The organism is Phycisphaerales bacterium (genome assembly GCA_016716475.1).
In the GTDB taxonomy this organism is placed as follows: Bacteria; Planctomycetota; Phycisphaerae; order UBA1845; family Fen-1342; genus JADJWG01.
The window spans coordinates 57,672-115,342 of the sequence record JADJWG010000001.1 but is presented as its reverse complement, the minus strand read 5'-3'; the positions used below and the strand labels follow the sequence as shown (position 1 = coordinate 115,342).

At 65.0% G+C, this 57,671-nt stretch carries 43 protein-coding genes (2 of these 43 cut by a window edge); 14 read left to right on the top strand and 29 right to left on the bottom strand.

Annotation, left to right across the window (positions count from 1 at the left end):
* Both IPM18_00480 and IPM18_00475 read left to right on the top strand, forming a co-directional pair.
* Window positions 1-3,359, top strand: partial view of a PD40 domain-containing protein gene (locus IPM18_00480; protein MBK9118074.1) — the 3' portion only. Its footprint begins 82 nt before the window's first position; 3,359 of the gene's 3,441 nt are visible here — the last part of the coding sequence; the start codon falls outside the window, past its left edge; the stop codon is at window positions 3,357-3,359.
* Window positions 3,360-3,592: 233 nt separating this feature from the next.
* The gene (locus IPM18_00475) at window positions 3,593-4,483 is read left to right on the top strand and encodes a type II secretion system protein (protein MBK9118073.1); all 891 of its coding nucleotides are present in this window, start codon (window positions 3,593-3,595) and stop codon (window positions 4,481-4,483) included.
* Window positions 4,484-4,538: 55 nt separating this feature from the next.
* Here the strand turns inward: IPM18_00475 and IPM18_00470 are convergent, their stop codons facing one another.
* Window positions 4,539-5,867, bottom strand: a complete 1,329-nt coding sequence (locus IPM18_00470) for a hypothetical protein (protein MBK9118072.1) — start codon at window positions 5,865-5,867, stop codon at window positions 4,539-4,541.
* Between the two features lie 136 nt (window positions 5,868-6,003).
* Between IPM18_00470 and IPM18_00465 the strand changes: the two genes are divergently transcribed.
* The 3 genes from IPM18_00465 to IPM18_00455 all read left to right on the top strand — a co-directional run bounded on the left by IPM18_00465 (window position 6,004) and on the right by IPM18_00455 (window position 10,283).
* The gene (locus tag IPM18_00465; protein ID MBK9118071.1) at window positions 6,004-6,735 is read left to right on the top strand and encodes a PEP-CTERM sorting domain-containing protein; all 732 of its coding nucleotides are present in this window, start codon (window positions 6,004-6,006) and stop codon (window positions 6,733-6,735) included.
* 147 nt (window positions 6,736-6,882) lie between these two features.
* Window positions 6,883-8,700: a glycoside hydrolase family 9 protein gene (locus IPM18_00460; GenBank protein MBK9118070.1), complete on the top strand. Its 1,818-nt coding sequence runs from the start codon at window positions 6,883-6,885 to the stop codon at window positions 8,698-8,700.
* Window positions 8,701-8,810: 110 nt separating this feature from the next.
* Window positions 8,811-10,283 (top strand): aldehyde dehydrogenase family protein, encoded by a 1,473-nt coding sequence (locus IPM18_00455; protein ID MBK9118069.1) that lies wholly within the window; start codon window positions 8,811-8,813, stop codon window positions 10,281-10,283.
* Between the two features lie 547 nt (window positions 10,284-10,830).
* Here IPM18_00455 and IPM18_00450 read toward each other — a convergent pair.
* Window positions 10,831-14,652: an N-6 DNA methylase gene (locus IPM18_00450; protein ID MBK9118068.1), complete on the bottom strand. Its 3,822-nt coding sequence runs from the start codon at window positions 14,650-14,652 to the stop codon at window positions 10,831-10,833.
* A gap of 473 nt (window positions 14,653-15,125) precedes the next feature.
* Window positions 15,126-15,746: a hypothetical protein gene (locus IPM18_00445; protein ID MBK9118067.1), complete on the bottom strand. Its 621-nt coding sequence runs from the start codon at window positions 15,744-15,746 to the stop codon at window positions 15,126-15,128.
* A gap of 213 nt (window positions 15,747-15,959) precedes the next feature.
* On the opposite strand from IPM18_00445, the gene IPM18_00440 reads away from it, so the two are divergent.
* The gene (locus IPM18_00440) at window positions 15,960-16,289 is read left to right on the top strand and encodes a DUF962 domain-containing protein (protein MBK9118066.1); all 330 of its coding nucleotides are present in this window, start codon (window positions 15,960-15,962) and stop codon (window positions 16,287-16,289) included.
* A 71-nt stretch (window positions 16,290-16,360) separates the two neighbouring features.
* Here IPM18_00440 and pstA read toward each other — a convergent pair whose 3' ends face one another.
* The 7 genes from pstA to IPM18_00405 form a co-directional block, all read right to left on the bottom strand.
* Entirely contained in the window at window positions 16,361-17,272 is a 912-nt protein-coding gene (pstA, locus tag IPM18_00435) for a phosphate ABC transporter permease PstA (protein ID MBK9118065.1), read from the bottom strand.
* Window positions 17,269-18,222, bottom strand: a complete 954-nt coding sequence (gene pstC / locus IPM18_00430) for a phosphate ABC transporter permease subunit PstC (GenBank protein MBK9118064.1) — start codon at window positions 18,220-18,222, stop codon at window positions 17,269-17,271. Before pstC ends, pstA begins: the two co-directional genes overlap by 4 nt.
* Before the next feature lie 46 nt (window positions 18,223-18,268).
* Window positions 18,269-19,303, bottom strand: a complete 1,035-nt coding sequence (locus IPM18_00425) for a PstS family phosphate ABC transporter substrate-binding protein (GenBank protein ID MBK9118063.1) — start codon at window positions 19,301-19,303, stop codon at window positions 18,269-18,271.
* A gap of 165 nt (window positions 19,304-19,468) precedes the next feature.
* A complete protein-coding gene (locus tag IPM18_00420) occupies window positions 19,469-20,764 on the bottom strand; it encodes a hypothetical protein (GenBank protein MBK9118062.1) in 1,296 nt (431 codons plus the stop codon).
* Window positions 20,765-20,969: 205 nt separating this feature from the next.
* Window positions 20,970-23,423 (bottom strand): VWA domain-containing protein, encoded by a 2,454-nt coding sequence (locus IPM18_00415; protein MBK9118061.1) that lies wholly within the window; start codon window positions 23,421-23,423, stop codon window positions 20,970-20,972.
* A gap of 93 nt (window positions 23,424-23,516) precedes the next feature.
* The gene (locus IPM18_00410) at window positions 23,517-24,008 is read right to left on the bottom strand and encodes a universal stress protein (protein MBK9118060.1); all 492 of its coding nucleotides are present in this window, start codon (window positions 24,006-24,008) and stop codon (window positions 23,517-23,519) included.
* Between the two features lie 34 nt (window positions 24,009-24,042).
* The gene (locus tag IPM18_00405) at window positions 24,043-25,077 is read right to left on the bottom strand and encodes a carbamate kinase (protein MBK9118059.1); all 1,035 of its coding nucleotides are present in this window, start codon (window positions 25,075-25,077) and stop codon (window positions 24,043-24,045) included.
* Between the two features lie 57 nt (window positions 25,078-25,134).
* Between IPM18_00405 and IPM18_00400 the strand changes: the two genes are divergently transcribed.
* Entirely contained in the window at window positions 25,135-26,016 is an 882-nt protein-coding gene (locus tag IPM18_00400; protein MBK9118058.1) for a hypothetical protein, read from the top strand.
* A gap of 115 nt (window positions 26,017-26,131) precedes the next feature.
* Here the strand turns inward: IPM18_00400 and IPM18_00395 are convergent, their stop codons facing one another.
* On the bottom strand, window positions 26,132-27,400 hold the full coding sequence (locus IPM18_00395; protein ID MBK9118057.1) for an adenosylhomocysteinase: 1,269 nt from the start codon (window positions 27,398-27,400) through the stop codon (window positions 26,132-26,134).
* A gap of 1,256 nt (window positions 27,401-28,656) precedes the next feature.
* Between IPM18_00395 and IPM18_00390 the strand changes: the two genes are divergently transcribed.
* Together IPM18_00390 and IPM18_00385 are read left to right on the top strand one after the other, a co-directional pair.
* The gene (locus IPM18_00390) at window positions 28,657-31,080 is read left to right on the top strand and encodes a tetratricopeptide repeat protein (protein ID MBK9118056.1); all 2,424 of its coding nucleotides are present in this window, start codon (window positions 28,657-28,659) and stop codon (window positions 31,078-31,080) included.
* Between the two features lie 42 nt (window positions 31,081-31,122).
* Window positions 31,123-33,510 carry a PAS domain S-box protein gene (locus IPM18_00385; GenBank protein ID MBK9118055.1) on the top strand — a complete coding sequence of 796 codons (2,388 nt, stop codon included), beginning with the start codon at window positions 31,123-31,125 and terminating at the stop codon, window positions 33,508-33,510.
* Between the two features lie 34 nt (window positions 33,511-33,544).
* Here IPM18_00385 and IPM18_00380 read toward each other — a convergent pair whose 3' ends face one another.
* From IPM18_00380 to IPM18_00360, 5 genes are all read right to left on the bottom strand, one after another.
* Window positions 33,545-34,777: a rod shape-determining protein RodA gene (locus IPM18_00380; GenBank protein ID MBK9118054.1), complete on the bottom strand. Its 1,233-nt coding sequence runs from the start codon at window positions 34,775-34,777 to the stop codon at window positions 33,545-33,547.
* A complete protein-coding gene (locus tag IPM18_00375; protein ID MBK9118053.1) occupies window positions 34,774-36,990 on the bottom strand; it encodes a hypothetical protein in 2,217 nt (738 codons plus the stop codon). The genes IPM18_00380 and IPM18_00375 overlap by 4 nt, the downstream gene beginning before the upstream one ends.
* Window positions 36,991-37,111: 121 nt before the next feature.
* On the bottom strand, window positions 37,112-37,624 hold the full coding sequence (locus tag IPM18_00370; GenBank protein ID MBK9118052.1) for a hypothetical protein: 513 nt from the start codon (window positions 37,622-37,624) through the stop codon (window positions 37,112-37,114).
* 56 nt (window positions 37,625-37,680) lie between these two features.
* Window positions 37,681-38,838, bottom strand: a complete 1,158-nt coding sequence (locus tag IPM18_00365; GenBank protein ID MBK9118051.1) for an aminotransferase class V-fold PLP-dependent enzyme — start codon at window positions 38,836-38,838, stop codon at window positions 37,681-37,683.
* Between the two features lie 15 nt (window positions 38,839-38,853).
* Window positions 38,854-39,540: a prepilin-type N-terminal cleavage/methylation domain-containing protein gene (locus tag IPM18_00360; protein ID MBK9118050.1), complete on the bottom strand. Its 687-nt coding sequence runs from the start codon at window positions 39,538-39,540 to the stop codon at window positions 38,854-38,856.
* A gap of 178 nt (window positions 39,541-39,718) precedes the next feature.
* Between IPM18_00360 and IPM18_00355 the strand changes: the two genes are divergently transcribed.
* Both IPM18_00355 and IPM18_00350 read left to right on the top strand, forming a co-directional pair.
* A complete protein-coding gene (locus tag IPM18_00355; protein MBK9118049.1) occupies window positions 39,719-40,636 on the top strand; it encodes a hypothetical protein in 918 nt (305 codons plus the stop codon).
* A 224-nt stretch (window positions 40,637-40,860) separates the two neighbouring features.
* Window positions 40,861-42,585, top strand: coding sequence for an iron ABC transporter permease (locus tag IPM18_00350; GenBank protein MBK9118048.1), 1,725 nt, complete (start codon window positions 40,861-40,863; stop codon window positions 42,583-42,585).
* 173 nt (window positions 42,586-42,758) lie between these two features.
* Here IPM18_00350 and IPM18_00345 read toward each other — a convergent pair whose 3' ends face one another.
* The gene (locus tag IPM18_00345; protein MBK9118047.1) at window positions 42,759-43,175 is read right to left on the bottom strand and encodes a hypothetical protein; all 417 of its coding nucleotides are present in this window, start codon (window positions 43,173-43,175) and stop codon (window positions 42,759-42,761) included.
* Between the two features lie 84 nt (window positions 43,176-43,259).
* Between IPM18_00345 and bcp the strand changes: the two genes are divergently transcribed.
* Together bcp and pyrF are read left to right on the top strand one after the other, a co-directional pair.
* The gene (gene bcp, locus IPM18_00340) at window positions 43,260-43,679 is read left to right on the top strand and encodes a thioredoxin-dependent thiol peroxidase (GenBank protein MBK9118046.1); all 420 of its coding nucleotides are present in this window, start codon (window positions 43,260-43,262) and stop codon (window positions 43,677-43,679) included.
* A gap of 29 nt (window positions 43,680-43,708) precedes the next feature.
* The gene (gene pyrF, locus IPM18_00335) at window positions 43,709-44,641 is read left to right on the top strand and encodes an orotidine-5'-phosphate decarboxylase (GenBank protein ID MBK9118045.1); all 933 of its coding nucleotides are present in this window, start codon (window positions 43,709-43,711) and stop codon (window positions 44,639-44,641) included.
* Between the two features lie 220 nt (window positions 44,642-44,861).
* Here the strand turns inward: pyrF and IPM18_00330 are convergent, their stop codons facing one another.
* The 7 genes from IPM18_00330 to IPM18_00300 form a co-directional block, all read right to left on the bottom strand.
* Window positions 44,862-45,644 (bottom strand): enoyl-CoA hydratase/isomerase family protein, encoded by a 783-nt coding sequence (locus IPM18_00330; protein ID MBK9118044.1) that lies wholly within the window; start codon window positions 45,642-45,644, stop codon window positions 44,862-44,864.
* A gap of 12 nt (window positions 45,645-45,656) precedes the next feature.
* Complete coding sequence (locus IPM18_00325; protein ID MBK9118043.1) at window positions 45,657-46,472, bottom strand: 3-hydroxybutyryl-CoA dehydrogenase; 816 nt, start codon at window positions 46,470-46,472, stop codon at window positions 45,657-45,659.
* 101 nt (window positions 46,473-46,573) lie between these two features.
* Entirely contained in the window at window positions 46,574-47,737 is a 1,164-nt protein-coding gene (locus IPM18_00320; GenBank protein MBK9118042.1) for an acyl-CoA dehydrogenase family protein, read from the bottom strand.
* 26 nt (window positions 47,738-47,763) lie between these two features.
* On the bottom strand, window positions 47,764-48,927 hold the full coding sequence (locus IPM18_00315; GenBank protein ID MBK9118041.1) for an acyl-CoA dehydrogenase family protein: 1,164 nt from the start codon (window positions 48,925-48,927) through the stop codon (window positions 47,764-47,766).
* 202 nt (window positions 48,928-49,129) lie between these two features.
* Complete coding sequence (locus IPM18_00310; GenBank protein ID MBK9118040.1) at window positions 49,130-50,701, bottom strand: M48 family metallopeptidase; 1,572 nt, start codon at window positions 50,699-50,701, stop codon at window positions 49,130-49,132.
* 86 nt (window positions 50,702-50,787) lie between these two features.
* Window positions 50,788-51,348 (bottom strand): LemA family protein, encoded by a 561-nt coding sequence (locus IPM18_00305; GenBank protein MBK9118039.1) that lies wholly within the window; start codon window positions 51,346-51,348, stop codon window positions 50,788-50,790.
* Between the two features lie 27 nt (window positions 51,349-51,375).
* The gene (locus IPM18_00300) at window positions 51,376-51,786 is read right to left on the bottom strand and encodes a zf-TFIIB domain-containing protein (protein ID MBK9118038.1); all 411 of its coding nucleotides are present in this window, start codon (window positions 51,784-51,786) and stop codon (window positions 51,376-51,378) included.
* A gap of 148 nt (window positions 51,787-51,934) precedes the next feature.
* Between IPM18_00300 and IPM18_00295 the strand changes: the two genes are divergently transcribed.
* On the top strand, window positions 51,935-52,534 hold the full coding sequence (locus IPM18_00295; GenBank protein MBK9118037.1) for a hypothetical protein: 600 nt from the start codon (window positions 51,935-51,937) through the stop codon (window positions 52,532-52,534).
* Window positions 52,535-52,621: 87 nt separating this feature from the next.
* Here IPM18_00295 and IPM18_00290 read toward each other — a convergent pair whose 3' ends face one another.
* From IPM18_00290 to IPM18_00270, 5 genes are all read right to left on the bottom strand, one after another.
* On the bottom strand, window positions 52,622-53,533 hold the full coding sequence (locus tag IPM18_00290) for a pyruvate synthase subunit beta (protein ID MBK9118036.1): 912 nt from the start codon (window positions 53,531-53,533) through the stop codon (window positions 52,622-52,624).
* 32 nt (window positions 53,534-53,565) lie between these two features.
* The gene (gene porA, locus IPM18_00285; GenBank protein MBK9118035.1) at window positions 53,566-54,738 is read right to left on the bottom strand and encodes a pyruvate ferredoxin oxidoreductase; all 1,173 of its coding nucleotides are present in this window, start codon (window positions 54,736-54,738) and stop codon (window positions 53,566-53,568) included.
* Between the two features lie 40 nt (window positions 54,739-54,778).
* Entirely contained in the window at window positions 54,779-57,007 is a 2,229-nt protein-coding gene (locus IPM18_00280) for a 2-oxoacid:acceptor oxidoreductase family protein (protein ID MBK9118034.1), read from the bottom strand.
* Window positions 57,008-57,359: 352 nt separating this feature from the next.
* On the bottom strand, window positions 57,360-57,581 hold the full coding sequence (locus IPM18_00275; GenBank protein MBK9118033.1) for a hypothetical protein: 222 nt from the start codon (window positions 57,579-57,581) through the stop codon (window positions 57,360-57,362).
* Between the two features lie 83 nt (window positions 57,582-57,664).
* Window positions 57,665-57,671, bottom strand: partial view of a hypothetical protein gene (locus IPM18_00270; GenBank protein ID MBK9118032.1) — the 3' end only. It continues 1,070 nt past the right edge of the window; 7 of the gene's 1,077 nt are visible here — the last part of the coding sequence; its start codon lies beyond the right edge, outside the window; it ends in the stop codon at window positions 57,665-57,667.

The following is a 57,671-nucleotide window of genomic DNA, read 5'->3' as shown; positions in this document are numbered from 1 at the left end:
TTCAGCCGCACGCCCGCATGCTTCAGTCCCCCGACGTCAGCGCCACACACATCGTCTTTCGCTACGCCAACGACCTGTGGATCGTGCCACGTTCCGGCGGCGTCGCGTCACCCTTGGCCAATCCGGCAGGTGTCGAGTGGTTCCCGCGCTTCAGTCCCGACGGCCAGTCCATCGCGTACATGGCCAACTACGACGGGAACACCGACCTTTACGTCATTCCCATCACTGGTGGTGTGCCCCAGCGGGTCACCCATCACCCGGTGACCGAGATGCTGAGCGACTGGACACCGGATGGGCGTCTCATCTTCCACGCACAGCGCGTGCAGGACAGTCTTTACTTCGAGATGTTCACCGTAGCTGCAACCGGTGGCCTGCCGGAGAAGCTCCCGGTGCCCTACGGCGGCAACGGCACTATCAGCGCCGACGGCGTCTGGCTGGCGTATACGCCGAGCGTGGCGGACCAACGCACCTGGAAGCGTTACAAGGGTGGCATGCATGCCGACGTGTGGGTCTTCAACCTGCAGGACCACTCCGCGCGCCGGCTGACCGACTGGAGCGGCACGGATTCGTTGCCGATGTGGCATGACGGCAAACTGTACTTCGTATCCGATGCTGGATCTGATCACCGGCTCAACCTGTGGGAGTATGACCTGGCGACGGACCAGCAACGCCAACTCACGCATTACAAGGACTTCGACGTGCGCTGGCCGGCGATGGGACCCGGAGCAACCGGTGAGGGCGAAATCGTATTTCAGCTCGGGTCGGAGCTCTACCTTTTCGACTTGGCGACAGAGCAGCCCACCGCAGTCCAGGTGACCATACCGGGGGATCGTCCGACCTTGCGGCCCCAACGTGCCAATGCCCGTGAGAACATCGACAGTTGGGGGCTGTCGGCGACCGGGAAGCGGGTTGTGCTGGCCGCGCGCGGGGACATCTGGAGCGTGCCGGCAAAGGAGGGGGTGCCGCATAACTTCACCCGCACGAGCGGTGCGGCGGAGCGCGATCCGGCCTGGAGTCCGGACGGTCGGTGGATCGCGTATTTCTCCGACGAGACCGGTGAGTACCAGCTCTACGTGACTTCATCCGATGGTAAGGGCGCGGCCCGGAAGCTCACGGACCTCGGCGCGGGCTTCCGGCTCATGCGGGGCTGGTCGCCGGACTCGAAGCACATTGCCTTTGCGGACAATTTTGGCACGTTATACCTGTGCGCGGTGGAGAGCGGGGAACTGACGCAGCTCGAGCGCGAACCGTCCGGCAACGCCCCGGGCCTGAGCTGGTCGCATGATTCCCGCTGGATCGCGTATGCCCGCACGGGTGCGAATCGGCAGCGGGCGCTTTGGCTGTACGAGGTTGAGACCGGTGTGAAGCACCAGGTCACGCGCGGCATGACGGACGAGAACGCCCCGACGTTCGACCGCAAGGGTGACTGGCTCTTTTACACCAGCAGTCTCAACGTCGAGGCGCCGATCTACAGTGCCATGGATGAATCGTTCGTGTATGCGAGCACCGGGGCGCTGCTCGCGGTGCCACTGCGGGCCGACGTGAAACATCCGTGGTTGCCGAAGAACGACATGGAGGAGTGGAAAGACGACAAGAAGAAGGAAGACGAGGGGCAGCATGATGAGATGAACGAGTCCCCGGCGGACGACGATGAAGCTGCGGAGTCCGCACCGGGAAACGACGCCGACCCGGACGATGAGACTGGCGCTGACTCCGCTCCGGCCACTGCGCCGGCCACCCAGCCCGACGATGCCAAGAAGAAGGATGGCGAGAAACAGCCGCGCGAGAAAGTGGAAATCCTGCTGGAGGGCTTCGAGGCGCGGGCCATCGTGCTGCCCGTGGGACGCGGCACCTACTACGGCCTGGCGGTCAACGATGAGAATCACCTGCTTTACCTGCGCCGCGGCCCGCCCGGGGCGCGCGATGGCACCGAACTCAAGATCTTCAACCTCGGCGATGAGAAGAAGGAGGAGAAGACGGTGCTGGCAGACGTCGGCGGATACGACCTGTCAGCCGACGGCAAGAAGGTGCTCGTGCGCAAAGGCAACAAGTTTCACATCGTCGAAGCCCGCGCCGGGCAGAAGACGGACGAAGCCGTCCCGGCGGACGAGCTGCACGTGCTGATCGATCCGCGCGCGGAGTGGCGCCAGCTCGTGCGGGATACCTGGCGGATTTTCCGCGACTACTTCTACGTCGAAAACCTGCACGCTGTCGACTGGTACGGCCAGTACGAGCAGTACGCCGCCCTGCTGGACGACTGCATTTCGCGTGACGATGTGGCCTACATCATTCGGGAAATGATCAGTGAACTCAACGTGGGGCACGCGTACTACCACGTCGGTATGCACGAAGCGGCGCCCGTGTCGCTTTCGGTGGGTCTCCTGGGGGCGGACTTCGCCCTGGAGAATGGGGCCTATCGCATCGCGCGGATTCTCGGCGGGGCGCCCTGGGATGCCGATGCGCGCAGCCCGTTGGCGCTGCCTGGAGTCGATGTGAAGGTCGGTGAGTATCTGCTGGCGGTCAACGGCGTACCGCTGGATCCCACGCGCGATCCATGGGCCGCGTTCCAGGGCCTCGCCGGGAAGACCGTGCAACTCACCATGAGCGCCACGCCGACGATGGACGACGAGGCCCGCACGGTGCTCGTGCAGCCGCTCGACTCCGACGCGGGGCTGCGCTATCGCACGTGGGTCGAAACGAAGCGCCTTTACGTTGAGGAGCGAACCGGGGGACAGGTGGGCTACATTCATGTACCGAACACCGGCATCCAGGGACAGAATGAGCTCTTCCGGCAGTTCCAGGGTCAGATGCACACGGCCGCGCTCATCATCGACGAACGCTGGAACGGCGGCGGTCAGATTCCGACGCGTTTCATCGAACTGCTCAACCGTCCCCAGTTGAACGCCTGGGCGGTACGCGCGGACATGGATTGGCCGACGCCGGGTTTCGCCCATTTCGGTCCCAAATGCATGTTGATCAACGGTTGGGCCGGGTCCGGCGGCGACATGTTCCCGGCCCTCTTCCGGCAGGTGGGCCTCGGTAAGCTCATCGGGGCACGCACATGGGGGGGCCTCGTCGGCATCAGTGGTAACCCGCGACTGATCGATGGTACGGGGATCAGTGTGCCGACTTTCGGCTACTACAAGCTAGACGGAACCTGGGGTATTGAAGGTCACGGCGTCGATCCCGATCTGGAGGTCATCGACGACCCCAGCAAGATGGTGGCCGGCGGCGACCCGCAACTCGACGCCGCGATCGCCCACCTGCTCGACGAAGTCAAGCGTAATCCTTACGTACCACCGACCCGCCCGGCCGATCCGGATCGCCGTGGAATGGGCATTCGGCCGGAGGATCGCTAGGCCGAGGAGTCGGCTGTCTGCGAAGTGCACGCTGGCGGGCGCCCGCGGACGATGCGCGGGCCCCACCATTACCGGCCGTGGTGTACTGGCGTGCCGGGCCGGTTTTCCGTTGTTTTCATTGTTTCCCGACCCCGACGGCATGGTACTATGGCTTCAGTGAGGCCGAAGCGACCGTCCACTTCTTTCATTGGCGGTCTGCGTGGTAAGGGAGCTTCCGCATGCTCTGTCGAAAGATGGTGCGACGCCGGCCTGCCCATGCCTTCACGCTCATTGAGCTGCTGGTGGTCGTCGCGATCATTGCGTTGCTGATGTCGATCCTCCTACCCGCACTCGGCCAGGCGCGTGAGCAGGGAAGACAAGCGGTATGCAGCAGCAACCTGCGACAGGTGGCCATGGGGTTCAACTCGTATGCCGCGGACTGGCAGGGTTTCCTCCCCGGCGGTGCGTTCGACCGCCACCGGGAATGGCTCGGGACGGCCAACTACTCGCTGAACACCACCAACTACAATCTTGCCTACGCCAATGCAGAAGCGGCACCGCAATCCGGTACGATCTACTCCTACGTCGGCGAGCAGGACAAGGTCTATTTCTGTCCGAACCACAAGGCCCTGCCGGAGGACCGTTCGACCGGCCTGAAGCGCTACAGTTACACCGCACCGCTCGTGATGGCCGGCGCCCCCATACACCTCCCGCGGCGCTGCCTGCTGCTGACGCATCCCGGCCGGACCGGGCCGCCCCTGAACCGCTGGGAGTACGCGACCCGCTCGGTCTTGCCGCCACTCGTGGTGGAGGAGGATACCCGTTACTTCCTCGAATATGTGCGCGACAGCGGCTGGTCCAATTGGGACAGCATCTCGACGCGGCACCGCGGCCGGGGATTCATGGCGTTCCTCGATGGTCACGTTGAGCGGATGAACGTGTCGAATGGTCGACAGCCGAACGTAGAGGACGATTTTTACCGCTTCAAAGCGTTGAACGGGTGGTTGGCAGTGGGCCACAAGCATGTGAACCTGGGGAATTACCAGGATCCGACACTTTCGGCCAATGACCCGGTTCTGGGTTTCAAACCGGTTCGGATGGGGTACTTGCGCAAGTATTACGACGCGCGCATCGCACCGAACTGAGCCACCGCGCCGCTCTCCCGTCGTCCATCCTCCGACGCCGTTGCCGCCGGGGTGGCTAGGTGGGTTCACCGAAGTCAAAGGTCATGCGATAACCCGTCCGCCAGAGCGGATATTCGACCTGGCAGCGATAGCCGACATAGTCGGCTGGGTTCAGGTGGCGCGATTGGAATAGGAAGTGCAGTAGTTCGCGCTGTCGCGCATAGGCCGGTGAATCGGTTTGCTTTAATCCACCGCCGAGCACCTCCAGGCGGGGTCCGGTCGCGAACCGGGTCTGCCAACGTTCGCCTACGGTTGCAGCAAAATCCGGGCGCCACAGGTGAACATCGACTCCGGGGATGCACCGACGCGCCACGTCGCGGTGGAGGAAGACGTCAAGCAACAGCCAGCGCACCGGGAAATTGACCAGCGCCCAGACTTCCTCCATGAAAGGTGGCGCGGTCAGGGGATGTGCCATGCGCCCGCGCAGGCCGAAAACAAGATCGCAGGCGCCGTGTGAGCCCGTGGAGGGGTCCACGGTCTGGACGAGAAACTCATTCGGCTGTCGTGCTCGGACAATAGGCGGTGGGTCAGACGAGAACAGGCGCAGCAGTTCTGCCGGCACACTGTCGGTGGCAGGTCCGGGGGCAAGGGGGTGGAAGCGCCCGAGTTCCGCAACGTCGTCGGCCGCTTCCAGGCCGGCCGTTGGGGTTGCGAAAACATGGAAGGTAAGTGGGACTGCGTCTTCGCGCGCCACGTGCTGAATCAGTCCGTGGGCACGCGTCTGCTCCAGTCGATCCGGACGCGCGGACGGCTCGAAGATATGTACCGCGAGCCAGGTCTGGGACTGCCGCCCGGTGAGGGCCGCTGCGGCAGTAAACAACTGCCGGGCGTGGGTCTCGTGTTGCTCCGCGGGGGGGGGCTCGTGGGCATCGGCCGCGCTGATCCGCGCCAGAAGTTTCGCGCGGCTACCCGCCAGGCGCCGCAGCACGTCGGCGTAATCATCGACGGCAGCGTTTAACAGGCGGGCGGCCTCCTGGATTTCGTTCGCTTGTGCCCAGCGCAGGCGGGCGGCCTCCACCAGGCCACGCAGGCCGGCGACCCCCGGAAGCTGGCCCACGAGTTCAACCCCGGGGTAGGGCTGGTTGACCGCGGACACGGCGCGCTGGCAGGTCGTGCGCTCGACCTCGAGTGATCGTGCGAGTCCGCTGGCGGACTGGGCATCGACTGGTAGAGTCGCCAGCAGCCCGCGCAGGTCGCGGTGCAGGGCGCGCAAGGCCTGCTCCAGTGCGGCGAATTGGGTATCGTCAAGCGGGCGTTCGACGGGAAACGTGGCGGGGACGCCGGCCGGAGTGTACCCGGCGCCGCGGAGACTGGAAGCGGCACGTGGAAAAGAAGCGCTTGACATGATCTCAGCATATGCTCAGAATGTGCTCAGCACAAGTGGTCATCGCTTGAGTGCGGTAGAATTCGTTCGAGCGCCGGCATCGGGCCGCCGCGCGGAACACCGTCTGGAATGGAGTCTTTCAGCGAAGGAGAGGCAGATGCGTCGATTTCAAATTCTGGCAGCCGTGGTTCTGGGGTTGGTGGTTGGGGTGGCGCCGGCCAGTGTGACGACTTTTGAAGATGGGCACGAGGGTTGGGGTTTGTTCTTCGGGAATGACGGTGTGCTCGGTGACTTCATCGAGCCGAGTGGCGGTAATCCAGGCGCGCACCTGCGCTGGGCGATGGTCGACACCTTCGGGGCCACACTGCGAAACGACAGCAACCCTGCGACGATCGGTGACTACTCGCGGTTCGGCCAGCCGGTGCGTCTCGCGGCCGATGTGAAGGTCGATTCGATCACGTTTTTCGGGACGGAAGTGCCACGCAACCTGATTGTCGAACTCGTGCACTACAACCCGCCGGGCAGCAACTACCCGTGGGTGAGCGTGTGGTATAACCTCGGTGAGATTTCGGCGGCGAACACTTCCGAGTGGACGAATTTCGAGATTGTCATCACCGATCCGACTGCGACCACGCTGCCGGCGGGCTGGGGTGGCACCGGTGACGAGGATCCGAACACTTTCGAACCGATCTTGCCGCCGGGGCGCACGTTCGCCAGCGTGCTGGCGAATGTGGACGAAATCCGTTTCACGACTTTCGAGCCGGGCTGGTTCTACGGCTTCACGAACTTCGAGTTGCGGTTCGACAATGTGACCGTACAGGCCATTCCGGAGCCGACGACGCTCGCATTGCTGGGACTCGCGGGGCTGCTGGGCTTGCGGCGCCGCTAAGTGGAAGGGCGGTCTGGGGTGCGCCGGGGGGCGCGCTCCAGGCCCGCAATCAGGAGGGCGGGGGGGCCATGGGACTCGACACGGTTCAGACGGGGCGATACCGTGCCGTGAACAAGCCCCTACGTGTGCCCGTACCAGGAACACGCCATGTCCCCACGCGGTTCCAAGCCCACCAGCGAACGTAATCCTGCCCCACAGAAGCGCGCCGCGCACTGTAGCTTCTATACCCTGAGTGTCGTGGCGATTGTGTGCGCGGGTTTCCTCACTGCCCCGGTCATGGGGGCGTATTGGCTGCGGGCCAGCCAGATCGGGTACCTGCCCGACGATCCCAAGATCGCGCTGTTATCGAGCGACGAGCCCCTTACCGGCGTATTCCACGTCGGCGAGTATTCTGCGGACATCGGCCCGGATTGCGGCGCGTGGGGTCCCTTCGCCCACAATTATCGCCTCGATTTTACCGCCCTCCGCACACCAGGACGGTACACCGTGCGGTTCAACCAGGCGGAGTCGCTACCGTTTTCCATCGGTACCGATGCGTACCGAGACGTGCCCGACAAGCTGCTCGAATTTATGCGGCTGCAGCGCTGCGGCGACAATCCGGTCACCGGCGAGCAGTGCCACCAGCGGGATGCGATCGATGCGGAGAGCGAACGTACGCTCGATCTCACGGGCGGTTGGCACGATGCCGGTGACCGCATCAAGCACATGATCACGACTTCGTACTGCGTGGCGGCACTGCAACTCGCTGGGGCGGTCGACGAAGCTGGGCATGGTGCCGCCCTGCTGATCAAGATTCACCCCGACGCCGACACCGTGTACGTGCAAATTGCGGATGATCGGGACCACGCTCCGCCCGATCGCCTCTGGCACGATGATGAAAGCGACTACGGCTGGGGACCGGGCGGGCCGCGGACGGCATGGCCGGCGCTGGGCCGCCCGCAGGGACCGAAATACCAGAACGAATCCACCGGCGTCTCCAATCTTGCAGGCCGCAGTGCGGCGGCGCTGGCGTTGCTGGGTCAGATCGAGCCGGCGGAGTCGCTCTATCGGCTGGCGCGGGCGCGCCTGGGAACGGCGATGTCGGTGCCGGTCAAGGCACCGTACTACTACGGCGAACGCTCGTTCTACGACGATCTCCAGTGGGCCGCGACGGAACTTTACATCGCCACGCGTAAGCCGGAGTACCTGCGACAGGCGCTCGAGTATGCCGACCGCGCCGGCGACAGCGAGTGGATCGGCTGGCGAGAAGGTACGCGGCCGGTCGTTTCGACGACACCCGCTGCGCGACCGGCAGTACCAGCGACCACCCAGCCGGCAACTACGACGCAAGCGGGAACGACGACACGACCGGCGGGACCGGCCCGCCACGGTCACTACGAGTGCTTTCCCTATGTGAACCTCGCGCATTGGCGCCTGTATCCGCATGTCGATGCGGCGGACCAAGCGCGGCTGGCGGGCTACTATCGTGCGGCGCTGGAGCGTGTCCGCGTGCTTGCCGAGGAGAACCCCTATCGGCTCGGCACCCCGCTGGTGTGGTGTTCGACGAACAACGTCATCGCCGTGGCGACCCAGGCGGTTCTGTACGAACGCATGACCGGCGATCGGCAGTTCCGCCCGCTCGCGGCGGAGTGCCGGGACTGGATTTTCGGCCGCAATCCTTGGGGCGTGTCGATGGTGATCGGCGTACCGGCAGAAGGCGATGCCTCGAGCCGGCCGCACCACCTGTTCTGGAAGCTGAAGCGGCACCTGCCGGTGGGCGGGCTGGTGGATGGGCCGGTGTACAAGGATATCAATGACAGTCTGAAGTTTGCACCCTTCGGCGAAGACCGGCTGGCCCGGTTCCAGTCCGAGGCGGGGGTGTTCCACGACGTGTTCGAGGACTTCTCGACCAACGAGCCGATCATCGACGGCACGGTGGCGTTGCTGCTGCTGATAGCCAATTGGGAGCTGCCGGCGGCGGAGTAAGGGGGGGCCTGCGACGGGGGGCGCGGAGCACTGGCCGTGGGCGGGGGATGTGCTACCATGCGCCTGTTCGGATCGGGCCCCGCATTTCTGTCTCAGCCAGGAGAATCTCCATGTCCACCCGGCAGGCGCCCCGCGCCAACGTCAAGATCGGTCCCACCCGCCTGCTGATCAACGGTGAATGGGTCAACGCCGTTAGCGGCAAGACTTTTACTACCCTCAACCCCGCGACCGAGGAGGTGATCGCCCAGGTTGCCGAAGCCGACGCCCCTGATGTGGAGCTCGCCGTGCAGGCCGCCCGCCGCGCGTTCGAATCCGGCCCCTGGCCGCGGATGAACGCCAGTGAGCGCGGCCGGCTGATGTACAAGCTCGCCGACCTGCTCGAGCAACACAGCGAGGAACTGGCCCAGCTCGAATCGCTCGACAATGGCAAGCCGCTGGCCGACGCCCGCGCCGCCGACCTGCCGCTGACCGTGGCGTGCATCCGCTACTACGCCGGCTGGTGTGACAAGATCCAGGGCAAGACCATCCCCGTCGACGGCCCGTACTTCTGCTACACGCGGCACGAGCCCGTCGGCGTCTGTGGCCAGATCATCCCGTGGAACTTCCCGTTGCTGATGCAGGCCTGGAAACTCGGCCCGGCGCTCGCAGCCGGTTGCACCGTCGTGATGAAGCTGGCCGAGCAGACGCCGCTCAGTGGCCTGCGCGTGGGCGCGCTGATCCAGGAGGCCGGCTTCCCGCCGGGAGTCGTCAACCTGTTGGCGGGCTACGGGCCGACGGCCGGGCAGGCCCTGGCGCGGCACATGGATGTCGACAAGGTCGCCTTCACCGGCTCCACCGAGGTCGGTCACCTGGTCATGAAGTACGCCGCCGAAAGCAACCTGAAGCGCGTCACGCTCGAACTCGGCGGCAAGAGCCCCAACATCGTCTTTGCCGATGCCGATCTCGATGCCGCGATCGATGGCGCCCACTTCGGTCTGTTTTTCAACCAGGGGCAGTGTTGTACGGCCGGCTCGCGATTGTTCGTCCAGGAGCCGGTGTATGAAGCCTTCGTCGAAAAGATGGTCGCGAAAGTGCGCGGTCGCAAGGTCGGTGACCCGTTCGATGAGGGCACTCAGCAAGGTCCGCAGGTCGACCGTGATCAATTCGAGAAGGTGCTCGGCTACATCGCGTCCGGTCAGGCCGACGGTGCGAAGCTGCTCTGCGGCGGCGAGCGCGTCGGCCAACGCGGCTACTTCGTCGCGCCGACGGTCTTCGCCGAGGTGCAGGATGACATGCAGATCGCCCGCGAGGAGATTTTTGGCCCGGTGATGAGCATCATCCGCTTCCGCGATCTCGACGAGGTCGTGCAGCGCGCCAACCGCACCCCGTACGGGCTGGCGGCGGCGGTATGGACGCGCGACATCGGCAAGGCCCACGCGATCGCTGCCCGGGCCCGGGCCGGCACGGTGTGGGTGAACTGCTACGACGTCTTCGACGCGGCCGCCCCGTTTGGCGGCTTCAAGCAGTCCGGCATCGGCCGCGAGAAGGGCGAGTACGGACTGAGCAGCTACACGGAGGTCAAGACGGTGTACGTGAAGCTGTAAGGCGCGCGGCCCAGGCCGGGTGGCGCAGGCAACCGGCCTTGCTGCAAGAACATTGCACGCTGAGTACGTCACAACGGAACAGAGTGACAAGGGGCGGTGGGGTTGCGCGGGTGCGAACCGTCCCCCTCGCAGGGGGCTAGGCGGGGTCGGGCGGCCCCTGACCCGTCCCCCTGAAGGGGGGACAGAAGGGACCCGCGCGCCTTCAGAGCAGAGCTGATCTGAACCGTCCCCCCTAAAGGGGGGGACTACAGGGGGGTTGGGCGCAACGTGCATGCCTCGACGCGCGCGGGGCTTCTTCTGCTGCAAAGAATTCCGGCATGAGTTCACCCGTCTGCAACACGCGCCGCCGGTAGCGACGTGGTCAGTCCGGTTTACAGACAGGTTCGCTATGCCGAGGAGATTGTCCGTTGCGGGTTGTTCCGCGGAGTCGGAGCGTCATTGGTGTAATGGCGTATAACCCGCCCCCCGCCCCTCCCTGAAAGGGAGGGGGGTTATGCCGGCGCGGGTTCGACGCCAAGCCGGACGGATGCGCGCCCCCCCGTGCAAGCTACCCGGCCTCTATCACGGCCTCCGCCGGACTGCCGGCGTTGCGGCCATGCACATACCAGCGCGTGAGCTGGTCCACAATCTGCGCCTGTAGCCGCGGGTCGCTCGTGCGGCTTTCGGCGAGTTCGTCGAAGCGCTTCCGGGCCGTGTGTAGGCGAGTATCGACCGCTCGCATCGTCACCAGACACGGCGCATCGTCTGCCGGAACGTTGACACAGCCGGATATGCCGACGTTCGCCAAGCGGACGATGAGCTGTGCCTGTCCGCTCGACGTGCAGTCCATCTGCGCGCCCGCCGTTCCGTCGCGCCCTTTCCCGCCGATCCGCCGGCCAAAATAAACCGTGTTAGGGTCGAACATGGGCGAAGGCGACATTTCCGCCGGGCGCTCTTCGGGGATGTTCACCGCCATATCACAGCCGGGTTGCTTACTGACCCATTCGGCCAGCGGTGTCAGGTCGGGAAGCTCGGCCGCGTCCCACGCGTCGGCGGCCAGTTCCAGTACACTGAACCGCCGATTCGCCGTGCGGGCACGCTGTTCCTGTTTATCGATTTCGACCACGCGGATATGGCGGAAGTGCAGCGCCGTCGCTTCGTGCAAGCGTTGTACAAGCTGCGCCCGCTCGGCCGCGTCGCCGACGCCGAGCAGTTCGAAGACGGCATCGTCCAGGTCACGCCGGTCGTCCTGCCGCAATTCGTCGGACAGCACGAGCGGCCCCGCGGCGATGCGGCGGGCGCGCTCGGGTGAGTGTCGCTCCATAAGCTGTTCTTCGATGAGCCGGCCGACGGTCCGCCGCCTCATCGACTTAAGGGCGCCCGTAAGCCGCTTTGCTAGGTCGGCGTCAACGCCGCGCGGGTCGGGCACTTCCAGTAGGTTCACGTCCACCACTTCGGTTTTCAGGTTTCCTTCTGTGCCTGCCCAGCGCCCGTAGAACGTCTTGAACAACCCAACCATCGTCGAATTCAGAACGGCCCAGAGCGTTTCCTGTTCGCGCTTGCTTAGGTCTTCGGAATACAGGTCGAACAGGTTGTGATTGCAGACAAGGTGATCAGGATTGCCCGCGATGATATGCCGGTACTGCTGCGCCATCGGCCAGAACGCGAAGCCCGGCTTCACCAGCTTCGTCAGGTCGTACCACGGGTCGCGTGCCGCGCACGTTGAACGCTGCGGGACTGGTACGGCCTTCGATTTCTTCGATGCGAACGTGGCCTGTTCGCCGTACTTCAGGTACTTGTGAACCCACGTTCCGCGCAAGTCCTTCATCGGTTGGCCGACCAACAGGATTACGCGATCCAGGTCCTTCGCCCGCACCGTTGGACGATCAACCAGCATCGGTGAATGTAGTTCGGGAGCCAGGTATTTGGCTTCGATCGCGTGAATACTGCCATCGCCCGCCTGAATCACGCGCAGCTTGCCCGCTTCCGCGTCCTTCCGTGGCGCGCCGCCCGCCCGGCGCTTGAACGCCGCGTCCGTGACGCATTCGCGCAGCAGTTCGTCCGTCACGTCGCGCGGCATGAAGAACGCGTCGCAACCGCTCTTGACTCCGAACCGCACGTTGGCGATTTCGCCGAGGGCGACGAAGCGCCGGCCGAAGCGGCGCAGCACTTCGAAGTAGAAATCCGGGGCGCGGACGTAGCGGCCCCACTTGCCGGCCACGTACTCGCCCGCTGCGAAATCGAAGTGCGTCTTCGGCTCGCCGTTGCCTTCGGCGTCCGGGCCTTCGCCGTCTTCGTCGTCGTCTTCCGCTTCGGCATCATCGGGCGATACGTCGCGCAGAATCGAGCCGGCCCGCACGCCGTCGGCCCACAAGTCGCGTTGCGGCTTGACGATGATCCGTAGCGCATCATCTTCCTCATCGGCTGCCGCGGCCAAGATGCGGTCGCGCAGCCGTTCGACCGCCTGTTGCCGCTCGGCTTCGTCGCTGCCGGTCGGTACGCCGATGATTTCGCGTAGCGGCTTGTCGAAGCGCACGAAGCGAACCAGGTTCGCCATACGCTCGGCTTCATCATCGCAGCGTTGCAGGATGGTCGCGACGGTTTTTACGCGGGCGTCGGTGAACCACGGTTCCGCGTTGCTTTCCATAACTGCCAGAAGCTTGAAGTGCCGCAGAATCCAGCCCTGCAGCGCGAAGCCGTATTCCACGTCCAGCCAAGATGAGCTTGTCAGAAAGCCGAAGTAGCCGTCTGGCTTTAAAAGCTTTGTCGCGACTGGCCAGAAGTAGCAATGCAGATCGGCCCGGCCGGATAGCTTCACGTCGGCCCAAGCGCCCGTCACGAGCGCGGCGTAGCGGGGCTTACTCGTCTTGTCGATCTTCTCTTGCCGGACGTACGGTGGATTGCCGACCACGGCATCCAGCTTCGGCAGATCGACGGCGAGCGTGCCGCCCTTCATGTCTGGCAATGTACAGAACGGTCGCGGCTTCTCGCCGCCATTGCCGTTCATGGGAATGTACGTGTCGAAGAAATCCTGTCGAACGATGCGCGGATAGTTCGCCTCATCGTTGATTTCACGAGCTGCCAGGTTCAGCGTCGCTAGATGCGCCGGGTACAGAGCGATATCGCAGCCGAATAGGTCGGCGAGCTGGTCAAGATGCTGGCGGGTCGGGTCCAGGTGCCGCTTGCGGTAGTAGGCGCGGACCAGGAAGCTTCCCGAGCCGCACGCGGGGTCAAGCACGCTGTCGCCGCCGTCGCGGATGCAGAACGCGTTGATCAGGTCCACCACGTCGTCGCCAGTGAAATGCTGGCCGTAGCGGTGCCGTTCTTCCGGTCCGATGAGCTTCTGGAAGATGCGGCCCACGATGTCGGACGGCACGTCGCGGAAGTCCACGGATTCGATACCGCGCAGCAGCCCGCGCCACGCGTCCAAGGCGCTCGGGGCTTCGAAGACGATTGCCGATGCCCAGTCTTGCGCGTTCGGGAACAGCAGCGGCTCATAGTCGCCGCTACGCTCTACCGCCTTCTGGAAGTAGCGGTCGAATGCCTTCGCCGCGTCATCGGGCGTCTTGACGCTGCGCTTCAGTTCCAGCCGGGCAAGGTCGGTGAAGCGGGCGCGCAACGCCTTGTAGAAGATGAGCCGGTTCGCCCACACGTAGGCGAGCGTCTTCGCCATGTTACCCATGGCCGTCCGCCATTGGTCGGCGTCATTGCGGACGAAACCCCAGTCTTGATCGGCAAGCCACTGTTGCACCTTGGCATCGAACGTCTTGTTCCGGTCGGTGCGGTCGATCAGGTATGCCGTCGCAAGCTGAACCGGCCAGTCCAGGTGACTTTCAAGCGAACGGATGAAGATATCGTCCGCCGGCATCGTCCAATCGCGCCGCCGGCCGGTGTAAATGTCGGCCAGGTCGCGCAGCAGGTCGGGCAGGAAGCGCGTCCGGATGAATTCCAGGTTTTCGGGGCGGGCCACGTCTTCGGGGCCGGCCAGCGTCAGCCCGAGTTTCCATTCGCGGACGCGCCGTTCCAGGATCGGTTTATCCCATTGCGAGCGGTCCCAAAGGACGAAGACGTTAACGTTCCAGGTGAAGAAAAAGCGGACGGCCGCGTTGTCGGCCTTCTGCGCGGCGTCCTGATAGACGCCATCGTCGTAAGGCGAGCGGCCTTCGGCCGTGCCGGGCAGCTTCACTTCGCCGCACAGCGCCAGCTTGCCGTCGGGTTCGAAGAACCGCAGGTCTTTCCGCTTCCGCTTCGCGGCGCCCGTGCCGAAACCTTCGAGCCGGGCTTCGGCGAAGGGGAAGGTCGGGTCCTGCGCGTGCATCGCGGCTACCGCCGTCGCGACTTGGCCGCAGAAATCGACTTCGTGGATGGACTGTTCGACCGCGCCGCTCATGTCACCCTTCGCCGGTACTGGACAAGCGTTGTCTGCGGCAACGATTATCCGGGGCGGTGAGCGCGTGTAAAGCGGTCGTAGTGCCTGGAATCGTGCCAGAATGCGAAACCGTAGATTCCGGGCCGGTACAAACCAGCCGCGCCCTCACACACAAACGGTGTCCACAGGGCCGGTCGTACGGTGGGTTTCGCAGGTTTTGCGAGTCAGGGGCACAAAATCCCTTCGCTAAGGCGGAGCGTCAACGGTGTAGTGGCGTACAACCCGCCACCTGCCCTTCCCTGAATGGGAGGGGGATTATGCCGGTGCGGGCTCACCGCCAAGCCGGACGGATGCCTGGCCCACCCGTGACCGGTGGAGCGTTGGGTCCCGACCGGCGGGACGCCGATACTTTCCGGAACCTTGTATCAAAGCCAAGCCACCCAAGTGGGCGGGTTACCCCAATTCCGCGCGCGGCGGCTTGCAGCAAGTACCGGTCAGGCGGATTGTTCGACCCGCGTGGCGATCGCGTTCAACAGCTCCTGCCAGTTCGTGAGGACCGGCGGAAATTCGAACTGCACGAGGTCGGCCAGCGCCACGGCGTCGCCGTTCTCCAGCGCGCTGCGCAGCTCGTTGAGTTGTGTGACGAGGCCCTGAAGCGCGGCTTGCACCGCCTGGCCGCCGACAGTCCAGTGCGCGAGATCCTCGTTCAGCAGTGCGCTGCAATGGGTGAAGACGCGCTGGGTCATCTGCCAGAGCTGCACAAAGGTGCTCATGCCCGGCATGGCGTCCCCGAGTCCGCCCGTGCTGAGCTGTGTCGCGAGCGTGGGCAGCTCGGCCGCGTGCGTGGCGAACTCCTCGGCCAGGCCGCGAAAGGCCTGGGCCACAAGTTCGGCTGCGTCGCAGGTTTCGAGATCGATCTGGTCGGTGGTGGTGATGGGCTCGGCGAGTCGTGTGCCGAGTTCTTCATCGCCGAGGGTTTGGCCGTTCCAGCGGACCGAAATGATGAGACGGCCGGCCATGTCGGGTTGCGTGCGGACGTCGTCGAGGATGGCCTGCAAGGTGGGCCCGGACGGCGGGGCGTCGGCGATGCGCTGTCCGTCGAGGGTGAGGGTCATGGCGTCGTGCTCCCGGTGGAGGGTGGCGGCCAGCGCGCAGCCGGCTGGCGCGTAATACGGGGGGTATCGGCCGCGCGGCCGGGTGAAGTTGAGGGGTTGGTGGCCGGAAGCGCGGTCCTGCGCGAAGCATGCGGTGCTTGGAGAGGGGGGTTACAGTGCGTGGCGTGCGAAGCATTGCTCGCACGAGCGGGAAGCGGGCCGTATCATGCGGGCATGAAGCGCACGCGTCCGTACTGGCTGGAAAACTGGTTCGAGCGGCACCAGCACCCGGTGTCGCGTGGGCTGCACTACGTCGGGATACCACTGACGATCGCCGCGCTGCTCGTGGCGGTGTGGCTGGTCGCGACGTGGCGCGGCGACCTGTGGTGGGTGCCGGTGGCCCTCTTGTTCGCAGGTTACTTTCTCCAATGGTGGGGGCACGTGCTGGAGGGTAACGAGCTGGGGGAGGTCGTGCTCGTGAAGAAGTGGCTCGGGAAACCGTACGTGGCGGTGTCGCCACGTTATGCGCAGCGTGGCGGCGAGGGTGGTCGCGGGGGCGACTGATGAGGCCCCGCGCCGTATGAGGCCGACCCGGAGAGCGACGCACGCGCCGAGGCCGGCCGATGCTGTCCGTGCTACCAACGCGTGGCGCGGCGCAGGCGGAAGCGCAGCAAGGCGGCGATGCCGTTCATGAAGAGCGTCAGCGCGAGGAGTACAATGCTGGCGGCTGCGGCGTTGGCCTGAAACCGCGTGTCGGGGCGGGAGACCCAACCGAAGATCTGAATCGGCAGGACGGTGAACTCGGAGCGCAGCCATTCAAATGACACGACGGGGCCGCCGGATTGGATCGGGGAGGGCGGCAGGAAGGCGATGTAAGACAGCGCGCCGATGGTAACGAGGGGTGCGGTTTCGCCGATGGCCCGCGACAGCGCGATGATCGTACCGGTCAGGATCCCGCCGAGCGAATAGGGCAATACATGGAACCAGACGGTCTGCCAGCGGGTCGCCCCGCAGGCGTAAGAAGCTTCGCGGATGGACTTGGGAATCGCGCGCACCGATTCGCGCGTGGCAACAATCACAATCGGCAGGACGAGCAGGCCGAGAGTCAGCCCAGCGGTCAGGACGCTCTGGCCAAGCTTGAACTGGTAGACGAAGAGGCCGAGGGCCATCAGCCCCCAGATAATCGACGGCACACCGGCGAGGTTCGTCGTGTTGATCTCGATCAGCGCGGTGAACCAGTTGCGACGGGCATATTCCTCGAGATACAGGCCGGCCGCGATACCCAGGGGTAAGGCCGTGCCGATCGTGACGATCATCACGTAGCAGGTGCCGACCCAGGCGGAGAGGATGCCGGCGCGGTCTGGAAAGCGCGAGGGGAACGACGTCAGGAATCCGGGTGTGAGGCGCTCCCAGCCGTCGGCGACGAGCCCGATGACGAGTGCGCTGAGGACGGCGAGAGCGCTGGTGATCAGAGCCAGCCCGATCACAAAGAACGCTGTGTCGCCGAGACGCGCGCTGCGTTTCCGCATCCCGATGGGGGACGTCATTCATACACCTCGCGAAAGCGGCGCTGGAGCCAGAATCCGAGCACATTCAGGACGAGCGTCATGAGCATGAGGGTCAGGCCGGCGGCGAAGATCGCCTGGTAGCCGATGCTGTCGTGCGGCACGTCACCCTGGCTGAGCGAAACAATGAACGCGGTGATGGTCTGGGCCTGGTCGGCCGGGTTCAGCGTGAGGGTCGGCCGCATCCCCGCCGCAATGGCGACAATCATCGTCTCGCCGATGGCGCGGGAGATGGCGAGGACATAGGCCGCTGACACGCCGGAAATCGCAGCGGGAAAAACCACGCGCCAAGAGGTCTGCAAGCGCGTGGCGGCCAGCGCGTAGGAGCCCTCGCGGACGCTGAGGGGAACGGCCCGGAGCGCATCCTCACTGAGCGAAGTGACGTAGGGCACGATCATCACGCCGATGACGAGTCCCGCGGAGAGCATGTTGAAGCCGGGCAGACCGGGGAATAACTTCTGCAGCAGCGGTGTCACGAAGAGCAGCGCGAAGTAGCCGAAGACGACGGTCGGCACCGCTGCGAGCATCTCGAGAATCGGCTTGACGCCTTCGCGCAGCCAGACCGGGGCGAACTCGCTCAGCCACACCGCGCAGATCGTGCCGACGGGCAGCGCGAGCGCGAGTGCGACGGCCGTGGTCACCAGGGTGCCGCAGACCAGCGGCAGGATGCCGAAGCGCGGATCGGCGAAGGTCGGGGCCCACTCCGTACCGGTGAGGAAACTCAGGACGGAGACGTGGCGGAAGAAGGCCGAGGCCTCAAATACCAGCACCCCCACGATCCCCACGGTAATCAGCACGGATGAAGCGGCGGCCAGGAACAACCCGAACTCGATCAAGCGTTCCATGCGCCGGGCAATCCGGGTGCGCACCCCCACGGGTGTGTGGGCCAGGCGCGGTCGGCGTTGGGGCGTGGCGAGCGGGCGCGTCGTCATGGGTGCGTGCTTCCCGGTTCGAGGGATGAAACGAGAGCCGGTGCCATCAGTCGCGTTTCGACTCCGTCGTAGCCGGGTGCGGCGTCGTGGTCAGGGGACGGTTGAACAACTCGCTGATTTCCAGCCCGGTTTCACTATGGCCGCCGAACGCCGTGCCGATCTCACGTTTTTCCACGCGGGCGTGGGCCTTGCGATAGGCCTCGGGCGGCAGTGGAACGTATTTGACTTCCCGCGCGAGGTCGGCGACATGCTTGAGAAAGAACTCGACAAAGCGGCGCACTTCGTCGCGCTCGAGCGATTTGACATTGATGTACAGGAAGACCGGACGTGACAGGGGGCTGTAGCTGCCGTTCATGACCGTCTCCTCGGACGGCAGCACGGCCTTGCCCTTGGGATTGACAATCGGTACGGCGCGCAGCTTGTCCTTATTTTCCGCATAGTACGCATAGCCGAAGAAGCCCAGTGCGTGGCGGTCATTGGCGATGCCTTGCACGAGGACGTTGTCGTCTTCGCTGGCTGTGAAATCGGTGCGACTGCTCTTGGCGGTGCCGGTGACGGCTTCCGTGAAGTAGTCGAACGTGCCGGAGTCGGAGCCGGCTCCGTACAGGTTGAGCGGGGCGTCCGGCCAGTCGGCGCGGACCTGGTTCCAGCGCATGATGCGACGCTGCGCATCGGGCTCCCAGATTTTGCGCAGATCCTCGATGGTGAGCTCCTTCACCCAGTCATTGGACGGGTGCACCATGACGGTGAGGGCATCGAAAGCGATCGGAACCTCGATGTAGTTGATCCCCGCGGCACGGCAGGCCTCCATCTCGCCGGCGAGAATCGGTCGTGAGGCGTCCGAGATGTCGGTCTCACCCCGGCCGAACTTCTTGAATCCGCCGCCCGTGCCGGAAATGCCGACCACGACACGTAACCCGCGGTTCGCGGCCTGAAACTCCTCAGCGACGGCCTCGGTGATGGGAAAAACGGTGCTTGAGCCGTCGATGCGGATGGGATTCTGGGCGACGGCGCTGCCCACGAGCGCGGTGACGAACAACGTTGCGAAGGGTCTGGCTGGGGTTCTGTACCGGTTGAGCATCCCGAATCCTCCGGCGCACATTCTGGAAGCCCCCGCAGATGCGCGGATGATAAACCGAGTACAGGCAGACCCGGTAAAGGGAGTGCGAGTTTTCTGTTAAGAATTGATGAGCGCGGCCTCGTCTCCGGGGCTGAACTCGAACGGTGCCTGTGGGAGTAGAGGTTCCTACTCCGCTCGTTCAACGAAGACGCCTATGAATTCGGCGTTGACCTGCGGCATATTCGTCGTGACCTGGAATGTGTTCGCCACCGGGTCAAACAGCAGGCAGGAATCAAGCGTGGCACCGTTGGGCGTGTAGCCGCCGCAGATCAAGACGGTGCCATCGGTGGGATTCAGGACCGCCGAATGGTTGCCTCTTCCTTCCGGGAGCGCGGTGAGCGCGGCGAAGGTGTTCGTGGCCGGGTCGAAGATTTCAACGATGTCCGTGAACACCCCGTCGTTGTCGAGGCCTCCGATGATCAACACCCGACCGTCAAGCAGCGGCGTTGCGGTCGCACCGTAGCCGTGAAAGCCGGCTGTCTCACCGACCGGAGTAAAGGCCTCTGTCGCAGGATCGAAGACCTCGGCGACACGGGTGCCGTTGCTGCCAACGACGAGAATGCGGCCATCGACAAGTGGTACGGCATGGTGATGGACTCGTGCAACTACCATGGGCGTGGTGGACTTGAAGCTCCCCGTGTCCGGGTCGTAGAGTTCTGCGCTGGTGCCATCACCGCCGGAATTGTTCGGTTCTCCTCCCGTGACAAGGATACGGCCGTCGGGAAGCCGTACTGCGGCGTGACCCGTCCGCCCGACTGCCAAGGGACCCGTGAACCGAAAGCTCCGCGTACTCGGATCGAACAGTTCCGCGGAGGTGTGCGCAAAGTCGGACTGCGCGGTGTCACCATTCCAGCCACCAACGATCAGGATGCGGCCGTCGGCAAGCGTGGTCATGGTGTGGCCGACGCGCGCATCGAGTAAACTGAGTGCCGTCCACTCCTCGGCCTCGTGGTCGTAGAGCAGCGCGGTGTTCGAAGCGAAAGTGCCGCGACCGGCGATTCCCCCAGTGAAGAGCGCGAGTGACTGAAATTGGCGTCCCTGACCGGCTGCGGAGGCGTGAGGGCCGCTGGTCGTAGCGGCCTGGGCACCGGCTGCCAAACCCGGTTCGGGTGTCCGGGCGGGATTGAAAGTCTGGCTCGTGGTGGTGACATACCAGTCCTTGAGTTCGGGAATCCAGATCAGGACCTGACGCACGGCAATCTTGCCGCCCGTGGTTTGGGTGAGCACCGTACGTGACAGAATCTTGCCACGGCTCGGGTCCGCGGGTGGATCGGGGAGGTCCATGTTGTCATCGTCGTTGACGCAGCCCACGCCCAACAAAACAGGAATGAGCACGACCGCGATTGCAAGGATGACGGTGAGGCGCATCTGACCACGGTGTGAGCGCATGGTGAATCCGGTCAGCGGGTACGAGCTTGCCATGGTTTCTCTCCTGTCCGAGCGGCGTGATTACTGCCCCGAGCAGCGTGGCTCATTCGAGGAAGGCACCCCGCGCCCGCATGGTGTAACGAGGCACTGGCTGGTTCCCGGCCCGAGTGGGAACCATGTAAAAGCATACCGGATGGTGTGGACGAGAGTCAACTTGAATGGGATTTGACGTATGCTACGACACCCACCGTCAAGCCCATTAGGTCATCCCCGCGCGCTTCCGCACCAGCCATTCGACGGCCAGGGCGGTCAGCAGCCAGCCGAACACGCCCCATGGATCACGCTCGACCACATCATAGCGGATGCGCTCGACGTACCGCTCGCGGCGATCCTGCCGTGCCAAATCGGCCAGGAGGGATGGCAACTCGGCGATATCGCGATACAGGCCTCCTACGGTGGTGGTCTCGGCCGCCACTGACCGTAACAGGGCGAGGTCTGCTGTCGGAGGGCGTCGTTCTAGGTCTTCCGCGACAATCTCGAATCGCCCAGTGGCCTCCCAGGTCGCGCCGTCCTGCGATTGCGCCTCAAAGGCCAGCTCATATGTCCCGGGCTCCAAGTTTTCCGTGCCCAGGATTGTGTGTGGCAGTGTCGTGGTCCAGGTTGCTCCTTCTGCCACCAGAGGCAGGGGGGAATCGAGCGGCGGTCCGTGTTCCGCTGCAAACATCGAATTGAGTATCCGGCGAACCGTCAGGCGCGGCGCCAGTGCCGCCCGCTCTTCTGTACCCAAACCGCTCACACCTGCGAAGATCGCAATTTTCGCCCCGGCGGAGAGCAACGTCGTATGGTCGTACCGTGCCCGATCGGAAGTGACCCAGGCCCGCGGGCGACGATTCGCGAGCCATAAGGTAAGTTGCTGCCAGACTTGACGGTGGACCACCCGACCTTCATCCGACGCGAGCACCCATGGCCAGGTCTGCTCCCATGCGGCCAGAGCGCCGCGGCCGCGACCGATCTCCTGAGTCACCAGCAGAGGGCGTCCGGTTCCATCCATTGCGAGGATGGTCGCGAGTGGGCTGCGGGCTTCGATGCGCGCGGCTCCCCCCAATGCCGGAAGCCGGGTCCAGAGGCGCTGCCGCTCCTCACGCGCGGCGGGACCACGCAATTCGTCCTCAGTCAGCAGCCCCGAGACATCTCGTAACGCGGGATGCTCCAGCCCCGCCGACGTTGGCAGGAATTGCAGAGCACCCAACTCGGCTGAGGAGTGTGGCCGCAGTGCCGCCGGCAGCAGGGGGGTCAGCGGTGAGTCGTGCACGTTATCACTGGCGAGCAGTTCAAAGCCACCGGCGAGCAGGAGACCCACGCCACGGCGCTCCACCCCGTCGGCGAGAGCGGTGAGCGCGGACCGCGGCAGGGCACTGCGTAATCGACCGAGAATGATCACATCGTAGCTGCTCCACCAGTCACGTCCGCGTTCCTCGCGCGTCTGCCAGAGTTCCACCCGCCCGCCCCCCATGATGAACAGGGGTGTGACTTCGACATCGTCCGCAGCCCGCAGGGCGCGCAGGATGAACGCGCTCTCCTGGCGGGGCGCGGACTCGACATAGAGCACGCGGATCGGTGTCTGGGCTACTTCGACAAGCGTAGAAACTTCGAACACCTGTCCGCCACGAGCGTGCGGCAAGGTCACCCGTGCGGTCAGGCGATGGACACCGGGTGTCGGGGGCAGCGCTTCGAATTCGCGCCGCAGGTGCTCTATTTCGTAGTCGGGGCGCAGCGTAGCTTCCGCGAACGGGTCCTCGTTCCAAAGCAGTTGCAGCGCTAGGAGTTCGCCGCGAACACCTTGCGCCCGCACCCGTACCGGCACCACAAAGGTGTCGCGCAGGCCCACGCGCGGCGGGACCGCCAGATGGTCGAGCTCGATGCGCGGCACCTGTCCGGGCGGCGGCCCCACCCCGACCGAAAGCAATGCTGTGCGTTGTAATACAAAGTCGGCGCCGGCACGCCTTACGGTGGCGGCGTCCGTGACGTTCTCACCGCCGTCACTGATGAGTAGAACGGCAACCGGCGGTTGCCCGCGCGTCGAGCGCAACTCACGCGCTGTACGCAGTGCGGCGACCAACGCAGTGGCGGGTGCCCGGGGCACGATCTGCCACTGCGACAACGGTGTCGCCTGAGTGCCGAAGCCGAAGAGGCGCACATCGTAGCGCTCGTCGATCTGCCGTATTGCAGCGCTGGCCGCATGCAGCGCTGTATGCGCTCGTTCAGCCCGCGCCGGCTGGCTTTCGCCGTCGTCGCGAATGCCGAGCGAGGCCGACTGATCCAGCAGCACGGCGAGGACGGGGCGCTCCCAGACCACCAGCTCCCGGTCACACGCGGGACGAGCCAGCAGGGTGAATACCGCCGCCCATGCGCTGCAGCGCGCAACGACCAGCGCCACCCGCGTGCTCCTGGCGGCGGTTTGTGATGAGTACCACACCGTGATCAACCACGCACCGCCCGCCAGTCCGAGGGGCGTCAGCAACAGGGCGGTGACCTGCGTGGGAGCGAGCAGGGCGGAGGTGCCGGCGATGAGTCCCGCCACACCGGTACCGATCCGCCAGCCGTCCCCGGGACGGCGTGCGCGCCGCCCGTAAAAGAGGGTGAGCAGCCCGAATGAGACCGCTACAGCGGCCGCTGCCAACGTCGGGTGGGTCAGTACGAAGGTTGCAAGCATGGGCTACGGCAGGGACCGAGGGTTCACAGCATCGCGGACAGGGGTGCAGTATGTCCTTTGGTACCGCGTTCTCGCAACCCTCGGTCGCGCGGCTCAGGCCGGGACCGGCGGGTTGTCGTGCACACAGTCCTGCTGAGACTGCTTCACAACGAGCACTGGGCAGGGGGCATGCTGCACGATGCGATCGGCTGTGCTGCCGATGAGCACCCGTGTCAGCCCGGTACGGCCATGGGTGGGCACGATCAGGAGGTCGATCTTCTGCTCGCGCGCGTAATCGCAGATGGAGGACCACGGCTGCCCGAGGATGACCTCGGAACGCACATCGTCGGCGGGCTGGAATTGCTCCTGCACCACGGCCCGGAGGCGTTCGCGGCAAAGCTCAATCAGCTCGGTTTCGTCGTAGGTAACGGGTACGCCGGCCGGCAGACTGGTCGCGATGTCGGCCGTCAGCACCGGCGTGAATACATGTACGACGTGAACCTCGGACTTGAAGACCTGGCGAATGGCTTGGGCATAGCGAGCCCCCAAGCTGGAGAGCGTCGAGAAATCCGTCGGCCAGAGAATGCGTTGTGGATGAATGACCATCGGCTGGGCCTCCTTGCGCCGGCGGCCGCGCTGGCTACGCGTCCGGCAAGATCACGGTTCCGCTAACGCCCTGCAGCGCTGCGGCCATGTGCTCCAGGTCGCAGATGACGACGCGCGCGTGGCGGGCGTCGCAATCGCGGAGAAACTCGATCGCCGCTTCTATTTTGGGCCCCATCGAGCCCGGAGGGAACTGGCCGGCGGCCAAATGCGCGCGTGCTTCGGACACGGTCATGCGGGCCAGTTCCCGTTGGGTCGGTTTCCCGTAATCGAGCGCCACCCGCTCGACGCCCGTGGCGATCACCAGGACCGGAGCGTCGACGAGTCGGCCGATCAGCGCCGCGGTGCGGTCCTTGTCGACCACTGCTTCCACGCCATGCAGGTGCCCGGCCGCATCGCGCGCGACCGGGATACCACCGCCGCCTGCGATGACCAGCGATTCCCCGTCGACCACGAGGCGCCGGATCAACTCAACCTCGACGAGCGCCTGCGGTGCCGGAGAGGCCACCACGCGTCGAAACCCCTTGCCCGGCACCTCGACCAGGTCCCAGTTCGCCGCGCTGCGCAGCTCGGCCGCTTTCTCCGCCGTGTAATAGGACCCGATCGGTTTTGTCGGCTGTATGAAGGCCGGATCCGAGGGATCGACTTCCACGCTTGTGATGATCGCCGTCAAGCGTTGTCGCAATCCGCGGTCGTGCAGGGCGTTGTTCATGCACTGCGCGAGCATGAACCCCATGCCGCCCTGCGTGTGGGCACCGCAAATATGCAGAGGTAAGCGGTACAGCTCCCCCGCGGCCAGTTCGACCCGGCGCAGCACGTTTCCGACCTGCGGACCATTTCCGTGTGTCAGTACGAGCTGGTAACCCTCCGCGATCAGCCCCGCAAGGTACGCGGCGCTGCGGGCCGTGTTCTCGAACTGCTGCGCGACGTTGCCTTCCTGCCCAGGTTGCGAGATGGCGTGCCCACCCAGGGCGACGACGATCAGCTTGTCGCGGTACGTCACGGCCACAAGAGATAGTATAGAATCGGGCGCGTACGGTGCCCATGCGGTTCGGTGCTTCCGCGAATACATGCGCTCGGCGGGCCGGTATGTCGGGCGTGCGCAACAACTGCCGTAGCTGGAGAGAGCATGGCCGATAAACCCCCGCGCGACGAGGACACCGTCGAGGCGCTGGAATTGCTGAGCGAGCCACTGCCTGGGCTCGCACCGCCCCCGCCGCCCGTCCCGCGCCCACGGCCGGATGGAGAGGATGTGCCTCCCCAGGAGCGTCAGATGTCCGCCGCCCGGCCGGCGGAGATTCTGCCGACCGACGTCGATTCGGACGGTCCTCCCTGGCGGTGCCTGCGGTGTGCCTACCCGCTGATGGGCAGTGAAGCGGCAGACGTAATCCGCTGTTCCGAATGTGGGCAGGAGCACGAGCCACATGATCTCGAACGCTGGTTTGGCTGGGAGGAAGCCAGACGCTTCAATAGCGTGCTCTGGCTTGTCAACGCACTGCTGTTTGTGAAATTGCTGATCCTGCCGGACTTCCTGGTGGCCGCCCGGTTGGGTACCACGGTGCTGCTGGCATGGGCGTGCATTGCCGCCATGAAGGATAAACTAGAATCCACCGCGGGCTACTACGGGCTCGCCGGGTTCCTCACGGCAACGCTGATGTTTTTTGTGTACCTCGGCAGCGCCAGCACGCTTGCTTTTCACGCGCTGGAAATCATCGCCGCATGTCTGCTGCTCCTGAACCTGCTACACGATCCGCACGTCGGGCGAATCGGGGCGCAGATCAGTGGGGGGCAGCTCCCGTTCGTGCTGCTCTTCGCCGCCCCGGGCCTCGCAGTTGCCTGTTACCTGTTGGCGTTGTGGGCTGACTCAGCATCGGTCGGTGGGACACTGCCCTCGCTGGGGCACACGGCCTTCGCTCTCGTCGTGCCCTATGCTGCCGCGGTGGGGGTCTGGGTGTGGGTCTGGTTAACGCTTCGCCGCGTGCGCACCGCCTTCTGGGGACGCGCGACCTGAGGCGACCTGGCCGGCACGCTGGGCTGGGGTGCCAGATGGGCCGCGCGCGTGTCGAACACGCCCGCGGCCCACTTCAGAGTTGGCGCGTGATGAGATTGCGGTGTTGGGCAGCGACCTACGTCCCCTCGCCATAGCTCGAAAGATACTTCGACTGCTCGGCCGTCAACTTGTCGATCTGGATACCCATCGCCGTCAGCTTCAGCTTGGCGACCTGCTCTTCGATCGTGTGCGGCACCTCATGGACAGCCGCCGTGAGCTTGCGAGCGTGCTTGGCGATCCATTCGGCGCACAGCGCCTGCGTGGCGAAACTCATGTCCATGACGCTTGCCGGGTGACCGGTTGCGGCGGCCAGGTTCACAAGCCGGCCGTCGGCCAGCAGGTAAATACGCCGCGTGGCACTGAGCTGGTATTCGTCGACCAGCGGCCGCACGTCTTTGGTGACCTTCTTCGACAGCTTGCGCAGACCCGGAATGTCGATCTCGACATCGAAGTGCCCGCTGTTGCAGACGATCGCGCCGTCCTTCATTTTGCGGAAGTGCTCCGGTCGCAGCACATGCTTGTTGCCGGTGACCGTGATGAAAACTTCACCCATGGCGGCCGCCTCGCTCATCGGGCGGACATCGAAACCATCCATCACGGCTTCGAGTGCCTTCAGGGGGTCGACCTCGGTGACAGTGACGATACCGCCCGCACCGCGCGCCCGCGTGGCCACGCCGCGTCCGCACCAGCCGTAACCGACCACCACAACGCGCTTGCCGGCAAGCAGCAGGTCGGTTGCGCGCAGGATGCCGTCGAGCGTGCTCTGCCCGGTGCCGTAGCGGTTGTCGAAGAGGTGCTTCGTATCCGCGTCGTTTACCGCGACGACGGGAAAGCGGAGGTCACCGCTGGCCGCCATCGCCCGCAGGCGGATGACTCCCGTGGTCGTTTCTTCCATGCTGGCGATGAGGTGTGCGGCCTCCTTCTGCCGCTTGGTGTGCAGCACGTTTACGAGATCGGCACCATCATCCATCGTAATCTGTGGCCGGGTATCGATGACCGCGTTGAGGTGCTGGTAGAAGACCTGCACGTTCTCACCGCGGCGCGCGTAGACCTGGATGCCGAAGTCCTTCACGAGACTTGCCGCCGTGGGGTCCTGTGTGCTGAGCGGATTCGAAGCGCACAGCGCCACGCTCGCCCCCCCGGCCTTCAGAGTGCGCATCAGGTTGGCCGTCTCCGACGTCACGTGCATGCAGCAGCCGATCGTCAGGTTCTTGAGCGGCTTCTGCTTCTCGAATCGGTCGCGAATGAGGGCCAGCACCGGCATGTCCCGGTCAGCCCATAGGATCTTCTTGCGACCATCACCAGCAAGTTTGAGGTCGGTAACGTCGTGACGCGCTTTGGCCATACGAGCACACTCCAGTTCCGGCGGCCACATTGCCGGCGATGTTCGGGCAGGTTGATCATCCCGCCATGGGGGTTGGATTGAGGGGTACGGAAGCAGGCCTGTGGCGTGGCCTGGCCGGTTCGCCCCAGGGAAGTGGACTCGCGTGTGTTTTCGACAGTCCACAAGCCAATGGGAGCGGGAGTGTAGCGTGCGGAGTGCGACAGTACAACGCGGCAGCTTGCCGGACTTCACCATGACGGGTCAAGTTTCCAACCTGCTCCGTCCGTAATCCTGCCAGGAGCCCCCTTGGATGCGCCTGCCGCTGCAATGGAGGTGGTTACGGGACTCCCAACCCTGATCTATGGCCTACTCTGTCATGTGGTTAACCGATGCCTGATTTACTCATGTAATTGGGTCCCGTGATCGCGCACGGAACTCTTGTGCAGCCGAGCCAAGACAAAACAGCGCAGTTTTTCCAGAGATTGGGTAGAGGGGTCGCCTAGAAAGGGATAGATACGGTAAGATGGGAAAGAGAGCTGAGCCCCCAGCGCGCACCCAAGCTCCGCGGGAGCTGAGCCATCTCGTACAGCGTGCGCGGGTGAATGCTAGCGCTGGTCGAGAGTCAGATCGTCGATGTCGGTAATGACTTCGATCATGAGCGCCTCTAGCAAGTAACCTGGTCAATGAAGAACAGGGCGTATTCGAGCAGCCAGTCGGTGAGAAGATTCATGCAGGTAATCAGTGTCATGGATGGGCTCCGAAAGAGGTGTCAGTTGCCGTCGCGGTTCAGATCGTCGAGGTCGCTGATGATGTAAATCATGATGGTTTCTCAGCAGGTGACTTGGTCGATGAAGAAGAGCGTCCACTCGGCGAGGCCGCGGGAAACACGGCTGATTTGAACGGGAAACGCATAGAGAATGCTGCTTACGGCGGTCAGAAGTTCCATGAATCCACTCCTCCAGACAGAAAGAGGTGCCGCCCCGGCCGGATGGGTCGGAGCCCCAGATGCGCTACACGGCGAACTCGCCAAGTCCACTCGCAGTCAGAACCTCTGCGCAGCAACCTTGGCAGCCACCGTCGAACAGCGCCCGACCGGAACCGGCTGGGACGCTGACTGATTTCAGGAAACTCTCGCTCGATCTTCAGAATGTGCCGATAATGCTGCTAAGTCAAGCAGTCCCGGCCATTTTTTCTCGGTCGAGTAAGATATTTTTTCAGCACCTGCGAACGGATGCGCGGGCCTGATGTGGACGGGTGCTTTGGTATCGAAGATGGCCATGTCAGAGGCGCCGGGGGCAGCGCGGGCCTGCGCCCGGTGCCACAACGTCGGCAGTCTCGCCATCGCTACAGCCACGCTTGAGCGCTGTGCTACCTGCGGTTTCATCCAGCCGCGCTCCGGGATCGTCACAACTCCCAATGCGCGGTACGGCCTCGTGTCGCTGGCACGCCTTGCGCCCGAGGGTCTCGTTCGGGGTAAGTATCGCCTGATCAGGCAGTTAGGTGCAGGGGCCCACGGTGTCGCCTACCTCGCGCGGCATGTGTTTCTCAACCATCCGTGTGTCGTCAAGGTACTGACACCCTTTGCCCCGGGTCCGGTGGGAGGGACGGTGGACCGCGTTCGGGCCGAGGCCCGGGCTGGGTTCCGCGTCCAGGATCCGCATGTCGTCCGGGTGCTTGACTGCGATGCGTCCGAAGGTACCTGGTATTTCGTGATGGAGTTCATTGACGGGGCGAACCTGGCAACCGTGCTTGCTGAGCGTGTAGCGCTCGTTTGGCAGCAGGGCCTCCAGATCGCGCTCGATGCCGCCCGCGGTCTGGCGGCGATTCACCGCGCCGGCCTCGCCCACCGTGATATCAAGCCCGGCAACCTGATCCTCGGTGTGGATGGCCGCCTGAGGATTGCCGACCTCGGCGTTGCGGCACTCGCGACCGACCAGAAGGAACTCCGTGGTCGGGCCGGTTCAGGGTTCGGTACGTTCGCCTATGCCGCGCCGGAGTTCTTCCAGCCGGGTGTGGCCCAGGGTGTGGCGGCGGACCTGTACTCCCTGGGAGCGACGCTCTTCCACCTGCTGACCGGTCGGCTGCCACACGGAGACGGACAGGTGTTCCGGCGGCTCGTGGATATGCAGTGCCGTACCCCGACCTGGCCGACGGACGTCGCAACGGATACGCCGGTGTGGCTCGTGGATGCGATCCTCCGCCTGCTCGCCATTGAACCCGGGCGCCGCTTTACCGATGCGACTGAGCTGGTTACGACGCTTGAAGCGTCGACCCACGCGAGCCGCCGGGCGAGCGTCACGGGCGACACGGCGATTCGTGATCGCCTGGTGCCGCGTGGCATCGGAGTGCTGCCGCTGAGGAACAAGGCGGCGACCGATGGGGCGGACTGGATCGGCCATGCCGTCGCCAACTTCCTGGGGCGGGCCTTGGCGGAAATGCCGAACGTCTATGTTGCCGATCCGGATGCGCTGATTGCGATGCTGGACCGCGTGGCCGACAGCGGGGGCGTGCCGACGGATGCCGAGCGGTTAGAAGCCGGGCGGATGTGTGGCGCACGGACGGTGGTTAACGGGTTGTTCGAGCAGCAAGGCGACGATCTCGAGATCGAGCTGCGTGCCCTGCGAGGGGGGGGGCTGGCGCCTGTTATGGCGCGTGTCCTCGGCCCGATCGGAACACTTGCGGCGCTTGAGCGCCAGGCGCTGCACGAGTTGGCTGCGGGACTGGGGCTCGTGCTGCCGGCACCGGGACACATCGTGCCCACCGCGCTGGATGCTCGCGAGAAGCTGGCGCATGCCAAGCGGGCGTTCCTGCTGGGCGAATACGCGCAGGCACGCACACTGTCCAACGAGGCGTTGGCGGTCGAACCGGAATTTCTCGAAGCGATCGGATTCCTGGGCGTGTGTCTGGCCCGGCTGGGACGCTACGACGAAGCCGAGGCGCAACATCGCAGACAGGAGCTGCTTGCCCAGCAGGCGGGCGATGTGCGCCGCGAGATCGAGGCGTTGGCGAACCTCGGAGTGATGTACTACTTCCGCGGGAATTACGCCGCCGCCCAGGGGTATTACGAGCGGGCCGCCGCGCGAGCCACGGCTCATCATCTCGCCACCGAACTCGCCCAGGTCAGCAACAATCTCGGCTTTGTTCTTTTCCGGCTCGGCCGAGCAGCGGAGGCCGAGGCCGCTTTCAGCCGCGCGATCGAAACGCACCGCGCCTACGGTGGACTTACATCGCTGGTCGGGCCGTACAATGGCATGGGCAATGTGCTGGTCGCCGCGGAACGCTACGCCGAAGCGCGGAAGTATTATCGGCGGGCTCTCGCGCTCGCGCAGGAAATCGGTGATCGGACTAGCGTCGGTACCACGCACATGCATCTCGGACGCTGCGCAGCACTCGAAGGTCTATTCGACGAAGCGAAGGTGGAATTTGCAATGGCGCTCACAGCGCTGGAGGAAACCCGCTTCTGGAACGGGCTGACGCGGGTCTATGAGCATATCGCCGAGATGCAGATGCAGTTGGAGAATTACGAGGAAGCCGCGCGCTGTGCGGACAAACGTATCGAGCTTGCGCGGCAGCACGCGAATACCCGGTTGGAGGCGGCTGCGTGGACCCAGAAGGCGGAGGCGCTGCGGCGCGCCGGGCGTCCCCAGGATGCGGCCGTCTGTCTGGCACAGATCGAGAGTGGTGAAGCGGCCGCCGGCTGACGCGGCCCAGGCACGCTCGGCAAGCGACGAGGTAGCGCACACATGTTGGGTTGGATCACGGCGGCCGGCGTTACGGCGCTAGGGACTGTGACCCTGGCGGCAGTGACCCTGCGCTTCCGTCGTCTGCTCCGGGGTCAGCGCGCCACCTGCGCGGCGCAACAAGCGCGTCTGGTTGCGCTGGAGCACCTGGCAGCGCGGAATGAAGCGATCCTGCAAAGCGCGATGGATGGCTTCTTCGTATTGGGGGACGATTACCGCTTCCGTGAGGTCAACGAGGCGTTCTGCCGGATTACCGGCTACGATCGGACCGAGCTGCTGCAGATGCGAATGACCGACCTGGAAGTCGCACAGGCGGATGGACACGCGGTCGGTGATCACTGGCAGACCGGGCTGCACCACTTCGCCACTTCTCACCGCCACAAGTTCGGGCACCTGATCCAGCTCGAGAGCTGCGTAATCGCGTTGCGCGACGGCGACGACAAGCTTCTGGTCGGCTTCGCCCGCGATGTGACGGAACGCCTGCGGGCCGAGCTGGCGCTGCGTGACAGTGAAGCCCAGTACCGCAACCTGGTGGAGACCTCCCAGGACCTGATCTGGACACTGGACCGGCACGGTCACTGGACTTTTGTGAACAACGCGGCGCGCACCATCTACGGCTGTGAACCGGAGGAGATGCTCGGGCGGGCGGTGCGTGAGTTTCACGCCGTGCCCGATACGCCGGGGCTCATGGAGGCCTGTGCCGCGGCCCGCACACTGGAGCATTTTGAAACCGTGCACCGGCGCGCGGACGGCACGCCGGTGTATCTGAGTTTTAATGCCATCCCGGTTCGCGACGAGCGTGGAACACTGCTGGGCTACACCGGGACGGCCACCGACGTCACGGAGCGCCGCCAAGCCGAGGCCCGGCTGCGCGAAGCCCACGTGCGCTTCGAGTCGCTCGTCCAACGTATGCCCCTGGCCTATGTGGTCTGGAGCACGGACTTCCGCGTACTGGAGTGGAACCCGGCGGCCGAGGTGATCTTCGGCTACTCAAGTGCCGAGGCGTTCGGACAGCGTGCGGTGGACCTGGTGGTGCCAGCGGACGGACACGCCGCGTTTGCCGAGATGTGCCGCGCCTTGCTCAATGGGGAAGCGCTGGCTGGCACGGTGCTCGCCAATCACAAGCGCGATGGGGAGAAAATCCGTTGCGAGTGGTATAGCACGGTGCTGCCCAATGCGGCCGGAGGTGTCCACGGAGTCGCCACGCTGATTCGTGATATCTCGGAGCGCGAGCGACTGGAGGCCCAGCTGCGCCAGTCGCAGAAGCTCGAGAGTCTGGGAGTGCTGGCGGGCGGTGTGGCCCATGATTTCAATAACCTGCTGGTCGGCATCATGGGCAACGCCTCACTCGCCATGGAGCAGTTGCCGGCGGATGCCGCGGCCCAGTCACTGCTCGAGCGCGTCGTGAATGCGGGCCGCCGCGCGACAGACTTGACGAAACGCATGCTGGCCTATGCCGGGCGCTCCAGCACCGAAGTTGACGTGATGGATCTGAACGCGCTGATCCAGGAGATGGCCGACTTCGCGATCGCCGGTGTGCCCAAGTCCGTGGCGCTGCACCTCGCGATCCAGCCGGGGCGTATGTTGATCAAGGCCGACAGCAGCCAGGTGCAACAGGTCATCATGAACCTCCTGATCAACGCGGCCGAAGCGCTGGGTGATGATGGCGGTGATGTGACCGTCTCGACCTGGCTCGATCAGTTGAATGCCCGACGCATTGCCCGTGAGTTCCCGAACCAACGGATCATGGCGGGGGCTTATGTCTGCATGGAAGTGCGTGACACCGGCACCGGCATGTCGCCGGAGATACTCGGCCGGATCTTCGATCCGTTCTTCACGACGAAGTTTGCCGGACGGGGTCTCGGCCTGTCCGCCATCCTCGGCATCATGCGGGCGCATCACGGAGCCATCACGGTCCGCAGCGAGGTCGGCGTGGGGACGGTGTTTCGGGTTTACTTCCCCGCCGCGCCGGAGCCCGCCGCGGTAGCGGTGCCGCAGCCGCGTTCCATTGACCTGCCGCGCGGAGCCCTGGTGCTGGTGATCGATGACGAGGAGGAGATTCGTGACGTGGTCAGCGCGGTGCTGAGCAGCCGGGGACTGCGCGTCCTGACCGCACCAGATGGACCCTCCGGCATCGAATTGTTCCGCCTGCACCGCGATGAAGTGGCAGCCGTCCTGCTTGATCTCAACATGCCCGGCATGAAGGGGGAGGTGGTCTTCCGTCGGCTGATCGAGGAGAAGCCGGACGTCAAGGTCGTGCTGTCCACGGGCTATAGCGAGCAGGAGGCGGCAACCCAGTTCGCGGATGCCCGCCTCGCGGGCTTTGTCCACAAACCCTACACGGCCAAAGCGCTGGTGGACAAGCTGGGACTCGCGATCGCGGCGAAGTGATCGGGGGCGCGGCGCAGCCGGGCGGCCACGGCTCTCACGTTGCGTCCTTGTGCTCGAACGGGGGACGCGCGATCAACAGCGGCCGGCGCTGCGCCACGTTGACCAGCAGTCCGAGTGCAATAAAGTTCGCCCACAGACTGCTGCCGCCGGCGCTGACGAAGGGCAAAGTCATGCCGGTGATCGGTGCCAGGCCGATGTTCATACAGATGTTGAGCAGGGCCTGCGTGACGATCATGGCCACGACTCCGACCGCGAGCAACCGACCGAAGGGATCGTTGGTAATCGTTGCCACCTCCAATCCGAACAGCACGATCAGACTGTAGGCCAGCAGCAGCAGCAACGCTCCGACCAGACCCCACTGGTGGCCGTAGATGGCGAAGATGAAATCGTTGTCCTCTTCGGGCAGGAGGTAATGCTGCACGAAGATGCCCTCCCGGTAGCCCGTCCCCCAGATGCCACCCGTGCCGAGCGCGGTCTTTGCCTGCCGCAACTGGTACCCTTCATTCATTTGCCAGCTTTCGTCGGCCACACCCTGGCGGAACAGGACCTGCACCCGCACACGCTGGTACTCGCGCATCCCGTAGAAATAAAACGCCGGTAGCGTGGCTGTCACGAGCGTGGCCACAATGAGCAGATGCCGGATGCGAGCCCCCGAAACAAACAGCATCACCGCGAGCACCGGCAGCAGCATGAGCGTCGTGCCGAGATCGGGCTGACGCACGATCAGGATCATCGGGATGACGGTGAGCATGAATGGCGGCAACAGTCCCCACCAACGCCGATGGGAACTGCGGAATCGCAGGTAACGAGCCAGCACGAGAATCAGGGCGGGTTTCATGAACTCCGAAGGTTGCAGACTCAGTATGCCCAGATCGATCCAGCGCCGCGAACCCTTTCGCTCCGTAATCAGCGGCAAGTCGATATACCGATCCAGGAACAGCAACAAAAGCAGTACCAGCAGCACCGCGTATGCCGGATAGGCATACCAGCCAATCTTCTGGTAGCTGACGCGCAGGGTGAGCAGCATGAGAATGACGCCGGTTACGGCGAACGCAATCTGTCGTAATGTCGTAGGGCCGAGCGTTTCAACCACCGCCACCGCCCAGGGCCGTTCCCCCAGCGTGTACGTCGGCTCACGATCGGCCGAGCGGGCCGATTGACGATCGGTCGAGTGAATACACGCTACCCCGGCCGCAAGAAGGAACGCGACCGGCAGGACCACCCCCCAGCCCACGCGTGTAAAATGGAGGATGCGCGTCTCGGTCACTCACGCGCCTCCGCGGTACGGGGCGAGTTCCCTTCCAACCGCGTTCCCCCACCCCCGACGAGGTAGTCGGCAATCTCTTTGGCGACGGGACCCGCGACCCGGCCGCCACTGCCGCCATACTCGATGATCACGCTGATCGCGTACGAGCCCGGGCCGGGCGGCGCCCCCCGCGGTGTGCCGGCGGGCTGCACCCAGCCGATGAACCAGGCGTGCGTCGGCAGTCGCTCCCCTTCGAGCAGGTCGGGAAAACGCTCGGCCGTGTGTCGGCCGACAACTTTCGCATTTCGATCGTCGAGCAGCGCACGGGCATCCGACTCCAACAGCGCAAAGACTTCCTGGCGCCGCCCATCGGGATACTCGAAGGTCCACCGATACCGCACCGGCCGCGGCTGCACCTGGGCCGAGCCCGTCTTGCCACACAGCTCCCAGCCGGGCGTCGTCATCCGTGCCGGTTTGGCCGTGCCCTGGGTGTGGTTCACGACTTCCCACATTCCCGTGCGGAGCACCCGCAGATTATCCCGGTCGAAGACGCGCGGCGGCTGCACCGGCGCACCAAAGGTCTGCCCGCGCTCGTCGTAGGCCAACCGTACGGGCGTCCAGAATCCTGCGGCGATGCTGGCGGCGACGTTCGCGGCCTGCAGCGGGGTGATTGTGACTTCGCCCTGTCCGATGGACCAATTCCACGCGTCGGCCGTCTGTGGCCCGCGTCCCGCGACCCGCTCGAGCCAACTCGCCGTGGGAACGATGCCGCCCGACTCCTCGATCAGCCCGGTTCCGGTGCTGCGCCCGAGACCGAACTCCTCGAACCAGTTGCACAATCGCTGCGGACCGAGCCGCTCGCCCACTCGGAAGAAGTAGATGTTGCACGAGTTGCGGATGCCGGCCACCGCATCCTGTCCGGCCGGATTGTCAACCATGTCATGGGTAATGCCGCCGGCCCCGACCTGGTAGATCCAGCAACGGAAACGGTCCGGCTGCCCGGGCAGGAGGTGTCCCGTACAGTGGAAGCGCGTGTCTGGCGTAATCACGCCCTCGGCCAGTCCGCCCACGAGCGTGATGGCTTTGCAGATCGAACCGGGGGGATACTGCGCGCGCACTGCGCGGAACATGGTCGGATCACGCTCCGCGTCCCGCAGAAGCTCGCCGTATTGCTCCGCAAACTCGCCGTACCGGTAGCCGGGGTAGCTTACCAGGGCGCGGACTTCACGTGTCGCGATTTCAATCACCACGGCTGCGGCGCCTGAACGGCGGCTGGGCGGCAGACCGCCCGGCGGGTCCATGCCCGGTTCACCTTCCACAGCCCGGGTGAGCGCCGCCAGCACGTATTCCTGGATGTTGAGATCAAGGGTGAGTGTGACATCCTGCCCGGCAATCGGTGGCGACTGCTGGAGCACGTCGCGGCCGTAATCTTCAAGGATGCGCCCCCGGCGGCCGCGCAGCGTGAGTTCCGCCACGCGCTCAATTCCGGAGACGCCGCACCAGTCCTCCGGGCGGAGTTGGCGCAGTTCGTCGCCGCGCAGGGGGTCATCGGCAATGCGCTCCGGACTGGCGGCTCCGAGCCGCCCCAAGAGGTGCGACACGCTATCGGCGGCATGCGCCACGCGGCGCGTCGAGGGCTCGACCACCAGCCAGGGATAACGCTCCAGCTCCCGGCGAATGGCCAGCGCGACACGATTGTCCACCGCCTGCAGAATCGGCAAGTGACTATCCTGTTCGGCGATCCGGCGGACGTCGGGCGAGCGGGCTCGCACCGCATCATGCACCCGGTCGACCCGGGCACGCACCTCGTCAGCACGGGTGAGAAGCTCGGCGCGCGGTCGTCCACTGAGCAGCGCGAGACGATTCCACATGTGCGGAATCTCGATGGCGAGCCAATCATCCACGATTTGTTCCACCTCCAGGCGGGCGAGAGCCGGATCATTGCGCCGGGCGGCCTGCGCAGCGCGCTGCAGGTAGCTGCGTTCACCCGCCAGCACGGCGTAATGGATGCTCACATCCGCCGCGGGTTCGTCACGTAACAACACGCGGCCGTTGCGATCCAGGATGGATCCTCGCGAGGCATGGATGTAGCGCACGGGACGCGTGAGGATGCGCTCGGCGAGAGCGGTGTAGTCCTCGGCCTGCACGACTTGGATCTGCGCCAGGCGCACGACGATGGCGAGCGCAAGCGCCGTAAGCAAGCCCCATAACCAGGCCAATCTGCGCTGGAACATGACGTCCGTGTCCGTCCTCGGCACCATGGCCGCGTAGCCCGCGGGCGAGTTCCTCCTCGCGCGCGGATTCTAAGACCACCCGCGTGGTTCGGCTACCGGCCGCGCGGCGCAGCAAAGCGAACTACTCGGTTCGATCGAAGGGCCACCAAGGCGCGCCCGGGCCGCTTGTCGGAACCGTTTCGATAATCTGCACGTCGGCGGTGCGCACTTCAAAGTACACGGCTTTTTGCCTGAGAGTGCGGCCGATCTCGAGGGTGAGTTGTTCCGCGACGTTGCGCTGGCGGGCTGCGCACACGACTTCGACTTCGATTTGGCGGTCCACCACGAGCTCACCTGTGTCCGGGTCACGCCAATAACCAATGACCCCGGGCCGCGTCGTGCAACCGCCGAACTGCGTCACAATCTGGCGCAGCAGGGCCTCATGCACCTCCGTGGGCACCGCCGTGCCGGGGGCATCGCCGTACTCCAGCGGCAGAAATGTTCGCCAGACGATGCGATCGCCGCCGCGCATCGGTTCGGAACAGCCGACCACGGTCAAGGCCAGAAGTACCACCAGCGTGGCCACGCTGTGAAACGTAATGGGGTGAGGCGGTGGGAGTGCCGCTGGACGTAAGGTGAGGGGGCAGACCGTCACGGAGTTCTCCTGGTGCGCGGGCAGCTTGGCAGTTCGCCCACTGTCGTAAGGCGGCGTCAGGGCACGGCGCTGCATGTGGCCGCTTTCGCAAGTACGCCCGGCAACACTGCCAGGACCCGGTCAATGTCGTCGTCCGTACTCTCGCGGCCAAGGGAGAAGCGGATCTGCCCCTGGGCAATCTCAGGTGGCGTGCCCATGGCCTGCAGCACATGGGAAGGTTCAAGCGAGCCGCTGGCGCACGCAGCGCCGCTGGAGACGCAGATGTTCGCCTCACTCAAGAGGATAATGAGGGCTTCGGCCGGCAGCCCGGCGAAGCACGCACAGGTGGTGTTGGCGACGCGCGGGGCATCGGCCCCAGCGAGATGTATGGGGGGGTAGATGTGCCGGAGTCCGGCCTCCAACCGGTCACGGAGCGCTGCCAGGCGTGGCCAGGCCGCCGGCGCGTCTGTGCGAACGAGCCGGCAGGCCACTCCGAAACCGACAATCCCCGGGGCATTGAGCGTGCCGCCCCGCCGCTTCCGTTCCTGTGAACCGCCGAGTAGCCAGGGGCGGAAGGGTGTGCCGCGGCGGACGTACAGCGCGCCGACGCCTTTCGGGCCGTGGATTTTGTGACCGCTGAGAGAGAGCAGGTCGACGCCGAGGGACTCGACTTCGATCGGCACTTTGCCAAGGGCGTTGACGGCGTCAGTGTGGACGGGGATGCGCCGCGCATGGGCCAGGGCACACACTTCGGCGACGGGTACGATGACTCCCGTCTCATTGTTGACGAGCATGATGGAGACCAGCGCGGTGTCGTCGCGCAGGGCTTCCTCCAGGGCACCCAGATCGAGCCGGCCGGCCGCGTCTACGGGTACGCGCGTAACTGTACAGCCCTCGTCCACCAGGCGGTCGGTCAGATCGAGTATGGCGTGGTGCTCGACTGCGGAGACCACCACGTGGCGGCGGCGCGGATCGGCCGCCAGCACGCCGCGCAGGGCAGCATTGTCGGCCTCGGTGCCGCCGCTGGTAAAAATGATCTCGCTCTCGCGCGCGTGCAAGACCGCGGCGACTTCCTGGCGGGCTTCCTCCACGAGCGCTCCGACCTGGGCGCCGAAGTGATGCGCGCTGGACGGGTTGCCCCATAGTTCGGTCAGCAGCGGCAGCAGGGCAGCCACCACGGCCGGCGCCGGGCGGGTGGTGGCATTGTTATCGAGGTACGTCAGGGTGGAATTCATACCGGTCTGCGCGGGTCAGCGGTTCGTGGTAGCGGGGTCGAGATCCCAGTCCAGGGCCAATTGACGCTTGAGCGTGGTGCTGCGAATCACATGCCCGTCGTTGAAGGCATAGTTCGCGCCACCGTAGTGGCGCTCGTCGATGTACGCCTCGCCCGCGATTCCGGCGATGCGCTCCATCGCAATCCAACTGCTGCGCTGGTCGAGCGGCGAAGTCACGTCCGGATTCGCATCGGTGATTAACGGGAGGCGGGCCCGCACCGCGTCGAGCGAACCCCGCCGCCAACTGTACTCGTAGACGCGGTAGTGGCCGGAGCTGTTCGCCCGGGGAATGCCCTCCGCACAGGTCCAGAGCTCATAGCGGTCGTCGCGGTTGCGCATGACCGGAAAATCCTCGTCGAAGGAGTAGTGCTTGTCCTGGTAAAGCGAGACGTAGAGCGCCTCGGCCCAGCCATGCACCGCCGAAGCAGCCGAATCGCGTGCGTTGTAGTGCGCCGGTGGGAGCTGAAAGTGGTGGTCGTTGCCATAGGCGACCGTGGCCTTCATGAATTCGGCCAGACGGGTCATGCAGTGCGTGGCTTTGGCCTGTTGCCGTGCCCGTGACAGCGACGGTGTCAGGATCGAGATCAGCAGGGCGATGATCGAAACGACTACCAGCAGCTCGATGAGGGTAAACCCCCGTATCCGGGTGCGGCGGGCTGTCATTGGGTTATCCGGCATCGATACTCCCGCAGCATGGCCGTTTGCGGCCGTGCCGGTCTCCCTCGTGGGAGGCCGCACCACCCCCTGTTTGTCCTATTATACGGGCTGGTACCGCCGCGGCGCGGATCGAAGTCGGGTTTCGATAGGGGACGCGGCCGCGTGTCTCAGCCGGGAGTGGCAGATGGATCGAATCCTGCTGGCGGAGCCCCTGACGGCGGCCGCCGAGGCACGACTGGCGATGAGCGGCGAGTTGGTGCGCGCGGTGGAGCCCCGCGAGGATGAGCTCTGCCGACTGCTGCCGGGCTGTGTGGCGCTTGTGGGCCGAACGCGGACACCGGTTACGCGGCGCCTTCTCGAGGTCGGTGACTTGCTCCGCGTCGTGGGTATCGCCGGCGTGGGATTGGACCGCGTCGACACCGAGGCGGCCGCGGAGCGGGGGGTCCGCATCGTACATACTCCTGCAGCGGCCACGGAAGCGGTCGCAGAGCTGGCGGTTGCGTTGCTGCTGAACCTGTTGCGTCCGGTGGGACGGTTGATGGAGGAATACCGTGCAGGACGGTTTACCGAGGCACGGGCGGTGCCGCATGGGCGTGAACTGTGCGATATGACGGTCGGGATCGTTGGCTTGGGCCGGATTGGCTCCCGGTTCGCGGCCCTGTGTGCGACGGGGTTCGGGGCGCAGGTGCTTTACAACGACATCCGCGATGTCGGCCCGCTGTCTTTTCCGGCGCGGGCGGTCTCGAAAGAGGAATTGTGGGGCGCATGTGATGTGGTTTCGCTGCATGTGCCGCTTACGGGGGCCACGCAGGGCCTCGTTTCGGCGGCCGTGCTCGAACAGATGCTTCCGGGGGCGTACTTGCTCAATACGGCGCGGGGGGCGGTGGTGGACACGCTGGCCTTGGTTGCCTCGCTGGATTCGGGGCGACTGGGAGGTGCCGGGCTGGATGTTACGGAACCCGAACCGCTACCGGCGGGGCACGCCCTCTTGGTCCATCCACGGTGCCTGGTGACCCCGCATATCGCGGCTCGGACTCACCGCGGCTGGGAACGGATGTGCGCGGTGGTGGATGAGGTTGTGCGAGTATTGGCGGAATCGTGAATTCCGAAGGGCACGGGGAGGCGTCCGCGCTGACCGAATTCTGGCCCCGGTGGCAGTGAATTCATTGCCCATGCCCATGCGGATGCCGCCACGCGCTCGCCTATCCGCCGTTCGTTTTGGCAACGCACCTTGACGCCGTGCGCGTGACCCGCGAAAACACGCCGTCCGGGGCACCGCGGGCACATGGGATGCGCGGGCTGCGCCGGGTCCGAACGGAAAACGACATGCCGCGCCGCAGTCTGAGCACGAGTGTAACGATCGCGCTGCTGGCGCTGCTCGGCCTCGTGCTGCTGGCGCCGATCTTCGCGGTGGTACGGGCGGGGTTCCTAGCGGAGGACGGCTCCTGGACGGTGTCCTGGTTCGTGCGGGTCTTTCAGTTCGAGGTCTACCGCGAGGGGCTGTGGAACAGTCTCATGCTGGCGGTGTGCACGACCGGGCTGTGCCTGGTGATTGCCATTCCGCTCGCCGTGCTGGCCGAGAATTACAACTTCTGGGGCAAACGGTGGTGGCTCGGCCTCATCATGGTGCCGATGATTCTGCCGCCGTTCGTGGGCGCGGTGGGTTTACGGGGGCTCCTGAGCCGGAACGGGGGGATCAACCTGTTCCTCCAATGGCTGGGGGTCTTCGAGGCGGGCGAATACATCGACTTCCTCGCGTATCCTTTCTGGTCGTGTGTCGTACTCGAAGCCCTCTCTCTATACCCGATCACTTTCCTGAACGTGCAGGCTGCGCTTGCGAATATTGATCCGGCCCTCCACGAAGCCGCTCGGAACCTTGGCGCCAGTTCCTGGCGGCGCTTCTGGACGGTCACGCTGCCATTGATGCGGCCGGGAGTCTTCGCAGGTTCGACCATCGTGTTCATCTGGGCTTTTACGGAACTCGGCACGCCGTTGATGGTGGGCTACACGAATGTGACGGCTGTGCAGGTCTTCCACCAGATCCAGACCACGAATCCCGAAGGGGACGCGTACGCGCTGGTCGTGATCATGCTTGCCGCGAGCGTGCTGCTGTACCTCGTGGGTAAGCTCGTGCTGGGTCGCCCACTGCCCGGCATGCTCGCGAAAGCCACCGTGGCGATGCCGCCGGTGCGGCCGGGTCGACTCGGCAACCTGCTGATCACCGGGCTGTTTGCCGGCGTGTTCTTCATTGCCGTGCTGCCCCATGTGTCGGTCGTCCTGGCGAGCATCACGGCCACGGGGATCATTGAACTCGCGCCGGAACACCTCACGCTGCGCTTTCACGCGAATCTCGTGCGTGATGTCGTCAATCCGTCTGGGATCGGCGATCAGACCGCGGCGCTCAGCGTGCTGAACAGCTTCCGCTATGCGCTCGCAGCGACGGCCATCAATATCGTGTTCGGCTTCGTGATCGCGTACCTGGTGGTGCGGCGGCGGTCATGGCTCACGATGATCCTGGACAGTCTGGCGATGCTGCCGCTGGCCGTGCCGGGCCTCGTGATGGCTTTCGGCTATTTCATCATGACACTCGGCGATTCGCCGTTCGCCTTCCTGAATCCCATCACGCACGACCCCATGCCCCTGCTGGTCACCGCCTACGCAGTGCGGCGGTTGCCATTCCTGGTGCGGTCGTGCGCGGCGGGCCTCGAGCAGACCTCTGAAGCGCTGGAAGAGGCCTCGATCAATCTCGGTGCGAGCCCGCTGCGCACCATGCTGACCGTGACGGTTCCCCTGTTGGCGGCCAATTTCATTGCGGGTGGACTGCTGGTTTTCAGCCGGTCGATGCTGGAGGTTTCGGACAGTCTGATTCTCGCATTCGACAAGCAGGATTACCCGATGACGAAGGCGATTTACAGCTTGGCGGACTCGCCCCAATCGGGACTTCAAATGGCGTCTGCGCTGGGTGTCTGGGGCATGGTGATCCTGACCGTTACGATTCTCGGTGCTTCGCTGGCCCTTGGGAAGCGTCTCGGCGCACTGTTTCGGGTATAGTCGCCGGTGCGCGCCCAAATCATGTACCTGCAATGAGTTAGTTAAGTGTCTGACAGGTGGTCCCGGTGGACTTGGCACGGTCGCTGCGCCGCGCAGTTGCCCTCGGAGGCAGAGTCGGTCCCGCCCAGGTACCCCCGCTTTCGTGTGGGTGCGTGGCTGGGTATGCCCCGTTGTCAGGTCTCCGTGCGCAGCGCATAATCCGGGCCGGTCGCGCGCCGCCGCGCCGGGTTGACGCGGCATCGCAGCGCGGCGTCCAGCACTTCCCCCTGCTGTCGAGGCAGCCACATGGCGAAGAAGAAAGCCCCCAAGAAGACTGCGAAGAAAGCCAAGAAGACCACCAAGTCGGCCGCGAAGAAGGCCGCGCCGCAGCGCGCTAAAAAGGCCGTGGGTCCGAAGAAGATCAAGGCCGTCAAGAAGGCCGCGAAGAAGAAGACCGCGCGCAAAACCACCACACCGATGCGCCCCAAGCGCGCTGCGGTGAAGTCCGTGAAGACCACACAGCGCGCTGCCAAGGCGCCGAAGCGACCGCGGCGGACACGCCAGGCCCTGCCGCCCGCGGTGCCGCCGGCGGCGCTCGAAGTCGATCTCACCCCGACACCGTCCCCCCCTCCGCCGGCGCCCGCGCCGGAGCCGCCGGCGGCCCGCAACCCGGGGACAGCGCGCCGGACTTCGCGCTGCCGGACAGTACCGGCGCAGTGCATCGGCTTTCCGACTACCGCGGCAAGCGCGTCGTGCTGTACTTCTACCCGAAGGACGACACACCGGGCTGCACCGTCGAGGCCTGCGGTTTCCGCGATCACCTCGCGGCCTTCACCGACCGCAACGCAGTCGTCTTCGGGATCTCACCGGATTCGCCGAACAGCCACGAGCGCTTCAGCCAGAAGTTCAGTCTGACTTTCCCGCTGCTCGCGGACGAAGGGCACGGCGTCGCCGAGCAATATGGCGTCTGGGTGCTCAAGAAGCAGTACGGCCGCGAATACATGGGAATCACCCGGACGACCTTCATCATCGATGCCGAGGGTCGGGTGCAGGATGTCTTCCGGCAGGTCAAGCCGGAGGGGCACGAGCAGGAAGTCCTGGCGCGGCTGGGCTGATCTTCTCGTGCGTGCATGAAAGGAAGGGCATGGCGGAACACTTCGCCGACCGGTTGCAGGCGGCCTGTCAGCGGTGCGGAACGGCGGCGGTGGTCGGAATAGATCCCGTGCTTGAGAAGCTCCCGGAGGAGTTGCGCCCCACCACCGCCACCACAGGCGCGGCCGCCGTGGCGGTGGAGCGGTTCTCCGGCGCCGTGGTCGACGCGGTTGCGGGGCTCGTTCCAGCGGTGAAGCTCAACGTCGGGTTTTTCGAAGCGTTCCGCGGCCCGGGCCTCGCAGCTTACTTTCGGAGTGTCGCTTACGCCCAACAGCGCGGACTGCTGGTGATTGGCGACATCAAGCGCGGCGACATCGGCTCCACCGCGGAGTTGTACGCCCGCGGGCACTTTGAAACGCCGGCCGCGACGGATGAAGGCGCCGTGCCCGATGCCGTCACGCTCGCGGGCTACCTCGGTGAGAACGCGGTGCAGCCGTTTGTCGAGATCGCGCGCCGCACCGGACGTGGAGTCTACGTCCTGGTGCGGCCTTCGGAGCCGAAAGCGGACGAGGTGCATGATTTCTACGCCGGTTCAGACGCCGTTGGGGCGCGTTTCTACCAGCACATGGCCAACCTGGTGCATCGCTGGGGCCAGGCGCCGGACCTGGTGGGGCAGTGCGGCTGGTCGTGCGTCGGTGCGGTAGTGGCCCCGAAGGACCGGCAGAGCACGGCCGAGTTGCGCGCCGCGATGCCACACACCCCCTGGCTCGTGCCGGGTTATGGAGCGCAGGGCGGGACCGCGGACGACTGTCGGGCATGCTTCCGCAGGGATGGGACTGGCGCCGTGGTAAACGCCTCTCGCTCCGTGATCTATGCATACCAGACTTCCACCGCGCGCGAGCGCTATGGAGCCGACTGGCGTGCAGCGATCCACGCTGCCGCGGAAACGTTCGGCGCGGATGTAGCCGGGATCATGCAACGGTAGGTGGGCGACAGTAAGCTATCACCGCCCACCTCCCATGCTGAGTGGGGCAGGGGGAGAGGGTCATGAAGCGGTTGAAAAACGCCCCTATACCAACTTCTCCCAAAGGGAAGATCGGTCATGGGGTAGATACAACCCAGGCCGCACGACGAATCCGCGCAAGACCGACTGGAACCGGCTGCGGGGTGGCGCGACCCTGGGTGCAGTACGCGTGCCCGTCCGGCTATTCCGACGGCTCGCAGTTCCACTGTGCCCATGTTGGTGGCCGCTTGGCCTGAAACGCTGTCAGACCTTCTTTTGCATCGGAGCAGATGAAGCACTTCGCGAATTCGCCGATCTCGTCGCGGGCGCGCAACGTTCGCTTGATCCGCGTGATGGCCGTCGGTGCCGCCGGCGCGAGCCGGTCAAACCAGGTGCGCAGTACTGCGTCCAACTGTTCCGCAGCGGGCACGATCTCGTCGACCAGCCCGATACGCAGCGCCTCTTCCGCCGAAATGGGTTCCCCGCTGTATAGCATGCGCTTGGCTGCACCGAGTCCCACCGTACGCGGCAAACGCTGCGTGCCTCCCCAGCCCGGGATGAGCCCGAGGCGCACCTCCGGTTGGCCGATCATCGCCCCCGCCACCAACAGGCGGAAATCGCAAGCCAGCGCCATCTCGCACCCTCCGCCCATGGCGTGCCCATTCATGGCCGCGAATGTCGGTTGCGGGAGGGCCTCGAGGGCATTGAAGACGTTGTGACCGTGCGTCGCAAAAGCCAGCCCCTGATCCTCGCTGAAGCGGCTCATCTCGGCGATGTCCGCCCCGGCGAGGAACACCTTGCCCTCGCCTCGAATCACCACGAAGCGCGCCCGCGCATCCGTCGCCAGACGTTCGACGATCGTGCCGAGCGCTCCGATGACGCGTGATGAAAAGATATTGAGGCCGGTTTCCGAACGAAACAGAATCGTAGCCACATCGCCGGTTCGCTCGAAGTGCACTTCAGTGTGGGATTTCTCGTGAGACATGCGCAATACCTGCTAACGTTGGGGGTAATCGAAAAAGCCCTGGCCCGACTTCCGACCCAGGACCCCGCCACGCACCATGGTGCGCAGCAGCGGATGCGGCCGATAACGATCCTCGCCGAGATCGCGATGCAGCACTTCCATGATGTGCAGGCACACGTCGAGGCCGATCAAGTCCGCGGTAGCGAGCGGCCCCATCGTGTGTGCACAGCCCAGCTTCATGACCTCGTCGATGGTAGCCGCATCCGCGACCCCATCGGCAAAGCATGCGATCGCCTCGTTGACCAGTGGCATCAGGACGCGGTTGCTGACGAAGCCGGGGTGATCCTTCACGCGCAGCGGAGTTTTTCCGAGTTTTTCGGCGAGTTCACAGGTGAACGCCACCACCGGTTCGGTTGTGCGGAGGCCCACGACCACTTCAACCAGCCGCATCAACGGAACCGGATTAAAGAAGTGCATACCCACGAACTGGGCCGGCCGTCCGCTGGCTACGCCCAGTTCGCTGATCGAGATGCTGCTCGTGTTGCTGGCAAAAATACGATCCGGCGCGGCGCTTCGCCCCAGAGCGCTCCATAACTCACGCTTGATGCCGAGATCCTCGAACACCGCCTCCACGATGAAGTCCGTCCCGGCCGCGTCGGCGAGCGTTCCAGGGCGCAGGCGCGCCCGCGTCGCCTCGGCCTCCCCCGCGCTGAGCCGCTCCTTCTGCAGGAGTTTCTGGAGTGACTGCCCGATACCGGTCAGGGCCCGCTCGATCGCCTGTGGCGCGCTGTCCACCAGCGTGACGGCGAAGCCCGCCTGTGCGAACGTTTGTGCGATGCCACTACCCATCGTGCCGGTGCCGATGACGGCCACCTTCTCGACATGCGTGTGCAGATTCACGGCCGTCAACCTCCTTGCCGCTGCGGTTGCGCCAGGCCACTCCCCGGCTCTCAGAAATCACGGAGGATCCAGTCCGGCTCCTGCATGCGCCGCGCCAGCACGAGCCGCTGGATCTCGCTCGTGCCCTCGTACAGTTCCGTAATGCGGGCATCACGCAGCAAGCGCTCCACCGGGTAGTCCTGGCAATAGCCGTAGCCGCCGAAGACCTGCAGCGCCCAGCCGCACACACGGCTCGACGTTTCGCTCGCCAGTAATTTGGCCATCGCCGCCTCACCGCTGTAGGGGCGGCCGGTCGCCTTGAGCCACGCGGCCCGGTGCATCAGTAAACGGGCCGCCTGAATCCCCATCGCCATGTTCGCCAGCTTCCACTGGATCGCCTGGAACATGCCGATGGTCTCGCCAAACTGCACTCGCGTGTTCGCGTACTCCGTCGCGGCGTCGAGCGCCGCCTGTGAAATGCCAACGGCCTGCGCGGCGACTCCGATCCGCCCGCCGTCGAGGGTAGCCAGCGCAATGCTCAATCCCCGGCCGCGCTCCCCCACCAGCGCCGTGCCCGGCAAGAAACAGTTCTCGAAGACGATCTCGGCGGTGCTGCTGGCCCGGATGCCGAGCTTCTTCTCGAGCTTGCCGACCTGGCAACCGGGCGTATTCTTCTCAACGATGAAGGCCGACATGCGGTGCCGGGGGTGTCCGGGGTCGGTCACCGCCAGCAGGAGAATGACATCCGCCTCACCACCGTTGGTGACGAAGTTCTTTGTTCCGTTGATGACCCAGCCGCCGTCCTTCTCCACGGCCATGCAACGGGCGGCTCCGGCATCACTGCCGCTGCCGGGTTCGGTCAGTGAGAGGCAGCCGATCCATTCGCCCGCGGCCAGCTTGGGCAGGTACGTGCGCTTCTGCGCAGCGGTCCCGAAGTGCAGGATCGGATCGACGCATAGGGAATGATGGGCGGAGACAAGGATCCCCGTGGCCGCACAAGCCCGCGACAGTTCTTCGATTGCGACGATGTAGCCGACGACGTCCATGCCCGCGCCGCCGTACTCCTCGGGGACGTAGAGCCCGAATAACCCGAGTTCTCCAAGCTTCTGCACCAGGCCGGGTTCGAACCGGCCTTCCTGGTCGCGGGTGGCGGCCCGTGGCGCAATCTCCCGTAGGCAGAACTCGCGAAGCATGTTCCGCAGTTGCTGGTGATCTTCGGTCAGCCGGAAATCCACCGTGATCCTCCGCGGTCGTCCGTAGCTCAGCCGGGCATCTGCCCTGCAAGGAGTTGACGCGCAATGATGATGCGCTGCACCTCGCTGCTGCCCTCACCAATCTCGCACAGTTTCGCATCGCGCAGGTAGCGCTCGACGGGTACATCCTTCGTGTAGCCGTAGCCGCCATGAATCTGGAGGGCTCGGAGGGCCACCTGAGTTGCCATTTCGCTGGCGTAGAGCTTGGCGAGCGAGGCCTTCTGCCGCGCATCCTCACCGCGATCGAGCGTCGTAGCGGCGTCGTACACCAGCGCGCGGGCCGCCTCCAGCTCCGTCACCATGTCCGCCAGCATGAACTGCACCGCCTGGAGATCGAAGATCGACTTGCCGAAGGCCACCCGCTGGTGAGCATACGCCAAGGCCTCCTCGACTGCGCCGCGCGCCAAGCCAACGGACAGGGCCGCGATTCCCACTCGGCCACGCTCCAGTACCCGCAGCGCATCGACGTATCCCTGGTTCAGGGCTCCGACCAGTCGCTCCGGCCCGCACCGTACACCGTCCAGCTCGAGCGGGCACGTATCACTCGCCCGCATGCCCAGCTTGTCTTCCTTGGGGCCGACCGCGAACCCGGGGTCGTTGCGCTCGATGAGAAAAGCGCTAATACCTTTGGCGCCGCGGCTGGCGTCCGTTCGGGTCATGACGACGAAAACCTGTGCCCGGCTTGCGTTCGTGATGAAGATCTTGTTCCCGGTCAGTTGCCAGCCGTCACCGTCCGGCTCGGCTCGTGTCTGGAGTGCGGCGGCATCCGATCCCGAGCCCGGTTCCGTCAGCCCCCACGCCCCGAGCCATTCACCCGTTGCCAGTTTGGGCAGGTATTTCCGCTTCTGTGCTTCCGAAGCCGCCAGGTTGAGATGTGAGAGGCAGAGCCCATTATGCGCGGCCAGCAACAGTGCCACCGCGCCATCCTGCCGTGCAATCTCCTCCATGAGCACCGCGTTCGCAAGGTAAGCGTGCTCGTGGTGTTTCGAGCCCCCGTATTCTTCGGGGGTAAGCACGCCAAGCAGTCCCAGCGCGCCTAATTCCGCGACGACTTCGTCCGGCAGGTGCTGCTCACGATCCCAGGCCCGGGCATTGGGCCGAATTCTTTCGGTCGCATAACGTCGCACGGCATCCCGCAATGCGACGAGGTCCTCCGGCAGCGTCCAATCCATAGTCGGCATCCGTCCCGCGGAGCTGAGTCGTAATTCCATAAACGCGTGCGACGTGAGGAGCACGCATGAAGAGCGACTCTATTGTAACGGACTGGCTTGATGTGCAAAGCGCCGGCGGATAGAGAACACGACCGGAATCTCGGAAAGTGACCGCCCGGAAGTCATCCTCCGGACGGCATCCCTGCCACATCCGGACCAAGGATTACGTGCCGCTTGCTTCCGCGGTAGCGTCGATGATCTGAATCCGCCGCCGGCATTTCGGACAGCCGATGGTGCTGGCTGTGAAATTCGGGCTGAGTTGCACCGGGTGTCCGCACGTGCATTGAAACGATTCCCACCCCCGACCCCGGCGCGTGTAACGAGCCGGCCGATCGGCGGCCGACTTCGCCGGGCTTTCGGCCGGTGTGGCCGCTTCAGCAGCGCGGGTAGCCGCGGTAGCGACACCGAGCGCCGCTGCGACCCCAAGGACTTGGGCGGTCTGGGCCTTGGGGACCTCGTGCTGGCGGCCACAACGCGGGCACTCCGCCGTCGGTCGCTTCCAGCCCGGCGGTAGTTTCAGTTTTGTGCCACAACCACACGTTAGCACCACAAACGGAAGTGCATGGTCGAGCACTCGTTCGACGGCCTCACCACGAGAGAGGGGAGTGTCCTCCGCGGTCTGGACAGAAGCGGTACGGATCGTCACCGCATCCGACTCGGCTGCCAGAGTCTGTGCGCCGATACAGCGGCCGGATTTCCGGGCAGCCCGATAGGCCTCTTCGTAGGCCTGGAACCCCGCGCCGGACATGGACCGGAGAATGCGAATTCGTTCTGCCGTTGGGGGGTGTGTGGAGAACAGTCGCACGAGACTGCGCTCTGCCTGCAGCGGGTTGATGATGAACATGGGAGCAACGGCTTGGTTGGTGTCCGCCGCAACGCCGGGGCGCCGCTGAATCTTCTCGAGCGCGGACGCCAACCCTTCCGGATACCTCGTAAAGCGGGCCGCCGAGGCATCCGCCAGGTACTCACGCCGGCGCGAGGTAGCGAAATAAAGTACCTGGGCCAGCAGCGGCGCCAGGATCGCGAACAGCAGGGCCACCGCGATCATGAGGATTTGAGCTCCGCCCCCGGTCTGCCGTGAGGAGCCGCGCCGGCCTTGCCCACCGTAGAACATGGCCCGCAACAGGAAATGTGCCAACATGACGATCGTGCCGAGCATGATGGCCGCGAGGGTCATGAAGCGAACATCGTGGTTGCGGATATGCGCAATCTCGTGGGCCAGGACCCCTTGCAGTTCGTCACGGTTGAGCGACTTGAGCAACCCACTGGTGACGGCGACGGCCGCACGGTTCGGATCGTACCCCGCGGCGAAAGCGTTCAGCGAGGCATCGTCGATAATGAAGATCCGCGGCATCCGACCGAGACCAGCGGCGATGGTCATCTCCTCAACGATGTTCCAGAGTTGGGGGGCATCCTCGCGCCGGATCTCGCGAGCTCGTGCGCTGGAGAGCAGGATGCTGTCGCCGGAGGTGACCGCCGACAGGTACAATAGGCCCCAGACCAGCAGGGCGATGCCGGCCCCGATCAAGGCGCTGCCCCGGGCCTCCCAGAGCTGCTCCTGGAAAGTGGCGACATGACCGGTCTCCAACCCGGTTTTTACCGCCTGGAGCGGGTTGAAAAGCAGGACCATGTCGACGGTGAGCCCTATCACGATGCCGAGCGCAACCAGCAGTGTGCCCATCACGGCGATGAGCCAGAGGGAACGCCGCTGGTTACTCCGAATCGCTTCCCACATGGGGCCTCACCCCAACCGGGGCTGCGGACGTACGGTCCGCAACCCGTCTGAAACGGCGCCTGAGGTTCGGGCGGTCATCCTGTCCGCTACGAAAACTTCACCTGCGGTGCTTCGCGCTGTGCGGCATCCTGTAACTCGAAGTGCTCCGCACGTTGGAATCCGAAGGAGCCCGCCACCACGTTCTGCGGGAAGCTCTCGATCACTGTGTTGTACTTCATCACCGAGTCGTTGTAGAACTGTCGCGCGAAGCCGATGCGGTTCTCCGTGCTGGTCAGTTCCTCCTGCAAGGCGAGGAAGTTCTGGTTGGCCTTCAGGTCGGGGTAGTTTTCCACCACCATCATGAGCCGCCCGAGTGCCTGTGACAGCTCGCCCTCGGCAACCGCCTGATTCGCCACGCCGTGTGTGTTCACGGCCTTGGCGCGGGCCGAAATGACGGCGTCGAGCGTGCCGCGCTCGTGTGTCGCGTAGCCCTTCACGGTCTCTACGAGGTTCGGAATCAGGTCGTGCCGCCGCTTGAGCTGCACATCAATCTGTGCCCAGGCGTTCTTCACCTCGTTACGCTGGCGCACCAGGCCGTTGTAAATCGCAACGACCCAGAGCAGCACGAGCACCACGAGACCCACGACGACCATCAGCGTGATCAGCACCGGTCCCAACTGTGCAAAAGACATCGGTTAATCCTCCTGCGCCCGAGCGCCGAGTTCATGGCGAAACAAGTCTCCCAGGAAGTTCGCGATCGCATCCGTGGACGGCCCCGAGAAGGCCCGGACAAGCCCGCCCAGCTCGCCGACGTCCAGCCACACTCCGTGGCCCTGCCGACAACGATCCACCTCGATCGGGGGTTGCGCTCCCACCCGCACCACCGCCATGGTGCGTCGGCACCGCGGGCAGCGCCGTTCAGCACCCGCTATGGCCACCCCGGTCAGTAGTGCGCTGCCCAGGCGTGTCTCCGCTGCGCCCGCCGCCTCGGTCAGAAACTCCAGCTCCCCAGAATCGAACCACGTCCCGTGGCACTGCGGACAATGATCAAGCTCCACCCCCTGCAACTCGACCACCATCATGGGCTCGCGGCACACCGGACACACGGCGGATCCTCCCACATATCATGGGGAGCATAGCAATCGGCGCGACGGGTGTCGCGGTACCGGTCGCCGAATCGCGTTACACTTTCCGGGGTTTTTCAGAATGGATCTTGCCCGCGGGAACCGCGCCGTCAACCTTGTGGAGTGGAGCATGGGTCTGGCAACGCCATGGCGGGCTGAAATCAGCCGGAAGCTGCTGCATCTGTCATCCGCCGCGATCCCGCTGGTCTACTGGCTGGCGGAGTGGTCGCGCGGCACGCTGCTGGCAGCCCTCGGGGCATGCTGCCTTTTCGCCATCGCGGTGGAGCTGGCCCGCTTGAGCAACTCCGCCTTCGCGACGGTCTTTCGCGCCACAGTCGGTTTCATGGTGCGGTCACGCGAATGGCAACGAGTCTCGGGTGCGACCTATGTGCTGCTGGCGGCTTTTGCCTCTGTGGCCCTCTTTCCGCAGCTCATCGCAGTCGCGGTGCTGCTGATCCTGAGCGTGGCCGACACGGCTGCATCGCTGATCGGATTACGTTACGGTCGCAGCCAGTTTCTGGGAAAGAGCTGGGCGGGTAGCACGGCTTTCTTTCTGGCGGCCTTCGCCATTCTCTGGTTGCTCGATTTTCGACTTGGACCGGCGGTCAGCGCGGCGCTGCTCGCCACGGTGGTGGAAGCCGCACCTACGCTGCGCTGCGGACCGGTTGAACTGAACGACAACGTTACCGTGCCGTTGCTCACGGGGACTCTGCTGGTGTTTCTGCACTGACGGCGCAAGTGAAAAGCCCCTGGGCGGTGATCGGAACTCGGATGTCCCTGCCGCCCCAACCCCTGCCGGAGTGCCCATCCGATTCGACTAGCGCTCCCCATCCTCCACCCGGGCCGGGAACGCCCGCTCCAGGGCTTCGAGGTAGGCCCACTTCTCGTTCACCAGCGCTGTGAGCAGGTCCAGATCGAGCAAGTCCGTCCGGTAGCGCCGCTGCGTGGACATGTAGCGTTCCAGCGGTGTGCCGTCCGGTCGGGCGTTGATCCGGTAACGGCGCCCGTCAAACACCTCGTACAGCGCGTACACTCCGCATTGCGTCGCGATGCGGATCAACTCGACACTCTCGGCCGGTTCCGACTTCCAGCCCGTCGGACAAGGAGAAAGCATCAGCAGAAATCGGAATCCGCGCAGGCGGTGAGCAGTCCGGACCTTGCGCAGGAAATCCTCGCGGTGCGCGACCGACAGCGTCGCCGCATACGGGATGCGGTGTGCCACCAGGATTTCCATGATGTCCTTCTTCTGTTCGGTCTTCCCCTGGGGTGTGGTACTCGTCTTCACACCCTGCGGCGTCGCGCTGCTGCGCTGCCCGCCGGTGTTACCATAAATTTCGTTGTCGTAGCAGAAATAAAGCACGTCCTCGTTGCGTTCTGCGGCGGCCGAAATGGTGGCGAGTCCAATATCATAGGTCCCGCCATCGCCCGCCCACACCATGGTCAGCGCATCTTCGTCGTTCAGCCGCCGTACGGCGGACACCCCCGTGGCCACGGCCGCGGCACTTGCGAACGTCGTCGCCAGAGTCGGCACGCCGTAGGCGCTGGTTGGAAACGCCCCCGCCGCAACGATGCCACAGCACGCCGGAATGCACATCGTCGGCCGCACTTCGCCGAGCGCCTGCTGCAGCCATTGCAGCCCGATCGACATGCCGCAACCGGCGCAGTTCGTATTACCCGGACGCAGGATGTGTCCGCAGGCGTCCTGATCGAGAGGGGCGAGTGTTGTCATTGCGTCCGTCCTCGGCTGGCCGGCGGCCAGCATTACGCCACCGGTAGTTCCTTCCACACGGGGGGGCTCGCGGTCGTGCGTCCCTGTAGATCGTCGACGATCTCGTGGATCATCTCCGGCGTCACGTCTCCGCCCCCGAGGCCCACCAGGTAGTCCTGTACCAGCACCTCCGGGCGGCAGCGCAACGACAACGCGATTTCCTGCCAGAAGATGCCCCCCGAACCCGGCGAGTGGTTGCGATCCAGGACGCCGATGCGTTGCGCATGGCCGCAGGCCGTCGTGTAAACCTCGCGAGCGAACGGCCGAAACAGCTTCGCCCGGACCATTCCGACCCGCTCGCCGCGGGCCCGGCGCTCCTGCACGACCCGCTGCGCCGTCCGCGCCATGGTGTTGCACGCGACCAGGATCGTCTCGGCATCTTCGGTTTGCTCCGTCGTGATGACGCCCGCCGGCCGCCGCCCGAAGACGCGCACAAATTCGTCCACCGCCTCTGCCAGCACGGCCGGCACGCGTTCCATCGCGAGCTGGATTTCATGCCGGTGATGCTCGGTGTCGTGCGGCCACGTCATCCCGCCGATCGTCTTGCCCTGGCCGTTGATGCGGTGTGGAACGTGGCAGGGCGGCAGGAACGCTGCGACTTGCTCGAGGGTGGGCAGGTCGACCGCCATCTGGGTGTGCGACAGCAGAAAGCCATCCTGCGCGACCAGCGCGGGCAGCAGCACCCGGGGGTCCTCGGATACGCGAAAAGCCAGCAGCACCGTATCCACCAGGTCCTGGTGCGAGTCGCAGTAGAACTGGAGCCACGCCGCGTCGCGCATCATCAGCGTGTCACCCTGGTCCACCCAGATATTCCACGGTGGTCCGAGCGTGCGATTCACCCCCACCATCACGATGGGCAGCCGGAAGTAGCCCGCGGAAAACACGTTCTCCGTCATGTAAGCCAGCCCGTTCGACGAGCTGGCCGTAAACGTGCGTGCCCCGGCCAGGGCGGCGCCGATACAGACCGCCATCGCGCTGTGTTCCGACTCGACCGGGACCACGCGCCCCTTGCTGAAGTTGAAGGCCCGCAGGAATTCAATGATCTCCGTCTGCGGCGTAATCGGGTACGCGCCGCAGATGGTACCGCGCGCCACATGGTTGGCTTCACCCGCGAGGGCCAGCGCGTGCGCGGCGGCGTGGTTGCCAGTGACCAGTGCTCGTGCCACAGGGCCTTCCTTTCTCACGCTGCCGGCGCGGCCGCCGGCCTCACAGCTCCGCCATGTAGACGACCCCGCGCGGGCATTGCGCCGCACAGATGCCGCATCCCTTGCAGTAGTCGTAGTCGAACGCGTACTCACCCGCAGCCACATACCGCATGATGCCTTCCGGGCAGGTTGAGCGGCAATGGTCGCAGTCATTGCACACGCCGCAACTCAGGCAACGGGCCGCTTCGGCGGCGGCGGCCGGGTCCCCGGGCCCATCGATTAACCCGCGACGTACTTCCGCGAAGCCCGCGCGCCGTTGCTGTGGCGCCAGCAAAGGTGCGTGCCGTGGTTCGGCCGGGTCGAAGAGGTGCATGGTCAACACATCCGGTCCCGCGACGGGTGGTGCTGCCGGCGGGAACAGGTCCTCACCCGTCAGTGTTTTGTGAATGTGCCATGCCGCAGCGCAACCATTGCCGATCGCTGCCGTGACCGTACCCTCGTTGGTCGCCAGGTCTCCACCCGCGAAGATCGGGCAGCCCGTCAGACCGGTCAGTTGGCCGTCGGACCGCACGTTGCAGCCCTCGGGAAAAATCGAAAGGTCGGCCGACTGCCCCAGCGCCAGAATCACCCGATCGCAGCGGACGTCATACACGGCATCTTCGCTTTCGAGCGGCACCGGGCTGCGCCGGCCACTTGCATCCGGAGCGCCCAGTTCCATCCGCTGGCAGGTCAGAAGTGCGCCGGTCGGGGTCTCGCGCAGCCGCAGGGGCGCTACCAATTCGCACAGTTCGACGCCTTCCTCGAGCGCTTCCTCGATCTCCTCGTGGATCGCGGGCATCTCGGCTCGCGTACGGCGGTACAGCACCTGCACACGGCGCGCCCCGCAGCGCAGCGCAGTCCGGGCTGCGTCCATCGCGGTATTGCCACCGCCGATCACGACCACCCGCAGGCCCGTGACGAACTCGTGCCCGTTGCGCGCATGGTCGAGGTAGTCGATGCCCTGCGTCACCACGTCCGACGAAAGCTGGCCGAGGTTGAGCCCCCGGGCTTCCTGCAGACCGGTTGCCACGAACAGCGCGTCATAACGCTGCGACATTTCGACCAGCAGCTTGCGATGCACGGGCGTCCGCGTGTGCACCTCGATCCCATGCCGCAGAATCCACGAAATTTCACGGTCGAGCACGTTGCGCGGCAACCGGTACGAAGGGATGCCCGTGCGCAGCACGCCGCCCAGTTCCTTGCCCGCTTCCAGCAAGGTCACGTGATAGCCCAGCCGCGCCAGGTGATAGGCGGCGCTCAGGCCCGCCGGCCCGGAACCCACCACGGCCACCCGCTCCTGGCGGTGGGGCTTGGGCGGAGTAGGCCAGGCCGCGTGATCCGCTATGTATCGTTCGATCTCGCGTACGTTCACCGCCCCGTCAAACGTCCCCCGATTGCAGACCGCCATACACGGCGCCGGACACACACGCCCGCAGATTCCCGGAAACGGCGAGCGCTCCAGCAGGATTGCGAGCGCCGCGTCGTAGTCCTTCTTCCCTGCGGCTGCCACGAACCCGCGGACATCATGGCCTGCCGGGCAGCCCTGGTTGCAGGGGGGCGTCCATGCGCGCCGCTGCGGCTGCCGAGTGGCCCAGTCGCCGGTGTGGATTTCCGGCATTCCACCCATCTCCGCCCCGAGAAAGCTGGCCGCCGCCGCCCGCGGCCCCGCCGCCGTCGCCGGTGGCACGACGACCGCCGTCCCCGGCAGTTCGGCCGAGTGTACTTGCGCAAAAGCCGCCTCCGCTGCCAGCCGGTTGGCCCCCTCAAACCCTGTCGAGCGCAGTGCGGCCGCGATGTCCTCCAAGTTCAGGCCCAGCACTTTGGCAACGGCGCCAAGCATGGTGGTATTCACAATGGGCACCGCGCGCGTTCCCAGTCCGTGTTCCGCCGCGATGCCGGTCGCATCCACGGTCGCAACCTTGTACCCGGCGAACTGCTCCGCCAACTCGTGTGGCGCCGCCGTGTGGTTCAGCAGAATCCAGCCACCTGGGCGCAGACCCGCCAGCACGCGCGGCCCGATCAGCGTTCGGTCGAGCACGATCACATGGTCGGGTGTATGTACAAGGTTGTGATTGGTGATCTCAGCATCATCGATACGCACGTAGGCCTGCACCGGGGCGCCGGAGCGTTCGGCCGCGTAGATGCCGAAGGCCTGTACGTGCTTGCCGCGTTCGAAATAGGCGGAGGCCAGCAGTTTGGCGAGGGTGACTCCGCCCTGGCCGCCGCGTCCGTGAATGGTGATTTCGGTCATACCCCACCTTTGGGCCGGGCCGCCGGGCTGCGCCGGGCATCGACAACGTGCTGTCGGCGACTGCGCAGACTTGGGTTGGAGGAAGGGGAGAAGGGTCGTAGCTCAGCGGTCCGGTCGCTCATGCAAGGGTGCTCCGGATGTCGCTGCGCAGTATAACCCGGCCCCAAACGACGGACAAGCGGACCGGAATAGATGGAATAGGGCTGGGGGCTCAGGTCTCCGTCCGCAGGTTGGGCATGTCACCCACCGCAAGCGGCCGTCGCGCTTACCCCCCTTGGGGTGAACGCGCTGCCAGCGTCCGCGATCGTTCGTGATGGCGACGAAGCCGCTTGTTCCGAACTAAGGCCGGCTCCTACCACCAGTACCCGAAGTCGAACCCCCACCCGTCGAACCAGCCGCAGGTTCTGCAATCGTCGTAAATGTAATATTCGTCAACGATTACGATGTCGCGGTAGTACCGATCGGCCCAGCGCAGGCCCTGCGACAAAGCCCCCGGACTGCATGAGATTGCAATTGGCAGCCACGCTCCAGCCACCAGCAAGCCAAGCCACTTTCGCTTTCCCTGCCAACGCATAGCGTCCTCCTTGCCCGAGGGGCCTTTTCAGGGGCCACTGGACATGACACGCGCGACCGCCCGCAGGTTAGCTCTTTGGCATCTCACAGG

Bases quoted from the DNA above. Each gene is read 5' to 3' on its own strand.
- IPM18_00475 (MBK9118073.1), top strand. From the start codon at position 3,593: ATGGTGCGACGCCGGCCTGCCCATGCCTTCACGCTCATTGAGCTGCTG.
- IPM18_00470 (MBK9118072.1), bottom strand. From the start codon at position 5,867: ATGTCAAGCGCTTCTTTTCCACGTGCCGCTTCCAGTCTCCGCGGCGCC.
- IPM18_00465 (MBK9118071.1), top strand. From the start codon at position 6,004: ATGCGTCGATTTCAAATTCTGGCAGCCGTGGTTCTGGGGTTGGTGGTT.
- IPM18_00460 (MBK9118070.1), top strand. From the start codon at position 6,883: ATGTCCCCACGCGGTTCCAAGCCCACCAGCGAACGTAATCCTGCCCCA.
- IPM18_00455 (MBK9118069.1), top strand. From the start codon at position 8,811: ATGTCCACCCGGCAGGCGCCCCGCGCCAACGTCAAGATCGGTCCCACC.
- IPM18_00450 (MBK9118068.1), bottom strand. From the start codon at position 14,652: ATGAGCGGCGCGGTCGAACAGTCCATCCACGAAGTCGATTTCTGCGGC.
- IPM18_00445 (MBK9118067.1), bottom strand. From the start codon at position 15,746: ATGACCCTCACCCTCGACGGACAGCGCATCGCCGACGCCCCGCCGTCC.
- IPM18_00440 (MBK9118066.1), top strand. From the start codon at position 15,960: ATGAAGCGCACGCGTCCGTACTGGCTGGAAAACTGGTTCGAGCGGCAC.
- pstA (MBK9118065.1), bottom strand. From the start codon at position 17,272: ATGACGTCCCCCATCGGGATGCGGAAACGCAGCGCGCGTCTCGGCGAC.
- pstC (MBK9118064.1), bottom strand. From the start codon at position 18,222: ATGACGACGCGCCCGCTCGCCACGCCCCAACGCCGACCGCGCCTGGCC.
- IPM18_00425 (MBK9118063.1), bottom strand. From the start codon at position 19,303: ATGCTCAACCGGTACAGAACCCCAGCCAGACCCTTCGCAACGTTGTTC.
- IPM18_00420 (MBK9118062.1), bottom strand. From the start codon at position 20,764: ATGGCAAGCTCGTACCCGCTGACCGGATTCACCATGCGCTCACACCGT.
- IPM18_00415 (MBK9118061.1), bottom strand. From the start codon at position 23,423: ATGCTTGCAACCTTCGTACTGACCCACCCGACGTTGGCAGCGGCCGCT.
- IPM18_00410 (MBK9118060.1), bottom strand. From the start codon at position 24,008: ATGGTCATTCATCCACAACGCATTCTCTGGCCGACGGATTTCTCGACG.
- IPM18_00405 (MBK9118059.1), bottom strand. From the start codon at position 25,077: ATGTATTCGCGGAAGCACCGAACCGCATGGGCACCGTACGCGCCCGAT.
- IPM18_00400 (MBK9118058.1), top strand. From the start codon at position 25,135: ATGGCCGATAAACCCCCGCGCGACGAGGACACCGTCGAGGCGCTGGAA.
- IPM18_00395 (MBK9118057.1), bottom strand. From the start codon at position 27,400: ATGGCCAAAGCGCGTCACGACGTTACCGACCTCAAACTTGCTGGTGAT.
- IPM18_00390 (MBK9118056.1), top strand. From the start codon at position 28,657: ATGTCAGAGGCGCCGGGGGCAGCGCGGGCCTGCGCCCGGTGCCACAAC.
- IPM18_00385 (MBK9118055.1), top strand. From the start codon at position 31,123: ATGTTGGGTTGGATCACGGCGGCCGGCGTTACGGCGCTAGGGACTGTG.
- IPM18_00375 (MBK9118053.1), bottom strand. From the start codon at position 36,990: ATGTTCCAGCGCAGATTGGCCTGGTTATGGGGCTTGCTTACGGCGCTT.
- IPM18_00365 (MBK9118051.1), bottom strand. From the start codon at position 38,838: ATGAATTCCACCCTGACGTACCTCGATAACAATGCCACCACCCGCCCG.
- IPM18_00360 (MBK9118050.1), bottom strand. From the start codon at position 39,540: ATGACAGCCCGCCGCACCCGGATACGGGGGTTTACCCTCATCGAGCTG.
- IPM18_00355 (MBK9118049.1), top strand. From the start codon at position 39,719: ATGGATCGAATCCTGCTGGCGGAGCCCCTGACGGCGGCCGCCGAGGCA.
- IPM18_00350 (MBK9118048.1), top strand. From the start codon at position 40,861: ATGCCGCGCCGCAGTCTGAGCACGAGTGTAACGATCGCGCTGCTGGCG.
- pyrF (MBK9118045.1), top strand. From the start codon at position 43,709: ATGGCGGAACACTTCGCCGACCGGTTGCAGGCGGCCTGTCAGCGGTGC.
- IPM18_00330 (MBK9118044.1), bottom strand. From the start codon at position 45,644: ATGTCTCACGAGAAATCCCACACTGAAGTGCACTTCGAGCGAACCGGC.
- IPM18_00325 (MBK9118043.1), bottom strand. From the start codon at position 46,472: ATGGGTAGTGGCATCGCACAAACGTTCGCACAGGCGGGCTTCGCCGTC.
- IPM18_00315 (MBK9118041.1), bottom strand. From the start codon at position 48,927: ATGGATTGGACGCTGCCGGAGGACCTCGTCGCATTGCGGGATGCCGTG.
- IPM18_00310 (MBK9118040.1), bottom strand. From the start codon at position 50,701: ATGTGGGAAGCGATTCGGAGTAACCAGCGGCGTTCCCTCTGGCTCATC.
- IPM18_00295 (MBK9118037.1), top strand. From the start codon at position 51,935: ATGGGTCTGGCAACGCCATGGCGGGCTGAAATCAGCCGGAAGCTGCTG.
- IPM18_00290 (MBK9118036.1), bottom strand. From the start codon at position 53,533: ATGACAACACTCGCCCCTCTCGATCAGGACGCCTGCGGACACATCCTG.
- IPM18_00280 (MBK9118034.1), bottom strand. From the start codon at position 57,007: ATGACCGAAATCACCATTCACGGACGCGGCGGCCAGGGCGGAGTCACC.
- IPM18_00275 (MBK9118033.1), bottom strand. From the start codon at position 57,581: ATGCGTTGGCAGGGAAAGCGAAAGTGGCTTGGCTTGCTGGTGGCTGGA.